Annotated in this window: 36 protein-coding genes; 2 read left to right on the forward strand and 34 right to left on the reverse strand. The window is 49.9% G+C overall.

Features of this window, described 5'->3' with window-relative positions:
• The first annotated feature begins 119 nt into the window (after nucleotides 1-119).
• A complete protein-coding gene (locus NGM62_RS15685; RefSeq protein ID WP_262249205.1) occupies nucleotides 120-317 on the forward strand; it encodes a nucleotidyltransferase domain-containing protein in 198 nt (65 codons plus the stop codon).
• 413 nt (nucleotides 318-730) lie between these two features.
• Here the strand turns inward: NGM62_RS15685 and NGM62_RS15690 are convergent, their stop codons facing one another.
• The 10 genes from NGM62_RS15690 to NGM62_RS15735 all read right to left on the reverse strand — a co-directional run bounded on the left by NGM62_RS15690 (nucleotide 731) and on the right by NGM62_RS15735 (nucleotide 12,322).
• The gene (locus tag NGM62_RS15690; protein ID WP_262249206.1) at nucleotides 731-4,171 is read right to left on the reverse strand and encodes a pyruvate carboxylase; all 3,441 of its coding nucleotides are present in this window, start codon (nucleotides 4,169-4,171) and stop codon (nucleotides 731-733) included.
• Nucleotides 4,172-4,187: 16 nt separating this feature from the next.
• The gene (locus NGM62_RS15695; protein ID WP_262249207.1) at nucleotides 4,188-4,406 is read right to left on the reverse strand and encodes a hypothetical protein; all 219 of its coding nucleotides are present in this window, start codon (nucleotides 4,404-4,406) and stop codon (nucleotides 4,188-4,190) included.
• 188 nt (nucleotides 4,407-4,594) lie between these two features.
• Nucleotides 4,595-5,527: a sugar phosphate isomerase/epimerase family protein gene (locus NGM62_RS15700; protein WP_262249208.1), complete on the reverse strand. Its 933-nt coding sequence runs from the start codon at nucleotides 5,525-5,527 to the stop codon at nucleotides 4,595-4,597.
• Nucleotides 5,528-5,530: 3 nt separating this feature from the next.
• Complete coding sequence (locus tag NGM62_RS15705) at nucleotides 5,531-7,642, reverse strand: outer membrane protein assembly factor BamB family protein (protein ID WP_262249209.1); 2,112 nt, start codon at nucleotides 7,640-7,642, stop codon at nucleotides 5,531-5,533.
• 2 nt (nucleotides 7,643-7,644) lie between these two features.
• Entirely contained in the window at nucleotides 7,645-8,472 is an 828-nt protein-coding gene (locus NGM62_RS15710; protein WP_262249210.1) for an amidohydrolase family protein, read from the reverse strand.
• Between the two features lie 11 nt (nucleotides 8,473-8,483).
• Nucleotides 8,484-9,695: a UxaA family hydrolase gene (locus NGM62_RS15715; RefSeq protein WP_262249211.1), complete on the reverse strand. Its 1,212-nt coding sequence runs from the start codon at nucleotides 9,693-9,695 to the stop codon at nucleotides 8,484-8,486.
• Entirely contained in the window at nucleotides 9,676-9,996 is a 321-nt protein-coding gene (locus NGM62_RS15720) for a UxaA family hydrolase (RefSeq protein WP_262249212.1), read from the reverse strand. The genes NGM62_RS15715 and NGM62_RS15720 overlap by 20 nt, the downstream gene beginning before the upstream one ends.
• The gene (locus NGM62_RS15725; protein WP_262249213.1) at nucleotides 9,996-11,039 is read right to left on the reverse strand and encodes an L-rhamnose/proton symporter RhaT; all 1,044 of its coding nucleotides are present in this window, start codon (nucleotides 11,037-11,039) and stop codon (nucleotides 9,996-9,998) included. The genes NGM62_RS15720 and NGM62_RS15725 overlap by 1 nt, the downstream gene beginning before the upstream one ends.
• 2 nt (nucleotides 11,040-11,041) lie before the next feature.
• Entirely contained in the window at nucleotides 11,042-11,362 is a 321-nt protein-coding gene (gene rhaM, locus NGM62_RS15730; protein WP_262249214.1) for an L-rhamnose mutarotase, read from the reverse strand.
• 18 nt (nucleotides 11,363-11,380) lie between these two features.
• Complete coding sequence (locus NGM62_RS15735; RefSeq protein WP_262249215.1) at nucleotides 11,381-12,322, reverse strand: polysaccharide deacetylase family protein; 942 nt, start codon at nucleotides 12,320-12,322, stop codon at nucleotides 11,381-11,383.
• 259 nt (nucleotides 12,323-12,581) lie between these two features.
• Between NGM62_RS15735 and NGM62_RS15740 the strand changes: the two genes are divergently transcribed.
• A complete protein-coding gene (locus NGM62_RS15740) occupies nucleotides 12,582-13,286 on the forward strand; it encodes a FadR/GntR family transcriptional regulator (RefSeq protein ID WP_262249216.1) in 705 nt (234 codons plus the stop codon).
• 9 nt (nucleotides 13,287-13,295) lie between these two features.
• Here NGM62_RS15740 and NGM62_RS15745 read toward each other — a convergent pair whose 3' ends face one another.
• The 24 genes from NGM62_RS15745 to NGM62_RS15860 form a co-directional block, all read right to left on the reverse strand.
• Nucleotides 13,296-14,903: a hypothetical protein gene (locus tag NGM62_RS15745; RefSeq protein WP_262249217.1), complete on the reverse strand. Its 1,608-nt coding sequence runs from the start codon at nucleotides 14,901-14,903 to the stop codon at nucleotides 13,296-13,298.
• Nucleotides 14,904-14,974: 71 nt separating this feature from the next.
• On the reverse strand, nucleotides 14,975-17,329 hold the full coding sequence (locus tag NGM62_RS15750) for a sodium:solute symporter family transporter (protein WP_262249218.1): 2,355 nt from the start codon (nucleotides 17,327-17,329) through the stop codon (nucleotides 14,975-14,977).
• A gap of 101 nt (nucleotides 17,330-17,430) precedes the next feature.
• Nucleotides 17,431-18,222, reverse strand: a complete 792-nt coding sequence (locus NGM62_RS15755; RefSeq protein WP_262249219.1) for an SDR family oxidoreductase — start codon at nucleotides 18,220-18,222, stop codon at nucleotides 17,431-17,433.
• A gap of 16 nt (nucleotides 18,223-18,238) precedes the next feature.
• Entirely contained in the window at nucleotides 18,239-19,174 is a 936-nt protein-coding gene (locus tag NGM62_RS15760; protein ID WP_262249220.1) for an aldo/keto reductase, read from the reverse strand.
• On the reverse strand, nucleotides 19,175-19,969 hold the full coding sequence (locus NGM62_RS15765; RefSeq protein WP_262249221.1) for an SMP-30/gluconolactonase/LRE family protein: 795 nt from the start codon (nucleotides 19,967-19,969) through the stop codon (nucleotides 19,175-19,177).
• A gap of 7 nt (nucleotides 19,970-19,976) precedes the next feature.
• The gene (locus NGM62_RS15770) at nucleotides 19,977-21,443 is read right to left on the reverse strand and encodes a M81 family metallopeptidase (protein WP_262249222.1); all 1,467 of its coding nucleotides are present in this window, start codon (nucleotides 21,441-21,443) and stop codon (nucleotides 19,977-19,979) included.
• Between the two features lie 5 nt (nucleotides 21,444-21,448).
• Nucleotides 21,449-21,832, reverse strand: coding sequence for a RidA family protein (locus tag NGM62_RS15775; RefSeq protein WP_262249223.1), 384 nt, complete (start codon nucleotides 21,830-21,832; stop codon nucleotides 21,449-21,451).
• Between the two features lie 22 nt (nucleotides 21,833-21,854).
• Nucleotides 21,855-22,763: a dihydrodipicolinate synthase family protein gene (locus NGM62_RS15780; protein WP_262249224.1), complete on the reverse strand. Its 909-nt coding sequence runs from the start codon at nucleotides 22,761-22,763 to the stop codon at nucleotides 21,855-21,857.
• A gap of 6 nt (nucleotides 22,764-22,769) precedes the next feature.
• Nucleotides 22,770-23,900 (reverse strand): pyridoxal-phosphate dependent enzyme, encoded by a 1,131-nt coding sequence (locus NGM62_RS15785; RefSeq protein ID WP_262249225.1) that lies wholly within the window; start codon nucleotides 23,898-23,900, stop codon nucleotides 22,770-22,772.
• On the reverse strand, nucleotides 23,897-24,706 hold the full coding sequence (locus tag NGM62_RS15790) for an SDR family NAD(P)-dependent oxidoreductase (RefSeq protein WP_262249226.1): 810 nt from the start codon (nucleotides 24,704-24,706) through the stop codon (nucleotides 23,897-23,899). The genes NGM62_RS15785 and NGM62_RS15790 overlap by 4 nt, the downstream gene beginning before the upstream one ends.
• On the reverse strand, nucleotides 24,703-25,611 hold the full coding sequence (locus NGM62_RS15795) for a succinylglutamate desuccinylase/aspartoacylase family protein (protein ID WP_262249227.1): 909 nt from the start codon (nucleotides 25,609-25,611) through the stop codon (nucleotides 24,703-24,705). The genes NGM62_RS15790 and NGM62_RS15795 overlap by 4 nt, the downstream gene beginning before the upstream one ends.
• Before the next feature lie 13 nt (nucleotides 25,612-25,624).
• The gene (locus tag NGM62_RS15800; protein ID WP_262249228.1) at nucleotides 25,625-26,743 is read right to left on the reverse strand and encodes a sialidase family protein; all 1,119 of its coding nucleotides are present in this window, start codon (nucleotides 26,741-26,743) and stop codon (nucleotides 25,625-25,627) included.
• Nucleotides 26,744-26,745: 2 nt separating this feature from the next.
• A complete protein-coding gene (locus NGM62_RS15805) occupies nucleotides 26,746-30,066 on the reverse strand; it encodes an alpha/beta fold hydrolase (protein WP_262249229.1) in 3,321 nt (1,106 codons plus the stop codon).
• Nucleotides 30,063-33,026: a hypothetical protein gene (locus tag NGM62_RS15810; RefSeq protein WP_262249230.1), complete on the reverse strand. Its 2,964-nt coding sequence runs from the start codon at nucleotides 33,024-33,026 to the stop codon at nucleotides 30,063-30,065. The genes NGM62_RS15805 and NGM62_RS15810 overlap by 4 nt, the downstream gene beginning before the upstream one ends.
• A gap of 16 nt (nucleotides 33,027-33,042) precedes the next feature.
• Nucleotides 33,043-34,914 carry a beta-N-acetylhexosaminidase gene (locus NGM62_RS15815; protein WP_262249231.1) on the reverse strand — a complete coding sequence of 624 codons (1,872 nt, stop codon included), beginning with the start codon at nucleotides 34,912-34,914 and terminating at the stop codon, nucleotides 33,043-33,045.
• 61 nt (nucleotides 34,915-34,975) lie between these two features.
• The gene (locus NGM62_RS15820; RefSeq protein WP_262249232.1) at nucleotides 34,976-35,671 is read right to left on the reverse strand and encodes an SGNH/GDSL hydrolase family protein; all 696 of its coding nucleotides are present in this window, start codon (nucleotides 35,669-35,671) and stop codon (nucleotides 34,976-34,978) included.
• A 35-nt stretch (nucleotides 35,672-35,706) separates the two neighbouring features.
• Entirely contained in the window at nucleotides 35,707-37,287 is a 1,581-nt protein-coding gene (locus NGM62_RS15825; RefSeq protein WP_262249233.1) for a hypothetical protein, read from the reverse strand.
• Nucleotides 37,288-37,316: 29 nt separating this feature from the next.
• Complete coding sequence (locus NGM62_RS15830) at nucleotides 37,317-38,813, reverse strand: RagB/SusD family nutrient uptake outer membrane protein (RefSeq protein WP_262249234.1); 1,497 nt, start codon at nucleotides 38,811-38,813, stop codon at nucleotides 37,317-37,319.
• Between the two features lie 17 nt (nucleotides 38,814-38,830).
• Entirely contained in the window at nucleotides 38,831-42,052 is a 3,222-nt protein-coding gene (locus NGM62_RS15835; protein WP_262249235.1) for a SusC/RagA family TonB-linked outer membrane protein, read from the reverse strand.
• Nucleotides 42,053-42,114: 62 nt separating this feature from the next.
• Nucleotides 42,115-43,422 (reverse strand): aspartate aminotransferase family protein, encoded by a 1,308-nt coding sequence (locus tag NGM62_RS15840; protein ID WP_262249236.1) that lies wholly within the window; start codon nucleotides 43,420-43,422, stop codon nucleotides 42,115-42,117.
• An 828-nt stretch (nucleotides 43,423-44,250) separates the two neighbouring features.
• Entirely contained in the window at nucleotides 44,251-44,427 is a 177-nt protein-coding gene (locus NGM62_RS15845) for a hypothetical protein (protein ID WP_262249237.1), read from the reverse strand.
• On the reverse strand, nucleotides 44,414-44,704 hold the full coding sequence (locus tag NGM62_RS15850; protein WP_262249238.1) for a hypothetical protein: 291 nt from the start codon (nucleotides 44,702-44,704) through the stop codon (nucleotides 44,414-44,416). The genes NGM62_RS15845 and NGM62_RS15850 overlap by 14 nt, the downstream gene beginning before the upstream one ends.
• Nucleotides 44,705-44,746: 42 nt before the next feature.
• On the reverse strand, nucleotides 44,747-45,223 hold the full coding sequence (locus NGM62_RS15855) for a DUF5675 family protein (protein WP_262249239.1): 477 nt from the start codon (nucleotides 45,221-45,223) through the stop codon (nucleotides 44,747-44,749).
• The gene (locus NGM62_RS15860; protein ID WP_262249240.1) at nucleotides 45,220-45,873 is read right to left on the reverse strand and encodes a DUF6266 family protein; all 654 of its coding nucleotides are present in this window, start codon (nucleotides 45,871-45,873) and stop codon (nucleotides 45,220-45,222) included. Before NGM62_RS15860 ends, NGM62_RS15855 begins: the two co-directional genes overlap by 4 nt.
• Nucleotides 45,874-45,891 lie beyond the last annotated feature (18 nt).

Below are 45,891 nucleotides of genomic sequence, written 5' to 3' on the forward strand. Positions count from 1 at the left end.
AATACCGTGAAAAGGTGCTAAAACTTTAAAAGCGAAATCCCTGACACTATGGGTGAGGCAACCTCACCCATAGTGCATAATCGGTACGATAGTTGTATTTTTGTTTCAAGCGGTTAAGGATGAATTTTCTCACAAAACATATCGACGCCATTCGGAAATTATGCAGCAAGCATTACGTCAAACAACTGTATGCCTTTGGGTCTGTACTTACCCACAGATTCGATACGGATAGCGATGTGGCCCTTATCGTCGATTTTGATTCAGTAACGGTGGAAGACTACGCCGAACAACTACTACGACCTCAAGTTCTCCCTTGAGAATATTTTAAATCGTCCGGTTGACCTATTGGAATCCAAGGCAATCAAAAACCCCTTTTTCAAACAATCTATTGCTCAAAGTCAACAATTGGTCTATGGATGATGCTGTAAAAGCTTGGCTTTTTGATATTTCCAATGCCATCGAAGAGATTGATAGTTTTTTTGTCGGCATTCCTAAAGATTTTTATCAGTATCAACAGGATCTCAAAACCAAGCGGGCAGTAGAGCGGAAGTCCAGTATAACAAATTGCGCATCATCCTTCCGATATATAAGCCAATGCTCATTAATTCGGTGCTAAAATGCCTAAAAACCCAACATTCGGCAACCCTAAGCCGCAAAAACACTAAATCGTTAAATCATACTGACTATCAACCAGACAATCACAATACACTCGCGCCTGTTAGCGCACCTACTATTCGATTACCAACACTAAATCATCGGTATTTACCAACGTCCCGGCACCCAACACAATCTCCTTCACGGTACCCGCTACCGCTGCGGTGACGGTCGTTTCCATCTTCATGGCTTCGATGATGAAGAGCGGTTCATTCACCTTTATGGCGTCCCCTTCCCGCACAAACACCGTGGATAACAGCCCTTGCAACGGCGACCCCACCTGACGGGAATTGCTCAAGTCGGCCTTTTTATTCTCCTTACGCGTAGCGTTGGCCCCGGTGTCGTGTATTTCAAGGTTCCGTGTCTGTCCGTTCAATTTGAAGAAAACAATCCGTTTACCGTTGGCATCCGGCGGACCGATAGACACCAACTTCACTAGCAGTGTTTTACCACGGGCAATTTCTATAGTAGTCTCTTCCCCCGGCTCCATCCCGTACAGGAAATACTGTGTGGGAACGACAGATACATCCCCATACTTCCGGTAGGCTTGTAAATAATCTGTAAATACTTTTGGATAAAACTTGTAACTCAAATAATCGGTGAACGTAAGGTCCGCGCCAAATTCGTACTGAAAATCGTTAAAGTCTGCTTCTATATCCAATGGTGGGAGATGCATATTGGGCCGCTCGGTATACGCCCGCTGTCCCTTTAGTACCATCTGCTGCAATTTCGTGGGAAACCCTCCCTCCGGTTGGCCGATGTCACCTTTGAAAAACGAAACCACAGAATCCGGGAACGACAGGGATGCCCCCTTAGCCATCACGTCGTCGGCAGTGAGGTTATTGGCCGCCATATATTGAGCCATGTCGCCCACCACCTTTGAACTGGGCGTCACCTTCACGATGTCGCCAAACAACTCATTGGCTTCGCGGTAGCTCCGTTTGACATCGACTAAGCGATCGCCCAAGCCCAATGCCGAGGCTTGCTGACGCAGGTTGGAGTATTGCCCTCCGGGTATTTCATGCCGGAATACCTCGGCCGAGCCGGCCTTCATCCCCGATTCGAACGGTGCATAATAAGTGCGTATGGTCTCCCAATAATCACTATAGGCGTTCAGGCTATCCATATCAAACGTATTTTCTCGTTCGTGGAAGCGCATCATCTCGACCACTGCATTGAGGTTCGGCTGCGACGTGAGGCCCGATAGCGATCCCAAGGCACAATCCACCACGTCTACGCCCGCTTCGATTGCTTTGAGGTAGGTCGCCGTCTGCAAGGAAGACGTATCGTGCGTATGTAAGTGGATGGGGATCTTCACCGTATCCTTCAGCGCCGCAATCAGTTCCTGTGCAGCGTAGGGCTTCAATAAGCCAGACATATCCTTCAGTCCCAAGATGTGGGCGCCCGCATTTTCCAGGTCCTTCGCCTTGCGCTGGTAATAGTTCAGGTCGTATTTGGTGCGCGACGGGTCGAGGATATCGCCCGTGTAGCACAGCGTTCCCTCCGCAATGCCGTCGGTTCGTTTCCGTACCATGTCAATGCAGGGGGTGACATTTTCCATCCAGTTGAGCGAATCGAAAATCCGGAAGATGTCCACGCCGGTTTCCCAGCTTTTTTCCACGAATGCGTCGATTAGGTTATCCGGATAGGCCGCATACCCTACCCCATTGCATCCACGGATCAGCATCTGCAGCAAAACATTGGGCACGGCCTTCCGCAATTTCACCAGCCGCTGCCACGGATCTTCCATTTGGAAGCGCAGGCACACGTCAAACGTGGCACCGCCCCAAACCTCCATGCTGAATATCTGCGGGTGCGCTTTCGCAAAGCCTGCCGCTACTTTCAGCATGTCGTAGGTACGCATGCGGGTAGCCAGTAGCGACTGATGGGCATCGCGCAAGGTGGTATCGGTATAATGTATCCGCCTCTCCTTAGCCAGCCATTCGCAAAAACCCTCAGGCCCCAGTTCGGTGAGGCGGTCTTTGGTTCCTTTGGGATAGGCCGCATGCAGATCCACCGGAGGTACCCGCGGCACTTCCAATTGCGGCGGCCGCGATGCCCCTTTCACATCCGGGTTGCCATTTACTGAGATATCGCCCAGGAACTCGAGCAATTTGGTACCACGGTCTAGCCGCCCCGCAGGCTTGAACAGTTCGGGGTGGGCCGCGATGAAGCCTACGGTGGCCTCGCCGGCCAGGAAAACTGGGTGGGTCACGAGGTTTTCCAGAAACCCGATATTGTTTTTCACCCCCCGTATCCGAAATTCGCGGAGGGCACGGTCCATCCGTTTGGCTGCTTCGGCCAAGGTATTGCCATGGGTGCTTAGTTTAACCAACATGGAGTCAAAAAACGGGCTCACCTTCATCCCCGGATAGGCGCTTCCCTCGTCGAGTCGCACACCGAAACCGGCTGCATTACGGTACGTGATGATGGTCCCATAGTCGGGCTTGAAATCCGAGGCGGGGTCTTCCGTGGTAATCCGGCATTGGATAGCGTAGCCATTCAGCGGAATGGCTTGCTGATTGCCAAGTCCAACGCGCGGATCGCTGAGCTGGTCGCCAGAAGCGATATACAGCTGGGTTTTTATCAAATCGATTCCCGTCACCAATTCGGTTACGGTGTGCTCCACCTGGATGCGCGGGTTTACTTCGATGAAATAGACATCGCCATTAGCATCCACTAAAAACTCGACAGTCCCTACATTGTCGTAGCCCGCATGTTTTGCGATGTCCGTCGCATAGCCGTGTAGCTTACTTCGAGTCCCGTCGGCTAGGTTTGCCGCGGGGGCTACCTCCACCACTTTCTGGAACCGCCGCTGTACCGAGCAATCGCGTTCATAGAGATGGGCCACGTTGCCGTGGCGGTCTCCCACCACTTGCACTTCGATATGACGGGGATTTTCGATGTACCGTTCCAGGAATACGGTTCCATCGCCGAAGGCCTTGAATGCCTCATTTCGGGCACTACTGAATGCAGTTTCCAGATCCGCATCGCTCCGTACTACGCGCATGCCGCGGCCGCCGCCGCCAGCCGCGGCCTTCAGCATCAACGGGAAGCCGATTCGCCCGGCTTCAGCAAGTGCCTCCGTTATATCATCCAACCCTTTCCTGCTGCTTTCTATAATTGGCACGCCGGCTTGCTGGGCAACCGCCTTTGCTTTCACCTTATCGCCCAGCATGTCCATTACAGTTGGCGAGGGTCCAACGAATACAATGCCTTCTTCGGCACACCGTCGGGCAAATACCGCATTCTCGGAGAGAAACCCGTAGCCAGGGTGTATCGCGTCAGCACCGCTTTCTTTGGCTACATTGATAATGGCTTCAATATCGAGGTAAGGTTTTAACGGCTCTCGGTCATCACCCACTTGATATGCTTCATCCGACTTGTACCGGTGCAGCGAATACCGGTCTTCAAACGTATAGACGGCCACCGTACCGATGCCCAATTCATTACATGCTCGGCTGATTCGAATCGCAATCTCACCACGGTTTGCGATCAATACTTTTTTGATGTTCATAATGTTCCTTCCCTGTTTATGCCAGCTCACAAACCTGCCGTTGTTCACCCACTCCGCCCACCGCCGGGAGCCTCGAGTGGATCGACAGGTTCTCCCCCACGCGATTCAGTCCACACCCATTGAAAAAGTCGCGGTCCCAATCATGGAACCGATTGGAAATAGCCCTTCTTACGCCATACTCATCCAAAACACCCGGGCATTCTGCCTCGGGGCTACCGAAACGGATTAATCTCATAATGGTTGTAAAAATTTATACCGATATTAGAATGTTAATTATTCGACGCCCGAACCCTGATAACCAATCGCCCCATGACAAGCACCTCGCCCTAAATTACAACCACATACCCCTATTGGTAATCATGGAAAAATAACCATTTTGATAAGATTGCACACATCCCAAGCAGAGGTCCATAGCTACTGTTATTATGGTTCGTGGGTATCACTAAAAGTAGTTAACGCCTCTTTATCCCCGAGCTTCGTCAAGATTTTTTGCAGACCTTCCATCTCCTGTCGTAGCCCGATTTTAGCATCGCGTTCACGATCGTGATTCAAAATTCCTATCGGGCCTTCATAGCCGCTGTTCGCCACAATTTCAATCATCGATTCTTCCACATCGCCTTCACCGATACCATAAAATGATTCTGTGTCCCCAGCCTTTAAACCAGCCAAGTTCACAGCGTATAGGTAAGGGACGATTTTAGGGAAAAACTCAGCAAAACGAACATGGTGGAACCGGGCGTGGTGAAAATTGTAAACCAGCCCAATGTTTGGCAGATTGATATGTTTAAGCAACGCCAATTGATTCTCCGGTTCGCCATACCAACCTCCGTGGTTATACAAACCTACTTTACAACCTAAAGACGCAGCGCGTTCTGCCACATAACGAATAGGTATGGACATCTCCGCTATTTTTCGGGCCTGGCTTAACGAATCAAACCCTTCGCCCTCGTCGATATATAACCAAATTTCGGTTTCCACTTCATTACGTTCCAGAAAATCGAAAATGGCCTGAACAAATGTATCTTTCTGGGGTTCTTTGCCTGTCATCATCCAAAACGCTTGCAGCCGAATACCGTGATGAGTCAATGCTTTCCATTCCTCGTCAAACGTCGGCACATGTTGTGCACGCCAGTCATACGCCAGCATCTTAATACCAAGCTCATTAAGCATTTCAGCTCGCTCCCACGGGCCACGGAGTTCTGCATCATAAGGCACGATACACCACGCCAATAAGTTATCTTTGGCAAAAACCGACGGCTTCTTCTCGGGTTCGCACGAAATAAAAAGCATCGCGAGGGATGCGAAAATGAGGAGTTGACAAATAGGCAACCCCATTTTTGTAGGTAACTTCGTCATAGTCTATTGAATTAAATTATCAGGTAGTGCAAATGCAATGTATTCATCTCCCGTTGGTGTACCCAATTTCCCTCCGCCCGTTGCGGGAATAATCACATACTGTCTTCCATTTGCCATGTATGTACTGGGCACTGCAAAACCTCCAAAAGGCAGTTGTACTTCCCAAAGTATTTTGCCTGAATCCTGATCGAAAGCACGAAAGCGCTCGTCACGTGTTGCACCGACAAATACCAATCCCCCTGCCGTGGCGATGCTACCGCCGAAATTCTCCGTACCGGTAATATCTATGCCCCTTGCGGTTAACTCAGGGTATTCGCCGAGCGGCACTTTCCACTTTATCTTGCCCGTCGTTAAATCAATCGCGTTTAATGTCCCCCAAGGCGGCGCCGTAGCCGGATACCCCTGATCATCGAGAAACTTGATGTAATTGATGGCGCGATAATACGGACTTCGAACGGCGGCATCCGCTTCGAACGACGCCTTTTCATCTAGCAGGTAAGCGGCAATCTGCTGTACTTCATCTTCTGGGATATGTGAAAAAGGAGGCATCGCACCTTTACCTGTTTTGATGATGTTTACCACTTGATGCGGGGTGTATTTATCATGCAATCCACTTAGTGAGGGCACACCTCCCCTACCTTTCCGGTCTGCACCGTGACAGGACACACAGTTACTCTTCAAAAACAGTGCCCGCCCGGGATGTTCTTGGATTGATTCGTTGTCTTTCTCCTCGTAAATATTTCGCATGGTTATGTGCCAAGCCACGTCGTTCGAGTTTACAAACAACGTGTTTGACACGGGATTATAAGATCCACCTCCCCATTCCGCTCCACCATGGATTCCGTAATAGATAATTCCTTTCGTAGACGGCGGAACAAACCATCCGGCATCCGCACTGTCGAATATTTTAGTTGCGTATGCATTTGCTTCAGAAGTAAGCTGCGTCAGGTCCTCGTGCGTGACAACCTGCTTTGCAAAGGGCTCCGGCCAACTGATATAAGGTTGGGTAGGCCAGGCCACCTCCGCATACAGCGGGCTTTCCGGTACGGCGCGCTCCTCTACTTCGGATAGTACCTCCCCAGTTACTCGATTAAAAAGCAATACATGCCCTGTCTTCGTTAACTGGGCTACACCAGGCACCTTCTTTCCATGATAGTCAAGCTCAGTAAGTATGGGGGCACAAGGCAAATCCAAGTCCCATAGATCATGGTGGATTGCTTGGAAGTGCCACTCCAGGTGTCCGTTGGCTGCATCCAATGCGACGATGCAGTTCCCAAATAAGTGCTCCCCCTCATTGTCAGGCCGATAAAAATCATCTTTAGGCTGCCCCGTAGCAAAATAAACCATACCCAGTTGGCTGTCCACACTCAACCCACCCCAAACGTTAACTCCAGCACCTGTTTTCCAGAAATTGGGGTCACCCCAGGTTTCATAACCGTATTCTCCTGGTTGTGGAATCGTATGGAATATCCATTTACGCTCCCCCGTATGCACATTGAAAGCACTCACGTTGGCCGGTCCGCTCCATGTCATGGCACCCACAATGACCAGATCATCGAAAATAACCGGCGCGGCCGGCGCGGTGATGCCCATTTGGTCGGCCGGTTTAACCAGTCCCTGATTTAGGTTGATTCTTCCGCGATCGCCGAACCCCTCCACGGATTCTCCGGTATGGGCATCCACGGCGTTGAGGTACCCGCCGCTGGTAAAGAAAATCCGGGCGTTGCTTCCAGACGCCCAATAAGCGATTCCCCTATTCACGCCACCAAATTGCTCGTCATCACGGGCGGGATTAAAACGCCATCGTTCGTGCCCGTTCGCTCCATCCACCGCTACGAGTTCCTGAGCAGGAGTGGTTAAAAAAACGGTACCAGCCACGATTAATGGATTCATTTGTATATTTCCTGCCTTATTGCCAGACCGGTATATCCACGCAACCGCTAGATGTGAGACATTCGCTTTATTAATCTGCGCGAGTTGTGAGTATTTCTGTTGCCCCTCGCTGCCGCCGGTATGGGCCCAGTCTTGTTGAGCATAGTCTGTTTGTACGGAGCCGCATGCCGACACGAAACAGGAAAACACCGCCACCTTCAGCAAATTTCTTACGACCGCCATCGCTATAAATTGTAGAAAACTTGACAATTTCCGCCCCATAGCTTTCGTTTTTCTCCATCGGTCAATCCACGTGTACTTTCTTCGACGATCTCGCATACTTCATCATAGGATGCTCCCAAAAGGCAAACGGGCCAGTCACTACCAAAAATCAATCGGTCGACACCAAATAATTCCAACACTTCCATGATGTAAATCTCAAAGTCTTTCACTTGCCACTTCAACCAATCGGCTTCGGTAACAAGCCCTGCTAGTTTGCAGCTTACGTTCTCAAAGCTTGCGAGGACAGCTAAGTCCTTTTTCCATTCGGTGAATTTCCGATCTTTTATAAACGGTTTCGCCAAGTGATCGACAACGAATTTTTGATCAGGAAAGCGCTTCACGAATGCCGCCGCATAAGGAAGGTGTTTTGGATAGATGAGTATATCGTATGTATACCCAAACTTATTCAGCATCGAGATGCCCCGGCAGAAATCGTCCCGTAAGAGAAAATCTACTTGAGGTTCTGATTGCACGATATGCCGAAACCCTTTAACGCGCCTGAATTGCGAGAAATATGCGAGTCGCTCTTCGATGTCGGCACGGCACAAATCGACCCAACCCACTACGCCTTTTATGAAGTCGAACTCATCCGCAAGCTCCAATAAATAGTGGGTCTCCAGCTCGCTCTGGTCGGCCTGTACTGCAATGCATCCTTCAATTTGGTTCTGCTGCATAAGCGGCCATACGTCGGGCGGAAAGTAATCGTTCTTGATTTTGGCACGGGCGTCGTCGATCCATGCATCCTTAATCGGGTCGTATCTCCAAAAGTGTTGGTGGCTGTCAATTCGCATTATTGTATTCGCTAACTTGGTAAACAAGAAGGGCCAATCGGTTCGAAAGATTTATACCCTAGCACAAATTCCTGGTGGCCGAGTGCCTCCGAGCAAGTCGGTATCCCACCCACCGTGTTGATTAATTTATTTAAAATCTCCGAAGCTAACTCATCAACCGTTACGCCCGCTGTCAGTATCTTACCGGCATTTATATCCATGTCTTCTTGCATTCTTCGATAGGTATCTGCATTCGCACAGATTTTTATCACGGGTGCAATAGCCGAGCCCACAACCGACCCTCTTCCTGTAGTAAAAAATATGCAATGTGCGCCTGAAGCAATTAGTTCAGCAATTTCCGAGCTATCGTTTGGGTTGGGGAAGCCAAATCGGGGCTCGCCGTCGGGCACAATATCCATCAAATACAGTCCCGCCACCGGCGGCCGGTCGCCAGGCTTGATTAATCCGGAGATCGGAGCGGTGCCACTTTTCACGTAAGCCCCCATCGACTTCTCTTCGATGGTACTCAAGCCGCCTTCGGCGTTACCGGGTGCGAAGCTTCCGTGCCCCATTACTGTATAATATCGCATCGCTTTTTCCACCGCCCGTTTCAGCTCGATCTGCAGCGCCGGCGTTACTCCTCGCCGGCTCATGGTTGCTTCCAAGCCCACCATCTCTCCTGTGTTTTCAAAAATTGCGGTACTTCCTAGGCGAATCAGCGCGTCATAGGTCTTTCCTACAGCCGGGTTGGCCGTGACACCGCTCGTGGCATCACTCCCACCCGATACGGTACCCACGATTAAATCGGCAAACCCCATGGTTACCCGCGGTACATGTCGGACGGCCTCCAACAAGGAGGCCACATATGCACGGCCCGTTTCAATGGCCGCGCGCGTTCCACCAATGTCTTGAATAACCACCTGTTCAACCGGACGCCCGCTTTCACGAATGGTATCAAATAACCGCTGGCGGTTAAAACTTTCGCACCCCAGCGACACGAGCAACACGCCGCCTACGTTGGTATGGGTGCAAAGCATTCGCATCATCCGGTCGGCATAGGCGTTCGGATAGCATCCGCCGAATCCAATTACATGTATGGCCTCATCCCGGTACGGAAGCGTAATTTCGCGAGCTACGTGGTGCGCACATTCAACGAGATACACAACCACCACCACATTCCGTATTCCTTTCGTCCCGTCGGGCCGCAAATACCCCTGCCACGTACTATTTTTCTGTAAATTCATGAGTATGGGTGTAAGTAACCAAGTAATTGCTTTCTATGTTATGGAGGTGCACATGCTCGCCCACACGAATATCTGCTGTAGCCGAACCAATGGGCACGCCAAATTTGATAATTTGTTCCCCTTTGGCGATGGGGCGGATTGCAATTTTGTGACCGAATCCCAGCGCATGTGCAAACGTCACCGGATGCCCGTCAATCACGATTACGTCCAGCTGTTCGATGGGTTCACGAACAATTGCTACAGAATCCAGCGGATGTAAGTGCATTAGTTTTTCCATAATTGCATAAATGGTTTTTGCCATTATCCACCGGCTAGGTGGTTGCCAATGCCAATAACGATGACCGATACGATGAGCATGGCTATGCCGAACCATAGGTACGCCATGGTCTTTTTGTCGACCAGCTTCCACTCTTTCAGCCGCAGCCCCCATAGATTGCTAAAAATGATGATGGTGGCCATATGTAAGCTCCAACTCGCAAAGTCATAATCGCCCATTTTGGTCGCACCCATCCCATAGAAGAAATATTGGCCATACCACATCACTCCGCTCAGAATCGCCAAAAGGTAATTTCGATACCTAACCGACGCAGGGGTCAAACCAAAATCACCGAAAGAGCGGTTTTTATAGCTTAATACCATGGAATAGATGAAGTTGGTGGTAAACCCGCCGGCCAGAGCGAGGACAAATATCGGGATATTAACAAATACTGCAGCTGTACCGGTGTTTGCCGCTTCCGCTGCGATGGGGGCTCCTGCGTTGATGGCCAGTGCCATAAACGAACTCATGATCCCACCAAGAACTGCCATGGAAATGCCTTTAACAGCAGAAAATTCTTTTACCGACTGCTCCTTTTCAGCCCCGGTTAGCCGCCTATCTTTCAAAACACCGGCATAGCCACAAAGCGCAATACCTGCGATGGTCAATATAAACCCGATTAAAATGACCAATCCCGGCCCCGTGGTAACCAGTATGCCCAGCTTATCCGTCAGATAGGCCGGCACCAACGTGCCGAATATCGCACACACACCCAACGAGATCGATTGCCCCAGCGAGAGCCCAAGGTACCGCAGCCCCAGACCGGCCATTAGTCCGCCGAATCCCCAAAGCACCCCAAAGATATACGTCCACAGCTTGCTGCTAAAAGAGCTGCTGCTTAGAATCCCAAACAGATCCGACGAGACGAGCCACCCACCGATGGTGGGCATAACCATCCAGGCTACAAACCCTAACGTAATCCAATATGTACTCCAAGCCCACTTTTTCACCTGGTTGTACGGCACATAAAAGCTCGCCGAGGAAAAGCCGCCAATCGAATGCAAAATGATACCCAGTAGCTGTCCCATACCTACACCATGTGAAATACTTCCGCCAATATGTCTTCACGCCCTTTCTCGCTATCGGGCGAGTCGCAGACCAGTATTTCTGCCATATGCTTCCACCATCGCTTACACACATCATTATTGCCCATTTGTTGATACCGATCTTCATCTTCGATCTCGAGGTAGCCAAATAGATAATTGGTTTCTTCATGAAGGAAAATGGAGAAATTATGCACGCCATGGTCTTTCATCACTTGCTGCAACTCGGGCCAAATTGGATTGTGTCTTCTCTCATACTCGGCAGCCTTTCCTGGCCTGGCCCGGATCAAAAACGATTTTCTTATCATATCAAACAGTTTATCTTGTTAATCGGTTACGGCAGATTGTGCCTTATACACACGCGCCAAGTCTCCAGCAGTAAGAAAGCGCGCTCCGCCCTTTAACAGTAAGTGACATAAGTCATCAAACTCCTTCAACGCCTTTTCGCCGCAGTTCTCCACAATAAATGGAAGCGGCGTTACGCTGCATTCGCCGAAGTCGATGGCACCTTGGGGCATATCGTAAAACTCCCAGGGATGGAAATAAAAACACAAAACCGGCCGCTCGCCTTGATTTCTGATATAGGAAATAAAGCCCTCGGCTTTTTCCATCAACGCGTGTGCAGACTTGGTGCGAAATAGCGGCCACTGATCCCGGTCGCGCTGATAAGGGTCGTTGCTCTCCATCGTCAGGTCGCAAAAGTTCGGGATTTCCACGAGCTGCATATTTCCCGGCTTCGTCCAGTCTTCAGCCGAAGGATGGTACGGCCCGATAGGCGATTGATAGAAATACAATGGGAACGAGGCGTCTGAGGTATAACCGAGGTCTTCTAACACGTTCACAACACGCGTACTCCCCCACAATCGAGGGCATCGAAAACTCGTCGGCCGCTCCCCGCTCACTTCTTCGACAATACGGGTAGCCTCCGTCAACCGCCCCTCCACTTCCGCCGGTAGTATAGGCCAGTTATTGGGCAACGGAAATATGGGATCCCCTAGCGTTTCATGCAGTAATCCATGGCACCCCGTCTCATGACCTCGCGCAGCTACGTTGCGAACGATCTCGGGATTGTGCTCCGCCGCGTGACCGGTCCAATAAAACGTCGCTGGGATACGGTGTTTTGTTAAAATGTCCAACAAAGGAGCCGTTCCTTTTTGAACCCCTTCGTAAAACGGCGTAAATGACCCGATATCGGTCTCCATGTCGAATCCAAACACCACATCAAACCCATCCGATGCGTGTGGTTGATATTTTATCCTACTTTCCATAAACATTTATATATCTTTGCATTAAGAGATCACTTCAAATTAAATTACCGATAAATAATACACTTAGGAGGAGAACTGAAAAGTGAAAATCACAATATCTCGCTTTTTGATTGTATATTTGTCCGGCATATAATTGGAAAATGTTAATATGTCTTATTTATTTACAAATATAATTATTGCTCCTTATAATCCAAACAAAGCAGATTGAAAAGCCGTTTTTCGACTTAAAAATAATAAGTAATACATAATAGCAAACAAATTGAATACATTATCAAAACTCAAGCCCATTGAGAATCTTTCTCAAGTCGATAAAATCGAAATCACGTTACAGGAATATTTTCGAAACGAGAACTTTATGCCCGGCGATTCTATTCCCAAAGAAGTTGAACTCGCCGATGCCATGGGGGTAAGCCGAACGGCAATACGCGAAGCGCTCACGCGTTTCAAGCTTCTCGGAATTATTGAATCCAAGAAAAACAGAGGAATGATCATCACCCAACCCGACATTTTGGGTAATATGCAGCGGGTATTGAACTCACGTCTGTTAGATAGCGAGACCATGAACGAAATATTTGAAATGCGCTTGGTACTCGAAATGGGCATCTGTGAACTATTATTCCTTAAGAAAAACCCCGGCAATCTTGATGTCCTAGAGCAAATTGTTCTAACCGAAGAAAAATCAACCAGCAAACAAGAAAAGCTGAAATGTGACGTGGATTTTCACTCCACACTTTACAAGATATCAGGAAACAAAACCATCCAACGGTTTCAGCGGATGTTACTTCCCATTTTTGATTATGTGGATAACCGTCTCCAGGTTTCCAAGCAACAAGAGAATGCAAGCTTCGTTTCCCATCGCGTACTCCTAAACACGTTAAGGGATGGAGATGTGCATGATTTCAGAAATAAAATGCACCATCACTTGATGAGTTACTTTGAAAAAATCAAAATGATGAACACCTGACAGTTGACTTTACTTTTGATTGTCTCGCACTTCGTTCCTATCAAATTTAAAGGAGTAGAGGTCGGCATCTGCTAAAATAAAGCGAACCTGTACGACTTTACCAATCAACGGTGTAAGATCGGCGCTCCCCCGCCAACGGGCGATTCGGCAAATGGTATCGCCGAAAATAGGATCACTATCTGCTTGGCTGTATCCCGGGATCGGGTTGCCGTCTTCATCCAACAGCTCAACAAGGATTCCACCAGCGGCGGCGCTCGAGTAATTCAGTTGCAACTCGTCCCCGCCAAAGACCATGGGCTTGGTTAGCAATTCCCCTCCAGACAGCGGCGCATTAATGGATACAAAGCCGTCCAAGCGAAGTGTGTATCTTCTCAACGAGGTGCTATGACCTGTCCAGTTTCCCTCCACTGCGTAAAAAGATAATTCATTAAGTTCGTTGTATAGGGCAGACGTTGTTTCTACCATCGTCCAACCAATGAACTGATGACCGTAGTTCCACGTACCGGGTCGCTCAATCCCCGGCGGCAAAAACGCCTCATTCCACCGGTTGAACGTGACGCCATCGCGACTGGTCATAAACAACCCTTCTGTCAGCGCCGTACCGAAACGCTCAACAGACGATGACCGTAACCGACGATGGTCGAGCTCCGGCAATGCCTCCATAGCAACTGACCATGGACGTTCAATGTACCGAATAGGAAATCCAACAATTACATCCGGTGCACGGTAGTAAGATTTAATCACGTTGTTATAAAGATGCTCTTCCGGAGAGTTCACATAGCGCAGGTCGTGGTAATTATCCCAGTTTACAAAGTCGGGTGATGTAGCGGTCCGTATCGACCGAATTTTGTCTTCACCTGCCATATAGCGCCAATATGCCCGATAAAGCTGACTTCCGGCATCCCAAAAACCAACGTTTTGCGAATCAAAGGAGCCGCCACTGAATACGGGCGACTTACTCATTGGAAACCAATGAATAGCGTCGGCCGATTTAAATACCATCGCCCCTCGCGGCACCCCCCCAATCTCCGTATAGGAGGCAATCACCGCCTTATACTTTGCATCAGCCGTTGCATCCGGATTCTCGTCGATAAAAACTGCTGCCGAACTGGCCGCAACCCGAACCCCTGAGGTCTCATCCTCCGTAAGAACGATGTTATTGTTCTTAGAACCTTCAAACTCAAAAAGACCTAAATGGGGCTTTCGCCAGTGTATGCCATCGTCACTTTCGGCGTAGCAAAGAAAAAAACCGTGTTCATCATCAATCACCTTCCCTTCTTGTACATTATAGTGTACCGATGCATAATACATCCGGTACATGTTACCATCCTTAAAAATACTATGATTATTGCAGTAACTACCTTCCCATGGCTCGTCGTGCTCAATCACTATTTCTTGAGGAACCGGCCGATGCAGCCGTCTTTCCGCACCACCGGACAACCGTTCAACCAGGTAGTCGTCGACCAATAATTGCCGCTTGGTATCGACATCAATTACATTGACAGATGTATCCCGATGCAACAATCCATCCTTAGGGAACGAGGCACCTGCCCAAGCGACACTAAAAACCACCGAAAAACAAACAATTAATTGGGTTATTTTCTTTTTACGCATCATTTCCGATCGATTTTATTTTATTTCTAACGATTTTCGCCCATCTGAAATTGAAACAGTTGTTGCTCAACGCCCTACGATTTAAAGTAGCTACACAGATATCCACCTATTACGCACGAAACCACACTGATAGCACCATATAAATAAACGCTGATATCGGTATAGGATTTCGTCAGCCACACCGCAAGCACGCCGATAATTAAACCCGTTATCGCACCCACCGTATTGGCTCGCTTCGTAAAAATACCCAAGATAAATACACCGGCAAGGCTACCGCCCAACACGCCCAAAACCTCTTGGAACAAATCAAAAATAAACTGGACATCCAATAATGCGATAAACATCGCGCTTACAGTACCAAACACCCCTGCACCAATTGTTGCCCATCGCGCAGCGGCCAAACTGGATCGATCACTGGCTTGCTGCGAAAGCGCCTGAAAAATATCTGAGGTGAAACTAGCTGCTATGCTATTCATGCTACTGCTCATGGTCGATTGGCTTGCTGCAAATATCCCGGCAATCACCAAACCTGCAATACCGGCAGGCAGTTGTTGTACAACAAAATAGGGCAAGATTTCGTCCACCTTATCTGCAGCGACCACATCCGGGTTGTTTGTATAAAACACGTAAAGGACGGTACCCAATCCAAAAAAAAACACCGTCCCCGGAAGGGTGATCCATGAATTGACCCATAGACTTTTCGCCGCGCTCTTCTCGTCTTTAACGGTTAGGTAACGCTGGACAATTGTCTGATCTGAGGTATACGGAATGATATTCAGAAAGAAGAAGCCGACGATGCAGACCCAAAGCACCAAACGCGACGGGTCCCAACCCAAGTGATACCAAGTAAACTTCCCTTCAGCAAGCCCCTGAGAAATCACCGCGTCCAATCCCCCATCCACATGCATGATCCCAACAATCAGGCACACGATGGCACCTCCCATAAGCACCACTACCTGCGCAAAATCCGTCCAGATAACGGCCTCGATTCCACCCATTACCGTGTAGATAATACAGATGAAGCCCATGATGGCAATAATACCGTAGATATTGCTTCCCGTTACAGAAGCTATGGCTACCGCGGGCAGATACAATACGATACCCGTGCGACCCAGTTGAAACAAAATAAAGGAAACACTTCCCAGAAGGCGGACACTTTTGTGGAAACGATGCTCAAGGTATTCATATGCAGAAGTAATACTTAACCGTCGAAAAAACGGGATATAATAACGCACTACAATGGGTACCGTGGCAAGAATCAACACCGATCCGATTGCCAGAGACCAGTCGGTCGCAAATACAATCGCCGGAATGGCCATAAACGTAATTGCACTTATTTGCGTACCGTAAATGCTAATCCCCGCCGCCCACCATGGGATACGGCCTCCTGCCGTGAAAAAATTTGACGTCGTCTGCTCTTCTTTTTTATCGTAGATGAATCCAATCCAGAGCATAAACCCTAAATACACCACCAACGTCAACCAATTGACCCACCCAAATTCCTTCTTTTTGGAAAGCTCCATTAAAACGGTCGATTCCCCGACATCCATCGTTGCCAGCCAATCTTGCTCCCACTTGATCAATGTACCGCCCCAAGCGCCTTGTTCGCCAGGAAGTGTACCGAAATCCATCCAAGCATCCGTTCCAACATGATAAGCAAGCAGCAACGACTCTCCCGGTTGTTCGTGATCCTGTTGAGCTGGATATAGCAAATGGTCTAGGCCAAACGCCGCTGCAGGGCCCGGGCCATCTGCCAGGTCGGCCGGTAAGTCTGCCAAGCGTTGCCATTCCCCGCTCACCACCCTTCCGTCTTGGTACATGGGAACAAATCGGTATGCATCGCGTAATGACTCAGCTTGCGTACCCAAGGAGTCCCGTCCGCCAAAAAGAAAGAACTCGCTTTTAAAAGTTGCCGAAACCGCCTGCACCCGCTCGGGGCCGTTCCACGATGGAAGTTCTACCCAAGCGGCCTGGTGAACCTCTTGATTTAAATTCAACGCATAAAAATGTTGCTTTCCACTTCCGGAAAGATCGGATCGGCCGCCCGCTAGAAGTACCGTCTGGTCCACCAACGTTCCCGTCATATAGGCCAGCGGAACGGGAAGTTGTGTAAGGCTATCCAGCCGAAGCTTACCCCCATGGGTAGAAATTACGTATACGCTAGACGAAACTACTTGCCCATCCGTACCGCCAAACAGCAAAACCTCATCTCTGAAGCCAATAGCCACTCCGTGTGCCAAACGTTTGGGAAGCCGGATATCGGCACGCTCCCATCGTCCTTTCCGCAACAACCAAATTTCATCGAATGCCTCTCCAACCTCATCCAAGCCCCCAGCGAAAATCAGCGTATTTCCGCTCGTAGCCATAAACGCGCCCGTCCGTTGTGCCGGCAAGTCGATGTATTCGTTTAATCGAACCTGGTCGTGCAACTGCGCTTGTACAGATGGAGCATAAAAAAAACTAAGGCCTAGTAAGAGAGCGGCAATAACCCGAGTGCAAGCTCCCTGTTTTATCTCATTGAATACCATCTTTACCAGCTACTCCATCCACCATCTACAATCAAATTATGCCCCGTTACATAGGCTGCTGCAGTGGACGCCAAGAACACCACGGGCCCCTTAATGTCCTTATCGTCTGCAAACCGACCCAGGGGAGTTAAGCGCTTGTAATTTTCGACAAATTCGTTATCTCCAAAATCCAGCTCCACACCCGGCCCATACCCGCCGGGACTGATGCAATTGGCCCGTATGTTGTACTTGCCATAAAAAGTGGCGAGCCACTTGGTGAAACCCACAATTGCCCATTTGTCATAGGTGTAATTTACTGGGCTTGTCATCCCCGTATGTCCGTAAACCGGGAAGTGCGGCCCTTGCACCCCTTGTATAGACCCGATATTGATAATATTGCCTGATCCTTGTTTACGCATGACCTTGATTACAGCTTGTGTAATCAACATCAATCCAGTAGAATTTACCGCTTGGGCACGGTTCCAGTCGGCCTCCGTAAGGTCTTCTAGATCCTTGTAACCGTCTCTCGATACCGCATTATTTACCAGCGTATCAATGCGGCCGAAACGATCAAACACGCGATCGACGAACTGCTGAATCGAACGACCATCACTCAGGTCAAGCCCCATGCCTTCTGCATGCAACCCCCGGTTCCGCAGCGTCGCGGCGGCCGCCTCACATTTGCTTTCATTTCGTGAGGCTAAAACCACCGTCGCGCCTGCTTCCGCAAGTGCCTCACAGATCGGCATGCCAAAGTAACCAGCACCTCCCGTTACAATGACTACGTTATCAGTTAAGCTGAAAAGTTTTTCCATTTTTTCTCATTCGTTATTAATTCGTCCACATGGCCGGAGTAATCACCTCTTCTGGCATCGCGGCATAAAGCGTCCGAAGTCTATCTCGGCCTTCGTCGCTAATCGCCTTTCCTGCATAAAGCCCCATGGTATCGTTCACTTGGCTCGATCGCTCGGCTCCGAAAATAATACTGGAAATTCCCGGAAGATCCCTAACAAATGAAAATGCCAATTGAGCTACACTCACGCTTTCCCCCCGGGCAATTTCGCCTAATTGACGCAAAGGCTCGGCCGCCTGTTGAAGATTCCCAGCCAAATGATCTGGATTCACAAAAAAAAGACCTTGCAAAAATACGCTACGGGCAAACACGAGCTTTCCAGCACGCTCCATTTGGGCCAATGCACCGCTTTGAATCAGCCGCTGATCAAAGATATTGATTGGTACTTGCATGGCGTCAATGACCGGCTCATCCGCGAAATACACTGCCTCATCCGGATGGTCGACCGAGATACCGCCCCGCATAATCAATCCCATCTGCTTTAGTTCGTTGAGGATAAGCAACAGTAATTTACGTACGCGTACTATAGGCAGGTGGCGTTCCATGTGCAACAGCGCAAGGGGAACCGATGGCACGCGCAATGCTTTTAACGAGGCACGGACACTACACACAGCGGCATCGATCGCAACCTTCGAATCGTCTAGGGACTCACTACCTATTTTAAATTTTGTCACCAATGTAACTGGGGCGGTGCGCGACTGTAAAAATTCGCCAATTAACTCCTCCGCATCTCCATAAGTACGCGCAGTATCCCAACAGGAAATGCCTGCATCAAGCGCAGTAGCAAGAACAGCGAATGCTTCCTCCTTACCGGGCCGACCGGCCGGATTAGCAATGCCGTAATCAAGCCCAAGCGCTACGGTGCCTAAGCTGAGCCTGGGTATCGAGTATCCAAAGTATTCTAAATAATCCATTTACATTTCAATTAGTATCACTCGCCCCGGGCCGGGCTCGCCGAAGCCTCCGGTTACCAACAACCTCTGTTTCGTTAACCAACTTACATTACTCGTTAACGGGATTCCCGTGTCGACCGTATCTACAAGGGCCCCTTCAGGCGAAATAACCTGCAAAGCCTGCATACCATAATGTGCTATCCACAGGTTGCCATCTTCTCCCATACTCAATCCATCAGGAAGGTTACCCTCCGGTATTCCCGAAGGATGTACTGGCAGGTCTGCGAAAACTTCAAGTCCACCCTCCCCCCCTACGTCTATCTTTACAATACGATTACGATAACTCTCCGCTACATATAACCAATTTCCGCACGGAGAAAACACTAAGCCATTGGGATAGTCCAAGTTCGCTGCCAACACACCCTGTTGACCATTGGCTCTCACATAAAAAACGCGGCCCGCATGGCGTATCGAATCCGTGAAGAACAACGTACCATCATCAGCCATGATTAAATCATTCGGCACCTGGACCGGTTCACCCGCGCAGTAGCCTGCCAGTTCGTCGCTGAGCAACCGCCCACTGGGAGAAAACCGTCTGATTGCGGCCAGTTTGCTATCACAAACCAAGTGATCTCCATTCGGCAATATGATTTGGCCATTCGGACAGTCGGAGAATGCCCATTGCGTTAGACAACCCTGTTGATCAAATCGCCAAATCACTCCACCGCTCAACGTAGTGAAAAATAAGTTTCCGTCACCGTCGCTTATCGGTCCTTCGGTGTAAAAGGGCAAATCAGCTATAATCGTCCGTCTCATATTCTATTCAGCTATCCTCGAACGGATACAAAGGCACCTTTCTGTGAATATATGTAAATCGGGTCATGTCGGCTTGCGTCGGGCCCTCGGTATCCACCTGGCATATTGTCTTACAAACGGGCCCATAGGCCGCTATAGGCGCGTTCACACCTTTGGCCACAATCATCCGGAAGGCCTGAGGAACCATGTCAAATGCCAACAGCTGTTGCAGGCTAAACGGTGGAACACGCTGGGAAGTGAGCATGATGGTATTGCCGTGATCCGTAATAACCAGCGCGGTCAAGCCCATTTCAAATTTCGTGTACCCACCGTGCCGGGCATGCTGTTCGTGGAATGAACCATTTTTTATCCATTGTAACTCCACGTTGCATCGATATCCCCCCGGCTGTTTGTACCGCAACCCCAGTTCCAGCGTAAATCGGTCACGCGGTGTATAAGCGCACGCACGCGCGACCGCTTCGGGATCGAAAATAGAGATAAAGAAAGGGCCCTTCCCGTGTTGCTCGAAGGCCTCCAGCAGGCCTACTAAATTGCCTGGGGCACCACCTCCGATATTATCGCCCATATCCAGAAAAAGAATCGGGGTTTCCCACACATCCATCTCAGATATAACGGTAACGACATCTTTTTTTAAACCGTTGAATCTCGATTTATCCGACAGAATGAACTTCCGCAACCGCTCCGCTACGAGGGGGCCAGCGCCGGTTCCTCTTTCTTCTATAACCAGCACTGACGTGCCCATCTCTGGAACGTCTGAATAGGGGAACCCGATACATACACTCACCGAAAGCACCCCTACTAAAGACTCGAGTTCAGCGGCATACGCAAAAAGGCTTTTACAGGGTTCAACAGCCGTATGCTGCTGTTCGATGCTGATGGCGAGGGGCAACTCCACGAAGTGAGCTACGGGCTTTACTTCGTTACGAAGCATTCTCGCTATTAACAGAGCCGCTTCGCGGCCTACGTCCCGCTGGTCTGTGTGCGGGTTCGTTTTATATGCAATCATCGCATCGGTGGCTGCCACCATCCTTTTACTCAGGTTGGCGTGGGGATCGAGGGTACCAACAACCGGCACATGCGGCCCGATCTTATTTCGAAGTGCTGTGAGCCAATGCCCGTCCATATCCAGGAAAAACTCACTCACAGCGGCTCCGTGTGGCGCTACCAAAAAGCCATCGAGCGGACCAGCAGCATCGATTGCAACACCCATCCGACTAATGAATGTTGACAAAACACTACCCGATACTACCCCCGATGGCAGGGCTTCGGCATAGATAAGCGGAACGGCAACAATGCCTTCTTCCTCCAAAGCCTCAAACATACCCCCCAGCTCATGATAGGCGTTCCGAAACACGCCGACAACATCGTCGCCTTCGAGCCAATAATGCTGTTTGAAATCCGCCAACGTGGTAAGCCCGTCGACGAATGTATTTGACTCGTGATGGATGCCGATCACCCCCACCCGCTTTACCATCCGTGCTATCCTTTTATACGGGCCATCACATCCACTTCAAACTTCAGGAGGTCGCCTAAACATCCCATCAGCGTGCTTCTAGCGGGATATGGCTCACTGAAGTATTCCTTATAAATCGCATTGAACTCCGGGAGGTCAGCCTGGTTTGCCACGTATGCCCGAACCTGAACGACGTCTTCAAAACCGAGACCTGCTGCCTTGAGCACGGCTCGTATGTTTTCAAATGAACGCCGGCATTCCTCTTCGAAACTCGCTTTGACAATATTCCCATCAAGGTCTACTGACGCTTGTCCAGACACGAACACGAAATCGCCAGACCGAATGGCGGGCGAAAAGGGCAACGCAATATTGGGGATACCTGGGCCTGTAATCTTTGTTTTTCTTTCCATTTTTCTTATTTATAAAGTGAAGCTAATGAGGTAATTCTGCAGACACTAATGCGTCTATTCGATCGGTTATAGAAATAACATCTTCCGGTTTCCAAACCTTATTTGCATTTCCCAACGGGGCTACTGTAGGACCTATATCAATCTGATGTTTAAGCAGCATTGCACTCCTCAAAAAAGTCCAGACATCAGGCAATATTGTAAAAATGGTTTCTTGGAATGCAAGCATGAAGTCTCGTGCAAAATTGTAATTTCCATTCTTAAACTCTTGCAGCGCGAACTTACACTGTGCCCCCCATAGATTGTAGGTAGATCCAATTGCCCCAACCGTTCCACATAACGACGCGTGGCAGATGAGTTCGTCTGCGCCGCTGAACAACTTCAGCCGATCGCCCGCATAGTTGTGGATTACACTAATTTCCAGCAACTCGGTAGTCGTAAGCTTCATCCCCGCCACATTCGGTATTTCCACCAATTGCCCGATAAATGAAGTAATATCGCCCGGGATAGAATTTTTCCCCAATTGGTACGGAAAAAAGGGGAGCGAAGTTGCTTGAGCGATGGAGCGGTAATGTTCGAGCGCCATTTCAGCCGATGACGCATAATAAATCGGCCCCACCGAGGAAATCCCCGAGGCGCCATGGTGCTCAGCATCCCGCGCTAGTCGGATGGATTCGGCTGTGGTCAATGCACCTACTTGCACCATAACCGGGATTCGCCCCCTAACCTGATCGCAGACGTTTTTGGCTATTTCCTTTCTTTGTTGCTCGGTAAACAATACGCCCTGACCCGAGGAGCCCAAAATATACAAGCCATCTAAACCTTGGGAAATCAGTAGTTCAACGAGCTTATGTAATTCTTCGTAGTTTGGGGTTCCGTCGCTTTTTACAGGAGTAAACAATGCAGGCCATAACCCTTCAAAACCTTCTTTCATGTATTTTTAATTTTTATCGTATTTATTTTTAACATCGTTCAGCTTGCTCTCTATGTAGCTAAACGTCTCTTTTGTACTTTCAAAATAAGAGCGGCCACCAAAGTTCGCCAACCGGCTAGCACTGGCTGGATCTTTGAAACCATGGCCGGTGACCAGGCATACAATCGTTTCCTTGCTACCCACGTTGACGGCGCTGGCTGCCAGCGCGCTTTTCAACCCTGCCAGCGCCACCGCGCCCGCAGGTTCACAATAGATGCCTTCATTGGCTGCCAGTTCTTGCTGGCTTGCGTACACTGCATCGTCCGTAATAAGGTGTCCGGTGCCTCCAGACAGTCGGCAACCGGCTATAACGGCATCGCCATCAAGTATGTTTGGTACCTGCAGGCCACTTATCCGTGTCGTGCTTTCCGCAATTTCCGTCGCAGCGTCCGCCCCTGCTTCCAAAGCGCCCGCAATGGTGTTGTTTCCCACCGGCTGGACACAATGAATCGCCGGCAGACCAAACCCGGTGTTTTCAGACTTCCAAATTCGGAATCCTTCTACAATGGATAGCGCAAGCCCTCCACCGCCAGACGGCACGAAAACATGTTGTGGGCGCAGGCTTTCGGCCAATTCATAGGCGATGGTCTGCACCCCGACCATCGCCGTTGGGCTTTCCGAATAGGCACTGATCTGCACCGAAGAGCGGTGTCGCGCAGCCACCTGCCGCAACATCCTCATCACATCAGCGCTCACTTCCGGGTCGATTCCGAAGCCTTTCACCATCAATGTATCTGCACCATAAACGCGCATCTGCGTCATTTTCCCTTCGGGCGCGCCGTCAACAATCACGAGAAAACACCTCAAGCCCGCCGCCGCACTATAAGCAGCCAGCGCGGCGCCGGTATTACCGCTGGAAGTGGCAAAGCACGTTGTAGCCCCGCGGCTCAACAAGTCGGCTAGTGCAACAGCAGCAAAGCGATCTTTGTAGGAACCGGTCGGATTGACATTTTCCAGTTTAAAATAGAGGTTATCCAATCCCAACGCCGGGCCGATATACCGGGAACGTATCAATGGCGTATTGCCCTCGCCTAAGCTGATGCGATGCTTTTCTGCGATCTGAGGCAAAAACTGGCTATATTTCCAAATCCCTTTCAAAATTCGTTCGGTAACTGTAGTTTTTTCATTTCATAGGCGCTGAAGTTGGCTACGAATCCGCCATCGGCTATCAGGGTAGTGCCATTCACAAAGGAAGCCTCTTCCGACGCAAGCCAGTAAACGGCGTTGGCAATTTCCTGCGGGGTTCCACCGCGCCGCAGAGGCGTATTTGCATTCATATTTTCCGATAAAACCCGGCTTATATTGGTCTGCTTTCCGTCGGTGTAATCGTTACTCATAGCCGTGTCGACCTGACCAGGACTCAGTGCCAACACCCGAATTCCCCGCGGCCCGTACAATACCGCAAGCTCACGGGTCAGGCCTTCCATTGCTCCTTTGCAAGCCACGTAAGCAGGCGAATTTCCCGCGGCACGCACTGCCATCACGCTCGAAATATTGATAATCGAACCTTGGATTCCGCGCTTCTCCATCGCTTCTGCCGCATATCTAGACAGAAAAGCAGGGGCCGTTAGACAAACACGTATCGTTTTTTCCCAATCCGCAAGACTTATGGTACGCATACTCTCCAACGTCCGCCATGCGGCATTATTCACTAGCACGTCCAACCGGCCCCATCGATCCACCGTTTTGGCAACCACGCCCGAAACGAAATCGAAGTCCGTTAAATCCCCTTGGAAGACGGTGTAATCTGACGTAATTTGATCGAGCTCAGCTTTTAATAAGTCGGCTCCGTTCGAACGGGTCACCAAGGCCAATGCGTACCCCTTTTCGGCAAACTTTAAAGCAACTGCTTTACCGATTCCCCCAGCTGCGCCCGTTATCAATACCGTTCGTTTCTTGTTCATCCTTTAATCCGATATTCTTCTACTGATATAATACCTCCCAATGTTTCTCCTTCTTTAACCCGAGCGGATGCTCGCACAAAAAGGGCAAAACCATCGCGATCTGCCTCGATTTCAACCGAATCCCCTGTTAATACCCGAACAATCGTACCCCAGGTCTGACCTTTTGATACGTGCGCGCCCACAGCAACTATCGGTATAAATACCCCCTCGCAAGGCGCTGGCATTCGCGATTGCAAGTGGCCGCTGTTGGGTCGCGGATCTTCTATCCAATACCGTATCTCAGACGGGTCGGCCTGGGAGGGGACAAGCATTCCCAACGCCCCCATTACACGCATACAGCCATTGACATACGATGAGACCACCGGTTGCGATACGTTATCACCTCCGCCATATTCTACATAAATGGCCGGTATACCCCTATCGCGTGCCACGGACAGCGTCCGCCCTTTGGGCGAATTATCCGTTCCCCATACCAGTGGAAGGTTAAACGCACGGGCCATCAAACGTTGGGCCGTTAACACATCTGGTGTGGAATGAATCATATAGCCTGCTAGCGGAAAAATCTCCATGGCTCTCCCTCCGGTATGAAGGTCGATTAAATGGGTCGCCCGCATAATTTCTTTGCTTATTAATGCCGCAGCCACCTCCGTCGGCGAGCCGTTTTCTCTCCCCGGGCAACTCCGCGCCAAGTCCAATCCATCGATTCCTTCGCGTGTGCCTCTTTCGTAGGCACTCGAATTGACAACCGGCACCAAAACCACTTTTCCCGATTTCAGCTGTCCGGGCAGTCGTTTTGCCAGTATATCTACTGCTAACATGGGCTCATACTCATCGCCATGAACACCCGCAGTAATCAACAAGTGCGGTCCCTCCTCCCCAGATTCGATTTCGTATATTGGCTTCATCGTTTTCGCAGTATCATATTCTAAATTTGACCCAGCGGATGTTGGATACCATCTGCTCATAACACCAGAATACCACCAATACGGACTGATCAGGCAATAACGTCAAGTACGGTGCGCCGAATTTCAGTTCGTTAAAATCACGGACCATATCCCCGGTGCGGGCATTCAATTCTGCCTTGGTTCCGCCCCATAGGCAAGCTTCCTGTACATTGACCCATTTTTCGCCTGCTAATTCGGCTATGTTGAACCAAAGCCCCGGTTCATCCATGCGCCGGTACACGCCTGCAATACGGCCATCGGGCAACTGAATGATGGCCATAGTCTGCCCGTGCAAACCAGTAGAGGTGGGGGTTGTCCAACTATGCCCACCGTCGGTGCTTATTGCATACTGATTTTGCCTATCAATGCTATTTTTCTCGTCGTATGCCCAGGAGACTGCAAGCAGCCTTCCGTCGGTCAATTCAACTATTTTTCCTTCCCAATTGATAACGCCTTCATCTGTATTATCCATCACGTCCAAATAGGTCGGCCAGCTCGCTCCTTCATCGTTTGACACCAACGCAATCATTTTCATTCCGTTCGGCTCCCTGTTATCCCACGATCTCCAAGTAGATGTCGGCCAAAGCCAGCGACCATCGCTTAGTTTGACGATGGCACTGCATGCTTCAAACGATGGACCATCCAAGGGCGGCTTTACTTCTACGGGTGGCAACCAAGTATTGCCTTTATCGACGGATTTTACCACAAATAAATCCGTAGGAACAAACCCCATATTTTCAGGATTCGCTAAACCGGCATCGGGGTGACGTTCGCGACGGCTTTTTACGACCATGCTCACTACTTCGGTTTCGGAAACCGCCAACAGCCTTCCACAGTTGGATGCCAATTGTTTCTGTTCGGCGGGCATAATCGGCTGCGGTTCGGACCAAGTGCGACCGCCGTCGGCCGAGCGGACGACGTGAGTATCCAAGTTTACAGCCTCAAACGCTTCGCCAGTAACCAGCGACACCAAGATTTCGTCATTTCCCACCGTCACAACGGATGGAAAATAAGCGTGGATACTCCGCACATGCGGTTTGGGATTGCGATATACAATCCCCGTTTCTATTTTAGTAATGACTTTATTGGCCACGTCTATTTAAATTTAAGCGAATACAAATCGGCATCATGAAGCACAAACCGCAGCTTGATCGGCTGGTTCTGCAAATGCGAGAGATCGGCGCCCTGTTTCCAGCTCACGGTCTTCTCCAGTGAATCACCAAACAGGGGGAAGCAATCGTCAAGCCCAAAACCAGGCAGCACATTGCCGGCCGAATCCTGAATTTCTACACGGATTTCTCCCGCCGCACTGGTGGCACAATTCAGCAAGAGCCGACTGCCCGCCATATACACCGCCCGTGTCACTAACTCCCCGCCCGACATCGGTGCGTTAACGGAAACAAAACCATCCACGCGGAGCGTGTATCGACGCAGTGCACTGCCGGCCTGCCCTGTCCAGTATTGCTCAGACGCATAGAGCGACAACTCCGGCGGGGCACCCTCCAGCGCCGATTTGGTTTCTACAATTTGCCAAGCTATATATTGCTGTCCATAGCTCCATGTACCTGGGCGCTCCGGACCTGGCCGGAGAAATGCCTCATGCCAACGGTCGAAATGCACGCCGTCGCGGCTGCTTATCAGCAAGGATTCGGTTAAAGCCGTTCCCAACCGCTCCTCTGTTTCTGCTCGCCATCTCCTATGTGCAAGGTCCGGCAAGTCGCGCATGGTCGATGACCAACCATGGTTCAAATACCGTACAGGAAAACCGATGAAAATATGCGGTGCCCGGCTATACGGCTTAATCTGGTTCGTATAGAATTCCTCTCCCGGAACCGGATCAACCATGCTTACATTCTGTTCACCCTTCCAAGTGATAAAATCGTCAGATGTCGCTGTACGGATAGACCGGACACCATCCGCAGTCATAAATCGCCAGTATGCCCTGTATTCTTTCCTCACCGGGTCCCAAAAGGCCAAGTTCTGGGAATCGAAAGCACCATTGGTGATAACCGGATGATCAGCCATCAGCGTCCAGCGGATACCATCGGGCGATTTGAAAGCCAACAACCCTTTCAACCCGCTCGCTGCCGACCAATCACGGATAATCGCCTTATATTTCGCATCTGCTGTGGCGTTCGGATTCTGGTCTAGGAACACCGCCGGATGGCCGGGGTCCGGAAAGACCCCACCCATTTTTCTCTGCCCCAAAACGATATTATTATTGGCCGAACCGGCATAATCCACTAAACCCAATGAAGGTTTTTCCCAATTAACTCCGTCCTTGCTCGACGCGTAGCCTAAATAAAATGCCTCCTGTGGCTGTTCTGACCCGGGCCCTTGCGGTCGGTTCCAAGCCTTGTAATACATCTTATAACCTTCGTCGTCGCTAAAAACGCTATGGTAACCACTCCCCGGGCCTTCCCAAGGCTCATCGTGGACAATCACCAACTCTTTAGGTTGTGGATGATGCATTCGGCGCTTCGCACTTCCTTTTAACGAGTCAATCAGGAAGTTGTCGATAAAAAGTTCCAACCGCGAACCGATATTTACCGGCTCGCCGCCCGATTGATCTGGAAGATGGGCAAGTATGAAATCCACAATGGGTGCTGGATCTTCTAAGCTATGCGGATGATGCCCCACCCCAGGCTTAACGATTACCTGCATATCGCATCCCAAGTGCTCATACCGCTTTTGCAGCAGGTAGCTATTCTCGTGAATCGGCACAAGCGGGTCGGTATCCCCGCAGACGCTAAGAATGGGAATGCAGTAATCCGCAAGGGGTTTGAGGTGGTCTATCGGATTAAATGGATACCGCAGTGCCTGCCGATCGCTTTTAAAGCCATACACGTCTTTCAGTTTCTGCCAGTCCGCTGCCGAACCCGGTCCACTGCCCCATTTGCCTGGCCAGCTTTTGAAATCACATACCGGCGCATCCAAATAAATTGATGCCACCTGCTCAGGCCGCCTCGCTGCCCAGTTCAACGCAAACAATCCCCCCCTACTGAATCCCTCCAACACGACCTGTTTGCTCAACCCCACACGATCAACCAAAAAGCGGTAGTACTCGTCCATCAAATCGAGTGCCGCCGGAGCTCCATACATATCGGTTAAATCCATGTAAACCAAGTGAAACCCTTTTGCCACCAGCGCGCTATCCACTTGCGGCTCATGCCCAAAAAATTCTGTACGCCAAATCCACGGACGCCCGGGTGCTGCATTTTTCGGTGCCACGAACGTACATCGACGCCCACTGTATTCGAAATCTGCCCGATTAAAGCCTAACCACGTTGAAACGGAAATACCCTCCTGTGGTAACTGGGGATAATTTTTCTCCATCATTACCTTCCGGATCAGCGATGCATACGCATTGGCATAGCGCTGCATACCGATGTCATTTGGGTGTTGGCCATCTACTGTGCATTCATTATCCAAACCTACTGCTGCCGCCGACAGCAAATAGATTCCCTTCCGACCGGCGGCTTCTAATTCCGCAAACACTTCACGCATTAATGCGTTCACTTCTTCAAAACGCTTCTGAAGCCCCGTATCCAGTAACCCAATCCCGGCATCCGCATGTTCGGCCATCACAATCGGAACATCGGGGCGTTTCTCTTGAAGAAAGCTTACAGCGTAGCGTAACCGATGCCGAATTTCCGGGTTCGCAAGCGTAATTAAGTTAGGTAAGCAATCCAATATGAAAACTTCTGCCGGGTTACGCGCCATCAATTCAAGCAATGGCTTTTCTAACATACCATTACTTGAGAACCCCAAATTGACTAGCGGGATGTCAAGCATACGGCCCAACTGGGCTGTCCACGCCATCCCGGGCCTGGATGCACACCCCCCCTGTGCGATCGACGTGCCGTAAACCACTACGCGCTTTTGCGTGCGCGCCGGCAAGAATTCAAATGAAACGCCGCTGGGCACGCCGATTGATAACCCCTCTACATTGTTATATAAAGGCAGATACAATTGGTACACTCGGCTCGTTGCATCCAGATTCGGATAACGGTAGTGAATCGTATCTTCAAACCGATATTCTCCACCGGTCCAGTTCCACCCGCCGCTCTCGTCCACAGCGTATAAATCAAGGCCGCTTACGCCCGTCGCAGGCATGTGCTCAAATGCATGTACCCCATCCACATTGTAGTTTACCCGGATTTCCGGCGCATCCGTGCGAAACCTGATCAAAAGCCCTGTGGTTTCGCGGGATTTTCTCCATACAACGTCCCTAACTTCCTTCTCCATCTCTTTCGGGATACGATCAAATGGTCGTTCCAATCCGTCCGTCTGTGCGTGCCCCTCAACTACTTGGAAGCCCGCGCCAGTTGGGTCCATCCAAATAAATCCACTGCCATTCTGGGCTACCAATGGCAACGTAAAAATACTTAACAAGAAAAGCACACTCCATCTCATCGCCATATTTCGTTTTCCGTCCGTTGGTTATCTTTATTCATAATCGGTTCTCCGTAGCTAATGAAGGTCGCTTGCACACGGGGCTGCGCACCGGCACGTTGTTCGCATCGAACCTTCACCTCGTTTACGCCCTGTTCGAGTTGTGGCACCTCGCCCACCACCGTTACCTGGCCCAGCAGTTCACCTTTATTGCTGTACAATTGGCAATCGGACTCCGAGAAAAACTCGAGGTACATGCCCGATTCCATATTCACCTGAAAGGTAAGTTTTTTATTTCCTATCGTGATTGATGGATTCTGCAGCACGGCGGGCCTCAACGGAAGCGCCTTAACCACGCTGACATGACATTCAGCCGGTTTCCCTGCCGGCAAATTATTATACCACAACTGAATTTTATTGATGTTCTTGAAGTCGACCGAGTGGCGGTACGAATCGTAGACATAAAAGTCAGAGTTGGGCCACTGGTAATTAGAAAATTCCGTCGACTCAATCTCCACCAGGTCGAAGTACCTCCATCCCTTAAAATCGATTTTCACGAAGTGGTCGCCCCGGGCACCGTGGGAGATGTGTATGGGGCTTTCCAGTCGGATATTGAGGATTTGTCCATTTCCATCGCCTTTGATCCAGACGCCCAACCCCTGCTGGTCCTGGATGTTCAGCGCAGGTTCGAATACCTTCTCCATATTGATCCAGGCGCCACGTTGCACGACTTTTCCTTCGCTATTTGCGGTAAAGCGAAACGTTTCACTACCATCGGGGGCACGCTGGTTTGATGCAATCAGCTCGCCGGAGACGCCCTCGGCCTGGTCGGCAAGCACAAAGCCGTCCTGCGCACCCGCTACCAAGACTGTATTTTCTGGATTGTCAAATCCTTCTGCTCCCAATAGCGCTTCCAGGCGAAGTTTCACGGGCTGAGCGGCAAAATCATTGGTTACCGTTAGCCGTTGGTCCGATTCATTGAAGCGGGCCACCTTGTGCAGGTCGTATTTCGCCGGACGGAAGTTCCATCCACCGTCCTGCTCTTGAATAAGTTGAAACTCCTTGCCCGGTTGCCGAAGCATGGCTTTGACCGAATCAGGGAAATAGTTTTGATGGCGCAGCAACTCGTATTGCCTGATTATCGAATCCAACCGACCGAATAACGGAATCTGCGCCCGGGTTCCCGGGTCGAAACCTGACAATATTGCTGTCCCTGCATCATTTCCGAGCATTTTACCCGCTAGATACTCTGCCACATCCGTAAAGGTTGTTTCGGATTGAGGCGACTCTCCAATTTGGTGCCCCCACCATCCGAGTGTCAGCGGCAGCATCAATGCGCCGTTATCCAGCGGTGCGTATTTATTAATCAATGCCGTATCGCCCTGCCATACGCCGTGTTCAAAATCGTTGTGCTTAATTTGTTGTCCGAGAAACTCGTTCGGCGATTTTATCGCAGCCAGATGAATATCGATAAAGCGTTTGTACCCCCTGAACGGAGTATCCCACGCCTGCCAGCGCGACCGGTAATGCCACCAGAAATGCGACATAGAAGCCATTTCCATGCCTACCGGTTTGTCCAGGTGCTTTGCGATTTCAAAAATAAAAGCCGACGGATAGTACCAGAAATTCTCGCTGCCACCGAGCACATTACCCCCGTCGGCCGCATCGAGGTAAATCCCATTAAAACCGGCTTCGTTGACAATCTCTGCCGTCCGTTTGCCCATTTCTTTAAACAGCTCGGATTCGGGGTCGGCAGTAAATCGGCCATACACCTCTTTGAGGTGATAAGCCACCTCCCCTTTGTCGTACGCCGTTGCCTGCGTACCGTGGACACCGCGCTTGCAGCCCGTAAACATGTAAGGGGGACTATCCGTTACACCGGTAAACTCAATGATCTCCCCACCAATGCGCAGCGACACACTGTTACGCACGAAAAAACCGATAATGGTCGAAACGTCCGCGGTAGATTCGTTAACAACGATGATTGAATCTTGCGGACCGATGGGCTGGGCAAGTGTAAATTCCCGGAAGTAACCCAGGTCGGGATGAGCTTCGGGCGTCACATATTTCGAATTCTTGTCGATAAAATACGCATAGGTATGGAAGATCGACGAAATGCCCGCTTCGTTCAACCGTTTGTTAATCCGGGCGAAACTACTCCAGCCCCCCGGGAACCGACTTTCATCGATTTTAAGTTCACCGAAATTGAAAAATCCACCGCCATGATTATCGATCTGGTTAAAACCCAAGTTCCTGCACATTTCAATCCACTCATCAACGGTTTCTTCGGTTAGACTCCCAAAATTCATAAGATACGATCCATACCCTTCTTTATTGCCCAATGCCCACGCCCCGCCACCTTTCGAGATGGGCATTGCCGCCTCACCTTCCATGATGCTGCGTATGTTCGGCAACATCTCTGACGGCGGCAACCCTAAAACAGCTACCTGTGCGCCTGCCAAACCAAACCGTTGATAAGCGGTTGCCCACAGATAAGTCTGCAGCGCCGGCAATTGCCTAACGTGGGTATAAGGTGTAAGGGAAAGTGCACATAAGCCGGTCGGCTCGTCTGGCATTCCTTTCACGCGCAGCGGAACGTTCAGGAACGTGATAGATTCAATGTCGCCTTCCACGTGTTCAAGTTCCCATACCAAGTACCTATTCTTCTGCGTTACCCGTATCGTAGCGGTTACACCGGCTGTTCCAAACCCGATTCGTAAACGGCCCTTTTTCCACTCCACAGTTTGGGCGGCAATGCGGTTGCCATTATGGATTGCGTATGCGCAATGTGAGACACTATCTTTCTCCAGGTAATCGACTCCATCGCTATGGGTGATAAAATGGATATTCTCTCCGTTACGGCCAATAGCATAACTGATGTCATCGTTTGCAATAACGATCGGCGACTCCACAGCCTGGGTGTGTGATGAAACGATAAGCGCGCCCAACCAAACAACCGTCGCCAAAACAAAACGTATCATATACATAGACTTTCCGTTATATCATCGAGCCAATCCGACCTTCCAACTCCTTCACCGGGCAATTAATTTGTCTGCCTATCGGTTTTCCATTGCGAAATGTACGGACCTTTATCTGTGAGGCTCCCGACGGAACCTCCAAGAGTTGCCCATTGTATTTCGGGCTGTACGTACCCGGGTCCGTCTCGTCAAATGTATAATGGATATCGAGGCCCTCAATTTCGGTAGTCAGTTCAACGAGAATCGAATCTTGCTCATTCTTAACCCCCATAATAATCGCGTCATACATGCTCCGTGCGTAATGCACATCTGCTTCTTCAAAGTAGGCAAAATGATGCTCCACCCGCTCTACAAACCCGTTCCAATCTCGTCGGTCTTTCGGCGACCACAGTGCTTCAGCCACTGCCAATCCCCGGGGCCAAGTCATGTATTCAGCATGCTTTTCTGTTGGTACAGATTCAGCCCATAGGTTGCCCTGTCCGCCTAAAATCAACTTGGGGTCAATGCCTTCCGGCACCGGCTCAAAATCGTACACTTGGGTTAGCCGCAGCATACTGTAAGTCTCCGGTTCAATTAAGGGGTCGCCTTGGTATAAGTCGAGGTAGGCATGGCGGTTTGGCGTCATGATGACCTGATGGCCCATTTTGGCAGCTTCGATGCCACCGGCCATCCCCCGCCACGACATCACCGTCGCATCGGGCGCCAAGCCCCCTTCCAGGATCTCGTCCCAGCCGATTAATCGCTTTCCTTTGTCGTGCAAGATTTTCTCCAGCCGTTTGATAAAGTAGCTCTGTAATTCCTCTACATTTTTCAACCCATGTTCTTCCATTCGTTTTTGACATTTTGGACATTCCTGCCAATAACCCCGGAACGCCTCGTCGCCACCCACATGGATATATTCGCTGGGGAAAAGTTCAGCGATTTCAGTGAACACGCCGTCTAGAAACTCAAATGTTTTTTCGTTACCGGCACACAGCGCGTTGCAGACCTGGCCATAAAACCGGCTCCCGGGGTTTACATGGTAATCATCTTCGACGCAGGCGAGCTCGGGATAAGCCGTAATTGCTGCGAGGCTATGCCCGGGCGAATTAATTTCAGGCACAATGGTAACGAAGCGCTCGGTTGCATATTGGATAATCTCCCGCATATCTTCCTTCGTATAATATCCACCGTAGGTAGCCGCTTCACCCGGCTGTGGGGGTTGAAATGACCACCATTTGCCCTGTCTGGGCACCCGCCAAGCCCCCTTTTCGGTCAACTCCGGATAGCGGTCTAATGCAATGCGCCACCCTTGGTCGTCAGTAAGGTGAATATGGAAGACATTAAACTTGTATCGGACCATTTGATCGATATATCGTTTCAAAAAATCCTTTGAGAAGAAATGACGACTTACATCAAGCATCAACCCCCTCCATCCAAATCGGGCATAGTCGGTAATATCAACGCCGGGCACCGTCCATGCACTATTCGTAACCGGTTGTGTGCCTTCAATTGTGGGCGGCAACAACTGCATCAGCGTTTGCACGCCGTAAAAAAGCCCTGGGCCGCTGCTTGCTGTTATTTTAATGGATTTGCCATCCACCTGTAGCCGGTAAGCGTCCTCGCCATGACTAACCTGGTATGTGGGGTCAACGACTAAAGCAATTGAATTACGTGTGTTACGGCCCGATTGTGCTTTAACTGGCATGGGATACCCCGTAGGTGCCTGCAAATAAGCTGCGAGCATGTCCCCGATGGCCGTCGCTTCGGCCCCTTGTGTGCGTATGGATGTTTTGCTATTGATGGTAAAGGCTTTGTTTCCCTGCTCTACCTGTACCGGCACCGGTATGATACTAATCTCTTGTTTCTGTGCAAATAGATCGCGGTTAACAAAAAATGTTAAAACCAACATACAAGCGCAGTACACTACACGACTATTCATCATCATTTCTTTTTCATTAACTGGGCTACCTCTAGTTTTGGCCCGCCATTTTCAATTTGTTGATAATCCGATTAGCTAGTTGGGTGTGACCTTCGGCCGACGGGTGTAAAGGGTCGTCTAACCATCCGTTCTGCATCTCGTGGAGATGTTTACCCCAATACCGGAAGTGGTCAATTAATTGGACTGATTCTCGTTTCGCGACCGTACGTATCTTATCGACATAGATAGGAAGCCGGGCACGTGAGCCGGTTTTCATTGCCTTCATCCCAAGGAAGTCTATTCCGTTTGGCGTCTGCAAAATCGGGATAGCGCCGATCGTACGCACGTTTTCTACCAACAGCTTTAACTCCTTACCGAAGTCCTCATCGGATTTACCGCTATCCACACAATCGTTTATCCCATACATGAGAAAAACCACGTCAGGTTGAAACCGGGTTACAAACCAATCGAATTGACCCACCAGATAAGCTGCGGTCGTTCCGTTCACCCCTGAATTAATGACGATATCGTCATAGCGTTTCATTACCCAGCGGATATGTTCGGCAAACCGTTCGCTGTAGCTTCGGTGACCATAGGTATGCAAGGCCCCCTGCGTTACACTATCACCTGTAAACACCCAAGTCATGGGTCGGCGGTCTTGCAAGCGGTTAGTTACATCCGTTACCCGTTCATGTTTCAGCGTAACTCCACCCGGCCCGGGAAAGGCAACCCAGGATGTAGAAGCCATTAGGAATTTCCTTCTTGACCAAGCTTTGACAACCATTACTGGAATTTCAATGCATATAAATCAGCATCCTTCATCGCGAAACGCAAACGCACCGTTTTGCCTTGCAATGCACTTACATCCGAGCCACTCTTCCAATGCACCTTACGACCCACCGTATCACCGAAAAGCGGTTCACATGCATTTAAATCGTATCCCGGTATGGGGCGACCGTTTTCGTCCTGTATCTCTACGCGGATTTCACCTGCAGCCGAGGTGGCAAAATTCAGTTCCAGTTCGCCACCTTGGAAGGTAAATGGCTTTGTGACCAATTCACCTCCCGTCATGGGCGCATTGATTGATGCAAACCCATCGAGCCGTATGGTGTAACGCCGCAAAGCGTCCATGCCCTTTTTTATGGTACCCCAAAAGCCCTCAACAGCGTAGAGCGATAGTTCGTTTGGCGCGCCTTCCAGCGCGGACTGTGTTTCTACCATCGACCAAGCAATGTACTGTTGTCCGTAATGCCACGTTCCGGTCCGTTCAATACCCGGGCGCAGGAACGCCTCTTCGAGCCGATGGAAATTCACCCGATCACGGCTTACCATAATGAGACTTTCCGTCAACGCGGTACCGAAGCGTGTCTCGCCCGTTGCTCTCAAGCGACGATTTTCAACGTCCGGAAGTGCCTCCATATTGGCAGACCATTCCCGATGGACGTACCGTACAGGGAATCCAATCAAAAGTTGCGGTGCACGATGGTAATTTTTAATTACGTTTGTGTAGAGCTGTATTTGGGGTGCATCGCCATACTGTAGGTCGGCCTGGTCCGTCCAGTTAATGAAGTCGTCGGACCGGGCCGTGCGAATGGACCGAATCGCCTCCTTGCCCGCCATATAACGCCAGTAGGCCCGGTATTCGTTGCGAGCATCGTCCCAGAATGCCAAGTTTTGAGAATCGAAGGCACCGTCGGTAATAACCGATTCGGGGTGCATGAGCGTCCATTTGAATCCATCGGGCGATTTAAATGCCAATAACCCCTTAAGCCCACTTTCAACCGACCAATCCCGAATAATTGCCTTGTACTTAGCATCTGGTGTTACGTTCGGGTTTGAGTCTTTAAAAACCACCGGATGGCCGAGGTCTGGATAAACATCGCCCAGCTTACCGCTGATCATTACAATGTTATTGTTTTTGGAGCCATTGAACTCAACCAAGCCAAGGTTCGGTTTTGTCCAATGGATGCCGTCGTCACTCTCCGCATAACAAAGCTTATAGGGGTGTGAATCGTCGGTTACCTTACCTTCCACGATGGTGAAGTCCCAAGCGCTGTAATACATTTTGTATTTGTCGCCATCTTTAAACACGCTGTGGAAACTCGATCCACTGCCTTCCCAGGGTTCTTCATGCGTGATGGCAACCTCCATCGGCCGGGGATGATGGAGGAGCTTATTCGCTCCTCCAGTCAACTTATTGATTAAATAGTCGTCAATGAATAACTGCCGATCGCTTCGGATCTGCAGTACGCCCTCCTTATCGTCTGCAACGGCAGCACAGCCACCCATTGCAATGATCAACATGAGGAGCGTTAAGCGCCGTTTTCTCTTACCTATCGTCCCTTTACTTTTCTTCGACATCATTATTTTCTTTTTAAACCAAACACTAACAACTAGTTAGGGTACCCTGGATTCTGTTTTACCAACGGTTCTAAAGACAAAGTAGGTGTAGCAATGGGGAACAGCAATAAATACCGATCGTCTTGTCTACCCACGAGTGAAGGTACGCGTTCAAACGCTGCGTCAAATCGAACAAGGTCCCACCAACGTTTTCCTTCGAATAGAAATTCACGAAGGCGCTCGTCCAGTATGGCATTATCGTTATCTGTTTGCGAGCCTGAAACAAACACATGGGAGGAAAAGTCTTCGCCGTAGGCTCGTTGCCTAATGCGGTTTATTTCTGCCGATGGATCTTGATTCAATGCGTTCTTTGCTTCTGCCCGCAAAAGCAATACATCGGCATACCTATAGATAATATAATCATCAATAAAGTATCGCTGTCCTGCCACCAGTGTTCCATTAAACTTTTTTTGAATGGCCGAATGGAACACCGGTCCCGATCCGTCATTACCATAGATTTCGATAATCGAGTGTTCTTTCCGCTGGTCGCCGTCGAGGAACTTATTACGTGCGATATCAGAAGGCCCCCAGAACGGCACCCCTGCGTAGGGAATGATCTCGTTTATGGTTTCTGCTGGTACGCCGCCGGGCATGAAGACATCGGAAGCATACATCCATGCATAAATGGTATTTACCGGTGACTCTTCATAATTGAACGTAACCGCCATTAATATTTCCTTATTCCGTTTATTGCTGTAGTCGAAAACACTGCCAAAATCGGGAAGCAAATCCGTATCCGCCTGTTCGACCTCATTCAGTGCCGAAAGTGCCACATTGAAATCCGGGTCTCCACCGCCCAATCTTTTACCCGTCCATAGGTATACATCGGCTTTCAAGACAAGTAGCGATGGAAGCGACCACATATCTCGCCCATCCTGAAATACCATACCGCTAAATCGTGTTTCGGCCTGCTCAATATCCGACTTAATCAATGCGAAGACATCTTCGACAGACGATCTTTCCCGCTGGATACTTGACAAATCGGATGTCGGTTCGGTAACCAAAGGTAACTCGCCCCACGTTTTGCTCATCGTAAAATATGCAAATGCCCGCATGGTGTACGCATGGGCCAAGATGTTGTTTTTCGTCTCTTCTGAGTTAAATTTGATTCCCGGGACGTATTTCAGCAACAAATTCGCATGATGCACCAAATTATACATCCCGCCCCACGTAGTCGGTGCCCCAGAAAATAAATTCCCGGAATTATCCGGAGTGAGCAAATTCTCATACCAATTCTGAAATACTGCGGCTCCGGCATTTTGACCCATGGTCTCGCTCCTGGCCTCGCCCCAAATAAATAAATTGTCGACAGCTTGGCCACGTAAGATGGTATACATACCGTTCGCGGCTCCTTGTGCGTCTGACTCCGTCTTCCAAAAAGACGCATTGGAGATTTCACTCACCGGTGCCAGATTCAGCTCGCTTTCACATGAGCTATTGAAAAGTGTAATTGCAGTTACAATCACCGATATCATTAAATACTTTCTCATAACTAGTTTTTTATCGATTACAAGGTTAAAGCAATGCCGATTAAGAAATTTCGGGATATGGGGTAGGACCCATTGTCCGTCCCTCCGTTTTCGGGATTGATTCCCTTATAATTGGTGAAGTAATATAGGTTTTGTCCTGACACATTAAATCGGACACCCTTCATCCGAAGCCGCTGAAGCATTTCTTCAGGCAGTTCATAAGACAACGTAACTTCTCGTAGCGCGAGATAGTCTCCTTTCTCATACATCGTCGAAACGCCCCGCCCGATATTGTATTGCCAGTCGCCGTAATAAAGCTTTGGAATATCCGTCACGTCTCCTTGTTTCATCCACGATTGCGCGACATATGAGGAAAGTCCTAAATCGCCCGCAAGCTGTGCTGAAGTTGTCGCCCTGACATAATTATAGATGGTATGGCCGGTCATATAGTCCATCCTCACTGTAAAACCGATACGCTTATAATTTACCGTATTGGTAATACCACCCGTCCATTTGGGGTAGTAGTTCCCCATGTACACTCTATCTCGATTATCGATGGTATCATTCCGGTCGTGGTCGAGGAATATGGCATCTCCAGCATACTTGGTTTTGTCTGTTCCTTCGGGCAGGATATCATAGGGAGCATTAGCCGCTTCTTGATCCGTCTGGTATATACCGATGTGTTTAAAAGCATATGCTTCTCCCATTGTGCCGCCCTCTTGCAGCCCGCCCATCCATTCATAGCTATTCGTCTTATTATTCCAGAGGTATTCGCCTCCGATTCGGTTTCTATCTGTTCCGTTTTCAGGAAGCTTAACAATAGTATTCTTCACGTAAGCACCGTTGACTGAAAGCACCCACTGGAGGTCTTTTTTCGGCTTTACGGGCTGAGCAGTCATCGCAACTTCGACACCCCGGTTCTGAACCGTTCCGAGGTTCGTCAATACACTTCCAAAGCCAGTCGATTGCGGTAGCACGCGGCTACTTAACAGGTTACTTGTAACCCGGTTAAAATAATCGGCCGTCAGCGATACGCGATTAGCAAAAAGTCCGATGTCCGCACCAATGTCGAACGTAGCCGTTTGTTCCCATTGCAGTTCATCGTTGCTGAGCACGGTATTGAGAATGCCGGCGCGCCCACCATATACGGCGCCCCCACTATAGGAGCCCTGTGCTTGGTAAGGGCCAAGCGCATTCACGTTACCGTTAATACCGTAACTGGCTCTGACCTTAAACTGATTGAAGGCATTGCTCAACGGTGTCCAAAAATCTTCGTTATGCAGATTCCAACCAGCAGAAATTCCCGGGAACAGCCCCCACTTGAATTTCGTTCCCAGGTTCGAAGCCGCATCGTACCGTGAATTGATGGACACTAGGTACTTTTCTTTATAATTATAATTGACACGCGCAAAGTATCCCATATAGGTATAATTAGCTCTCGAACTGTTTACTCCCACGGGTATCGCCGATGCGTTTAATGTGGGAATAAGATCTGTCGCTGCGCCTCGGCCGGACGCGCTGAAAGCAGACTCTTCCGTCTTGATAAAGGAGTAACCCGCTGTGGCGTCTAAGTTGTGATTGTCAAAAAAAGTTTTTGTGTATGCGAAGACGGCGTCCGCAGCTTGTTGTTGATACCCCCTTCTGGATTCGGACGCTGTTCGGGTCTCATCATAATTCGGGCCGTCCCAATTCGACTTAATGAATTGCCTGTTTATCGAAGTCCTGCTCAGCAGTGATACTTGCGGTGAAAAGCTGAGGCCGGGTAAAATATCCCATTTCCCGCCCACTGAGTACGCGGTATTAGCAGCTTGCGAATCGCCGACAAAAAGATTCGTGCGGTAGAGCGGGTTGCCCTTCCCGCCGTTCTGCCCTTGCGAAAGCGTTCCGTCCTCGAACGTGAGCTTTACTGTGGGAGCCACCTGGAGCATCCGTCCGAATATATTTGACTCATCAGACACTTTATCCGAGACGTCGCCCGAATGGCGGATACTGGAGAAAATCATAAGATTATCACGCAACTTTAACTCCCCGCGGGCATTCAATGACAGTCTCTTATATCCCGTTTGAATGGCGACACCCTTAGTGTCCATATAACCTACAGATACGCTGTAATTCGCTTTTTCGGTTCCGCCCATTGCAGAGAGGTTGTGGTTGTGCGTCTGTCCAGTTCTGAACATCACGTCCCGCCAATCCGTACCTTTGAATATTATAGTCTTGGAGGGATCCAACGGGTCCGGCATACTTTCCCAACCCTCTGCGAGTTTGTGCTCGTTTTCGGGCGTGAGGTACTGGGTGGTATAAAACGTATTATTGGTCAGATCGTTGCCTGTCCCTGCACTTAACGGGCTCGTAAGAATAGCTTCAAAAAAAGGCCATTTCTTCGCCGCAGTCTCAATGCCCAACCGATTGTAGTAGATAAAATCACGGGCTCCCAGCATCTTCAGCTTGGATGTATAGTTGGACAATCCGAAGTTGTAATTGTAACTGATTTGTGTTCTGCCCGAACTTCCCGATTTGGTGGTTACAATGATAACGCCGTTTGAACCGCGTGCACCATAAATGGCTGTCGATGCCGCATCCTTCAGTACTTGGAGAGACTCAATGTCTGCCGAATTGATCCCAGCCAAATCGGGAGAGATCACACCATCGATGACATACAAAGGATAAGACGTGTTTGGGTCAAGCGCGGTACCACCTCTGAGTACAATCAAAGGTGATGCGCCCGGCTGGCCTGAAGTAGAAGTTACCCTTACGCCCGGCAATGTGCCTTGTAACGCATAGCCGGCATTGCTAAAAGGAACGTTTTTCAACACGTTTGAATCGAGTTTTGATATGGCGGTAGTAAGCAGCTCCCTGGATTGTTTGCCGTATCCAACCACTACTACTTCATCCAACTGTCCTTCTTCCGGCGTTAGTTGTACATTGAGTAATGTTCTTCCCCCTATTGGAACTTCGCTTCGGACAAAACCTAGACTGCTGAAGACGAGAGTTCCATTAATATCGGGCACAGACACACTATACCGGCCATCTTGGTCTGTGGTTGTGCCAGTCTGATGCCCTTTAACAGTTATGGTTATCCCATCCAAGGGCGTTCCATTCACATCGGTCACGACACCCGTTACAGGCGTCTGGGAAAAAGCATTCAACCCTACCATGATAAAAAGTAACACGAAAGGGACAATTTTATTTCCCTTGGACATCACGTGCCGAGCAATCGGGGTGGTTCGCCATCTTCGCATCATAATTATAAGAATGTTCATAATGTTAATTGGTTTTTTAAAATGTATTACATATAATCAAAATTAATTCATTTAACCTAATTTCAGAGTTCATCGAACACCTTGGCAGCCGCGTCCAACGCGAATCCAATGTCGTCTTCCGTATGTGCCGTACTGATATACCACAATCCTCTTCCGATGATTCGAACTCGTTGGTTATGCATTCCCGCTATGAATCGACCTAGTTTGCTTTTGTCAGAAGCCAGCGTGTCGCGATAATCTCTCAACTCGTTCAAATCGGTAAATGCAATGTGAAACATTGGCCCGGGGCCATCGACCAATACATCCAGGCTTTTTGCCTTGGCCAATTTACGAAGCCCCTCCATCAACCGTTTACCCAATGCGAACATACGCTCATACGGTTGTTCTCGATCGAGTTCGTTGATAGTAGCAAGTGCAGCAGCCACGCTTGGGTTCCCCGAGTTCATCGTGCCCGCATGGATCACCACCCCGTCTTCAATCAACTTCATCCAGCTTCTCTTTCCCACCACGGCGCTTATCGGGTAACCACTTCCCATTGCCTTCGCGAATATTGAAAGATCGGGCGTAACCCCATAAAACCCCTGTGCTCCACCTAGGCCGAGCCTGAAGCCGGTAATCACCTCATCGAAGATCAAGGCGATGCCATACTGGTCGCACAATTCGCGGAGACCGCGGAGAAAACCTTTTTGCGGCATGATACAGCCGCTATTACACATTACCGGCTCCGTGATAATTGCTGCTATATCGTTATGTTCCTTTTCAAGAACCTCACCAAGCAGCTCCAGGTCATTCCATGGTAGCACACGAAACTCCCCCCTCGTATTTGCCGGCAGTCCTTCGCTCCACGGATAAACTTCCGGCCTCTTCCGATCGCCAAGCGCTGCCTCGGAAGGCGCCGAGATCGCCCACGCCACATTATCCAACCAACCGTGATAGTGCCCTTCAAATCTCAGAAATCTCTGCCTGCCCGTCTTCGCCCGCGCAACCCGAAGAGCTGTTTGGACGGCTTCAGATCCATCCAAGCAAAAGCGCATCAACTCGGCAGAAGGTATCAATTGGTTGAGTTTCTCGGCCAGTTCGATTTCCTGAATGTGCTGCCCGGCAAATAGCTGCCCTTCCTGCGAATACGCGTTGACAGCCTGCAGCACGGCTGGGTGCGAATGCCCGAGGATCAACGGACCCTGACTGAGGGTAAAGTCTAGGTATTGGTTTCCATCAACATCGGTTATTCGGCTTCCGTTGCCCTCTTTATAAAATAGCGCGTGAGGAAAGCTGAATTTCCGGAATTCAGAAGAAACACCGCCGGCGAGAACTTTTCTTGCTCGCTCAAGCAACGCGGCTGACTGTTTATAACTCGGTCTATCAATCATCAAATAAATATGTATGACTTAACTATCAACAAATGTACAACATTATTGTATCCAACCAAATATATTTATTATATTTTTTTACTCAATCGCCAAATTATGGCTTTAAGTCGATGTTTGCGTAACTATACTTATGTAAGACAAAAAAGGAGAACTCAACCGACGCGGCCTTGAAAAGTTCCCTTTCCTTGGTCTGTTTTATTCGGCGACAATATTATCGGATTAGATAGCATGTTGCGATACTAAGCCTAATTATGCCATTACTAACTCGATTTCCGCTTAGGCTAGCTGTGTCTTACTAGACTCATTGCATTTTGTATTCTGTCTGGACGTGGTGACCCAATCAAATGTCGGGTAGCTTTAATTGACTTAACGCATATTAAAATGAAAACGCAATTCAGTATACCGCCGCTAATCAGCCAGATTTTTAACAGTCTAGGAGTATATTTATGTTGGTATGCCTAACAGCTTGTTCAAAAAAACGAAAACAACGAATTGGATCTTGATTTCGGTAACGTGACATTACAGTATCTGGTGGTATCAACGCAACTTTCGAAGAAATGGCTGGCTTTCATCATTTAGGTCATACCACTATGGATCATGGGAAAGTGCTATGCATGACATAGGTCCCCAAACATTTTGGGCTAGTGTTTCAATCGGCAATTTAGGGAAATTACTGGGCAAAGCCCTAAAGAATAACGGAAATCGTTTCAAGGCAGTGATCATTCACTCGTGATGGATGACCAAGCGGATTGAAGATACTGCAATTATTTACCCAAGATTTAATAGGCAGGGCACCCTTCCGTGCCCTGCTTCCTTTTGTTCTTTTCCCTACCCTTTCTTCTTCACCCCCTTTTGCAACACCCAGCTCACCGCAAAACTTACCGCCGCACCGATGGCGGCCAGCACGGCGGTTTTAACCATGTCGTGCATACCCAAGTGGGCCGCCATGCTGAGCAACGTGCCGCTACCCGTCCCGATACCCAGCCGAAGGTTACTCATTTTCATCGTCCTCTCCTTCCTCGTTGCGCACGCCGCTTTCCACGGCTTCTAGCACCCCCAGCGCCAGGGCGAGGTACCGTGCCACGGCCACCACCTTAGGGGGCAGCGTCACCGGCGAGGCGATGACGAGCTGGCTGGCCACCGCCAACGTTTCCTTGATCCTGTCGTAAAGTGTCGCCTTGTCCGTTTCGGGCAGGCCGACTGTTTTCGTTGTTTTGTTCATTGCTTTTTTGCTATTTGCTTTCCCGATGCGCTTTGCTTTCGGGATGTCACTTCGTTCCATTTGCTGTTTGTTGTTTGCTCCCAAAACACCCCTTCCTTCGGCCTAGGGTGCTTGCACCCAGTCGTCGTGGGGCAATCTATTCTCAACCACCAACCTGTCGTTCCCATGATTAATCTCCTGTAAAAGCAGCGGGTACACATGCCTATACGCCACCTCCGACCCCATCACCCGGTAATCACCGTTCACCAGCTCCCAATACGACCCCGTCAGCGGGCAGCCACGCGTATCCGTATGGTCATTGCCCGTGTGGAAGAATACCAGCCGGTAGTTGGGAATCTCGATGATCTCCACCATGCCTTCGTGGAATGCGGGGTATCGTTTGGCGTACCGTTTGTTCATGTCCGCCCCGTGGTTGAGCAAGAGACCGTACTCACCGGGTGGGATCGCCGTCTCCCCCGGCACCTTGTGGTCGCGCACCGTATCTTCCAGCAGGTAGCAGCAAAACAGGCCGCCAATATAGAGGTGGCTGAGGGTACTGTTCTTCCCCTCGGCCACGCGGATGATTTTAATTGCCCTCATAGCCGGTCTCCTTCCAACGCATCCGATGTGCTCGGCGCGGTATGCCCGTCCATTACCGGCAGGTCGCTCTCTTTCCGTTCCCCATCTATCCACGTACCCAGGAACACACTCCTCGATGCGGCCCGCCGCCGCCGATCCATCACGAAACCATACCCGTGCAGGCGTCCCCGCATGAGCCTCGGGGCCAATTGCAGGGAGAGCTCGCCATCACCGCGGCACGCCGTGCCGTCGCTCACCACCACGCGGCCCTGCGTCTCGTTGTAGACCAGCAGGAATGCCGGTGCATTGCCGTCGACGAACGGACTATCGCCGTGCCATTGAAGCGTGCAAAGTCCGTCGCCGCCAATCGCCAATACGGGTTTTTGTAAGGCGAGCTGTCCGCCCCAGCTCACCATCACCCGGCGGGGATCGATGGACAGGTGGGGGTAATCCCCGACCACGGCATCCTGCAGCACCTGCTTGGTGGCCCAGTTGAGGCCCGACTTCACCTGCCTGCTATCCGGTTTGAACGTTTCCTCCAGCACAGGTGCCAGGGGGGCGAGGAAACGCATGGTGAGTTTCATCCGCATCTGTTGCGCCAGCTGGGCCGGCGAGGGGGGCTTGGCGCTGGGCTTGGGCACCGACCGCGCACAGGGAACCCCGTTGCGCACGTAATAGATGAGGCCGCC

The organism is Parapedobacter soli, assembly GCF_025460835.1.
GTDB lineage: Bacteria > Bacteroidota > Bacteroidia > Sphingobacteriales > Sphingobacteriaceae > Parapedobacter > Parapedobacter soli.

Excerpts from the sequence above, each read along its gene's own strand:
- NGM62_RS15685 (WP_262249205.1), top strand. The coding sequence starts at position 120 with ATGAATTTTCTCACAAAACATATCGACGCCATTCGGAAATTATGCAGC.
- NGM62_RS15690 (WP_262249206.1), bottom strand. The coding sequence starts at position 4,171 with ATGAACATCAAAAAAGTATTGATCGCAAACCGTGGTGAGATTGCGATT.
- NGM62_RS15695 (WP_262249207.1), bottom strand. The coding sequence starts at position 4,406 with ATGAGATTAATCCGTTTCGGTAGCCCCGAGGCAGAATGCCCGGGTGTT.
- NGM62_RS15700 (WP_262249208.1), bottom strand. The coding sequence starts at position 5,527 with ATGACGAAGTTACCTACAAAAATGGGGTTGCCTATTTGTCAACTCCTC.
- NGM62_RS15705 (WP_262249209.1), bottom strand. The coding sequence starts at position 7,642 with ATGGCGGTCGTAAGAAATTTGCTGAAGGTGGCGGTGTTTTCCTGTTTC.
- NGM62_RS15710 (WP_262249210.1), bottom strand. The coding sequence starts at position 8,472 with ATGCGAATTGACAGCCACCAACACTTTTGGAGATACGACCCGATTAAG.
- NGM62_RS15715 (WP_262249211.1), bottom strand. The coding sequence starts at position 9,695 with ATGAATTTACAGAAAAATAGTACGTGGCAGGGGTATTTGCGGCCCGAC.
- NGM62_RS15720 (WP_262249212.1), bottom strand. The coding sequence starts at position 9,996 with ATGGCAAAAACCATTTATGCAATTATGGAAAAACTAATGCACTTACAT.
- NGM62_RS15725 (WP_262249213.1), bottom strand. The coding sequence starts at position 11,039 with ATGGGACAGCTACTGGGTATCATTTTGCATTCGATTGGCGGCTTTTCC.
- rhaM (WP_262249214.1), bottom strand. The coding sequence starts at position 11,362 with ATGATAAGAAAATCGTTTTTGATCCGGGCCAGGCCAGGAAAGGCTGCC.
- NGM62_RS15735 (WP_262249215.1), bottom strand. The coding sequence starts at position 12,322 with ATGGAAAGTAGGATAAAATATCAACCACACGCATCGGATGGGTTTGAT.
- NGM62_RS15745 (WP_262249217.1), bottom strand. The coding sequence starts at position 14,903 with ATGATGCGTAAAAAGAAAATAACCCAATTAATTGTTTGTTTTTCGGTG.
- NGM62_RS15755 (WP_262249219.1), bottom strand. The coding sequence starts at position 18,222 with ATGGAAAAACTTTTCAGCTTAACTGATAACGTAGTCATTGTAACGGGA.
- NGM62_RS15760 (WP_262249220.1), bottom strand. The coding sequence starts at position 19,174 with ATGGATTATTTAGAATACTTTGGATACTCGATACCCAGGCTCAGCTTA.
- NGM62_RS15765 (WP_262249221.1), bottom strand. The coding sequence starts at position 19,969 with ATGAGACGGACGATTATAGCTGATTTGCCCTTTTACACCGAAGGACCG.
- NGM62_RS15770 (WP_262249222.1), bottom strand. The coding sequence starts at position 21,443 with ATGGTAAAGCGGGTGGGGGTGATCGGCATCCATCACGAGTCAAATACA.
- NGM62_RS15775 (WP_262249223.1), bottom strand. The coding sequence starts at position 21,832 with ATGGAAAGAAAAACAAAGATTACAGGCCCAGGTATCCCCAATATTGCG.
- NGM62_RS15780 (WP_262249224.1), bottom strand. The coding sequence starts at position 22,763 with ATGAAAGAAGGTTTTGAAGGGTTATGGCCTGCATTGTTTACTCCTGTA.
- NGM62_RS15790 (WP_262249226.1), bottom strand. The coding sequence starts at position 24,706 with ATGAACAAGAAACGAACGGTATTGATAACGGGCGCAGCTGGGGGAATC.
- NGM62_RS15795 (WP_262249227.1), bottom strand. The coding sequence starts at position 25,611 with ATGAAGCCAATATACGAAATCGAATCTGGGGAGGAGGGACCGCACTTG.
- NGM62_RS15805 (WP_262249229.1), bottom strand. The coding sequence starts at position 30,066 with ATGAGATGGAGTGTGCTTTTCTTGTTAAGTATTTTTACGTTGCCATTG.
- NGM62_RS15810 (WP_262249230.1), bottom strand. The coding sequence starts at position 33,026 with ATGATACGTTTTGTTTTGGCGACGGTTGTTTGGTTGGGCGCGCTTATC.
- NGM62_RS15815 (WP_262249231.1), bottom strand. The coding sequence starts at position 34,914 with ATGTTGGTTTTAACATTTTTTGTTAACCGCGATCTATTTGCACAGAAA.
- NGM62_RS15820 (WP_262249232.1), bottom strand. The coding sequence starts at position 35,671 with ATGGCTTCTACATCCTGGGTTGCCTTTCCCGGGCCGGGTGGAGTTACG.
- NGM62_RS15825 (WP_262249233.1), bottom strand. The coding sequence starts at position 37,287 with ATGATGTCGAAGAAAAGTAAAGGGACGATAGGTAAGAGAAAACGGCGC.
- NGM62_RS15830 (WP_262249234.1), bottom strand. The coding sequence starts at position 38,813 with ATGAGAAAGTATTTAATGATATCGGTGATTGTAACTGCAATTACACTT.
- NGM62_RS15835 (WP_262249235.1), bottom strand. The coding sequence starts at position 42,052 with ATGAACATTCTTATAATTATGATGCGAAGATGGCGAACCACCCCGATT.
- NGM62_RS15840 (WP_262249236.1), bottom strand. The coding sequence starts at position 43,422 with ATGATTGATAGACCGAGTTATAAACAGTCAGCCGCGTTGCTTGAGCGA.
- NGM62_RS15845 (WP_262249237.1), bottom strand. The coding sequence starts at position 44,427 with ATGAAAATGAGTAACCTTCGGCTGGGTATCGGGACGGGTAGCGGCACG.
- NGM62_RS15850 (WP_262249238.1), bottom strand. The coding sequence starts at position 44,704 with ATGGAACGAAGTGACATCCCGAAAGCAAAGCGCATCGGGAAAGCAAAT.
- NGM62_RS15855 (WP_262249239.1), bottom strand. The coding sequence starts at position 45,223 with ATGAGGGCAATTAAAATCATCCGCGTGGCCGAGGGGAAGAACAGTACC.